This is a genomic window from Falsirhodobacter sp. 20TX0035, assembly GCF_028307215.1.
Classification (GTDB): domain Bacteria; phylum Pseudomonadota; class Alphaproteobacteria; order Rhodobacterales; family Rhodobacteraceae; genus Falsirhodobacter.
This window is the reverse complement of sequence record NZ_JAQMHV010000012.1, coordinates 56,376-102,762: the sequence shown is the minus strand read 5'-3', so window position 1 is coordinate 102,762 and position 46,387 is coordinate 56,376. Positions and strand designations below refer to the sequence as shown.

General features: G+C 68.0%; 37 protein-coding genes (1 of these 37 running past the window's edge). 24 read left to right on the top strand and 13 right to left on the bottom strand.

The features are described 5' to 3' along the window. Positions 1-146: 146 nt before the first annotated feature. Positions 147-1,058 carry a glycosyl hydrolase 53 family protein gene (locus PIJ50_RS12950; protein ID WP_271975855.1) on the bottom strand — a complete coding sequence of 304 codons (912 nt, stop codon included), beginning with the start codon at positions 1,056-1,058 and terminating at the stop codon, positions 147-149. A 161-nt stretch (positions 1,059-1,219) separates the two neighbouring features. Between PIJ50_RS12950 and PIJ50_RS12945 the strand changes: the two genes are divergently transcribed. After that, a complete protein-coding gene (locus tag PIJ50_RS12945; protein ID WP_271975854.1) occupies positions 1,220-2,485 on the top strand; it encodes a Hint domain-containing protein in 1,266 nt (421 codons plus the stop codon). Positions 2,486-2,565: 80 nt separating this feature from the next. Next, positions 2,566-4,335 (top strand): 4-alpha-glucanotransferase, encoded by a 1,770-nt coding sequence (malQ, locus tag PIJ50_RS12940; protein WP_271975853.1) that lies wholly within the window; start codon positions 2,566-2,568, stop codon positions 4,333-4,335. A gap of 37 nt (positions 4,336-4,372) precedes the next feature. On the opposite strand, the gene PIJ50_RS12935 is transcribed toward malQ, so the two are convergent. Next, on the bottom strand, positions 4,373-5,551 hold the full coding sequence (locus PIJ50_RS12935; protein ID WP_271975852.1) for an MBL fold metallo-hydrolase: 1,179 nt from the start codon (positions 5,549-5,551) through the stop codon (positions 4,373-4,375). A 185-nt stretch (positions 5,552-5,736) separates the two neighbouring features. Between PIJ50_RS12935 and PIJ50_RS12930 the strand changes: the two genes are divergently transcribed. After that, the gene (locus tag PIJ50_RS12930) at positions 5,737-6,648 is read left to right on the top strand and encodes a sugar kinase (protein ID WP_271975851.1); all 912 of its coding nucleotides are present in this window, start codon (positions 5,737-5,739) and stop codon (positions 6,646-6,648) included. On the opposite strand, the gene PIJ50_RS12925 is transcribed toward PIJ50_RS12930, so the two are convergent. Genes PIJ50_RS12925 through PIJ50_RS12910 form a run of 4 tightly spaced genes read right to left on the bottom strand, consistent with a single transcriptional unit; the run spans position 6,645 to position 10,852 of the window. Then, on the bottom strand, positions 6,645-7,358 hold the full coding sequence (locus PIJ50_RS12925) for a FadR/GntR family transcriptional regulator (RefSeq protein ID WP_271975850.1): 714 nt from the start codon (positions 7,356-7,358) through the stop codon (positions 6,645-6,647). The two genes, PIJ50_RS12930 and PIJ50_RS12925, sit on opposite strands and share 4 nt — an antisense overlap. Before the next feature lies 1 nt (position 7,359). Then, entirely contained in the window at positions 7,360-8,364 is a 1,005-nt protein-coding gene (locus tag PIJ50_RS12920; protein ID WP_271975849.1) for a four-carbon acid sugar kinase family protein, read from the bottom strand. Positions 8,365-8,416: 52 nt separating this feature from the next. Then, the gene (locus PIJ50_RS12915) at positions 8,417-9,298 is read right to left on the bottom strand and encodes a dihydrodipicolinate synthase family protein (RefSeq protein ID WP_271975848.1); all 882 of its coding nucleotides are present in this window, start codon (positions 9,296-9,298) and stop codon (positions 8,417-8,419) included. Between the two features lie 54 nt (positions 9,299-9,352). Further along, entirely contained in the window at positions 9,353-10,852 is a 1,500-nt protein-coding gene (locus PIJ50_RS12910; RefSeq protein WP_271975847.1) for an ABC transporter substrate-binding protein, read from the bottom strand. Between the two features lie 259 nt (positions 10,853-11,111). On the opposite strand from PIJ50_RS12910, the gene PIJ50_RS12905 reads away from it, so the two are divergent. Genes PIJ50_RS12905 through PIJ50_RS12895 form a run of 3 tightly spaced genes read left to right on the top strand, consistent with a single transcriptional unit; the run spans position 11,112 to position 14,328 of the window. Further along, entirely contained in the window at positions 11,112-12,290 is a 1,179-nt protein-coding gene (locus PIJ50_RS12905; protein ID WP_271975846.1) for a sialidase family protein, read from the top strand. Continuing rightward, positions 12,287-13,237 (top strand): 4-hydroxythreonine-4-phosphate dehydrogenase PdxA, encoded by a 951-nt coding sequence (gene pdxA / locus PIJ50_RS12900; RefSeq protein ID WP_271975845.1) that lies wholly within the window; start codon positions 12,287-12,289, stop codon positions 13,235-13,237. The genes PIJ50_RS12905 and pdxA overlap by 4 nt, the downstream gene beginning before the upstream one ends. Further along, positions 13,234-14,328, top strand: a complete 1,095-nt coding sequence (locus PIJ50_RS12895) for an iron-containing alcohol dehydrogenase (RefSeq protein WP_271975844.1) — start codon at positions 13,234-13,236, stop codon at positions 14,326-14,328. Before pdxA ends, PIJ50_RS12895 begins: the two co-directional genes overlap by 4 nt. Positions 14,329-14,347: 19 nt before the next feature. Here PIJ50_RS12895 and PIJ50_RS12890 read toward each other — a convergent pair whose 3' ends face one another. Further along, positions 14,348-15,574, bottom strand: a complete 1,227-nt coding sequence (locus tag PIJ50_RS12890; RefSeq protein ID WP_271975843.1) for an ATP-binding protein — start codon at positions 15,572-15,574, stop codon at positions 14,348-14,350. 252 nt (positions 15,575-15,826) lie between these two features. On the opposite strand from PIJ50_RS12890, the gene repA reads away from it, so the two are divergent. The 3 genes from repA (at position 15,827) to repC (ending at position 19,218) form a co-directional block, all read left to right on the top strand. Continuing rightward, a complete protein-coding gene (repA, locus tag PIJ50_RS12885) occupies positions 15,827-17,014 on the top strand; it encodes a plasmid partitioning protein RepA (RefSeq protein WP_271975842.1) in 1,188 nt (395 codons plus the stop codon). Next, entirely contained in the window at positions 17,014-17,925 is a 912-nt protein-coding gene (repB, locus tag PIJ50_RS12880; protein ID WP_271975857.1) for a plasmid partitioning protein RepB, read from the top strand. The genes repA and repB overlap by 1 nt, the downstream gene beginning before the upstream one ends. 174 nt (positions 17,926-18,099) lie before the next feature. Further along, a complete protein-coding gene (gene repC / locus PIJ50_RS12875) occupies positions 18,100-19,218 on the top strand; it encodes a plasmid replication protein RepC (RefSeq protein WP_271975841.1) in 1,119 nt (372 codons plus the stop codon). A 17-nt stretch (positions 19,219-19,235) separates the two neighbouring features. Here the strand turns inward: repC and PIJ50_RS12870 are convergent, their stop codons facing one another. Continuing rightward, on the bottom strand, positions 19,236-20,240 hold the full coding sequence (locus tag PIJ50_RS12870; protein WP_271975840.1) for a LacI family DNA-binding transcriptional regulator: 1,005 nt from the start codon (positions 20,238-20,240) through the stop codon (positions 19,236-19,238). A 120-nt stretch (positions 20,241-20,360) separates the two neighbouring features. Between PIJ50_RS12870 and PIJ50_RS12865 the strand changes: the two genes are divergently transcribed. The 10 genes from PIJ50_RS12865 (at position 20,361) to PIJ50_RS12820 (ending at position 32,164) form a co-directional block, all read left to right on the top strand. Next, positions 20,361-21,416, top strand: a complete 1,056-nt coding sequence (locus tag PIJ50_RS12865) for a sugar phosphate isomerase/epimerase family protein (protein WP_271975839.1) — start codon at positions 20,361-20,363, stop codon at positions 21,414-21,416. Further along, positions 21,413-22,510, top strand: coding sequence for a Gfo/Idh/MocA family protein (locus PIJ50_RS12860; RefSeq protein ID WP_271975838.1), 1,098 nt, complete (start codon positions 21,413-21,415; stop codon positions 22,508-22,510). The genes PIJ50_RS12865 and PIJ50_RS12860 overlap by 4 nt, the downstream gene beginning before the upstream one ends. Beyond that, positions 22,507-23,997, top strand: a complete 1,491-nt coding sequence (locus PIJ50_RS12855; RefSeq protein ID WP_271975837.1) for a sugar ABC transporter ATP-binding protein — start codon at positions 22,507-22,509, stop codon at positions 23,995-23,997. Before PIJ50_RS12860 ends, PIJ50_RS12855 begins: the two co-directional genes overlap by 4 nt. Next, the gene (locus PIJ50_RS12850; protein WP_271975836.1) at positions 23,994-24,992 is read left to right on the top strand and encodes an ABC transporter permease; all 999 of its coding nucleotides are present in this window, start codon (positions 23,994-23,996) and stop codon (positions 24,990-24,992) included. Before PIJ50_RS12855 ends, PIJ50_RS12850 begins: the two co-directional genes overlap by 4 nt. Before the next feature lie 20 nt (positions 24,993-25,012). Continuing rightward, positions 25,013-25,948, top strand: coding sequence for an ABC transporter substrate-binding protein (locus PIJ50_RS12845; protein WP_271975835.1), 936 nt, complete (start codon positions 25,013-25,015; stop codon positions 25,946-25,948). Between the two features lie 150 nt (positions 25,949-26,098). Beyond that, positions 26,099-27,067: a Bug family tripartite tricarboxylate transporter substrate binding protein gene (locus PIJ50_RS12840; RefSeq protein ID WP_271975834.1), complete on the top strand. Its 969-nt coding sequence runs from the start codon at positions 26,099-26,101 to the stop codon at positions 27,065-27,067. A 46-nt stretch (positions 27,068-27,113) separates the two neighbouring features. Next, positions 27,114-27,578 carry a tripartite tricarboxylate transporter TctB family protein gene (locus PIJ50_RS12835; protein ID WP_271975833.1) on the top strand — a complete coding sequence of 155 codons (465 nt, stop codon included), beginning with the start codon at positions 27,114-27,116 and terminating at the stop codon, positions 27,576-27,578. Between the two features lie 3 nt (positions 27,579-27,581). Further along, positions 27,582-29,087, top strand: a complete 1,506-nt coding sequence (locus tag PIJ50_RS12830) for a tripartite tricarboxylate transporter permease (RefSeq protein WP_271975832.1) — start codon at positions 27,582-27,584, stop codon at positions 29,085-29,087. A gap of 58 nt (positions 29,088-29,145) precedes the next feature. Further along, positions 29,146-30,174, top strand: a complete 1,029-nt coding sequence (locus PIJ50_RS12825) for a LacI family DNA-binding transcriptional regulator (RefSeq protein WP_271975831.1) — start codon at positions 29,146-29,148, stop codon at positions 30,172-30,174. Positions 30,175-30,253: 79 nt separating this feature from the next. Then, positions 30,254-32,164 (top strand): OmpA family protein, encoded by a 1,911-nt coding sequence (locus PIJ50_RS12820; protein WP_271975830.1) that lies wholly within the window; start codon positions 30,254-30,256, stop codon positions 32,162-32,164. 96 nt (positions 32,165-32,260) lie between these two features. Here PIJ50_RS12820 and PIJ50_RS12815 read toward each other — a convergent pair whose 3' ends face one another. From PIJ50_RS12815 to PIJ50_RS12805, 3 genes are all read right to left on the bottom strand, one after another. After that, the gene (locus PIJ50_RS12815) at positions 32,261-34,861 is read right to left on the bottom strand and encodes a glucose/quinate/shikimate family membrane-bound PQQ-dependent dehydrogenase (RefSeq protein WP_271975829.1); all 2,601 of its coding nucleotides are present in this window, start codon (positions 34,859-34,861) and stop codon (positions 32,261-32,263) included. 28 nt (positions 34,862-34,889) lie between these two features. Beyond that, positions 34,890-35,024, bottom strand: coding sequence for a hypothetical protein (locus PIJ50_RS12810; RefSeq protein ID WP_271975828.1), 135 nt, complete (start codon positions 35,022-35,024; stop codon positions 34,890-34,892). Between the two features lie 70 nt (positions 35,025-35,094). After that, complete coding sequence (locus tag PIJ50_RS12805; RefSeq protein WP_271975827.1) at positions 35,095-37,059, bottom strand: bifunctional 2',3'-cyclic-nucleotide 2'-phosphodiesterase/3'-nucleotidase; 1,965 nt, start codon at positions 37,057-37,059, stop codon at positions 35,095-35,097. A 124-nt stretch (positions 37,060-37,183) separates the two neighbouring features. Here PIJ50_RS12805 and PIJ50_RS12800 point away from each other — a divergent pair, with 124 nt between their 5' ends. The 4 genes from PIJ50_RS12800 to PIJ50_RS12785 all read left to right on the top strand — a co-directional run bounded on the left by PIJ50_RS12800 (position 37,184) and on the right by PIJ50_RS12785 (position 41,699). After that, complete coding sequence (locus tag PIJ50_RS12800) at positions 37,184-37,855, top strand: response regulator (protein ID WP_271975826.1); 672 nt, start codon at positions 37,184-37,186, stop codon at positions 37,853-37,855. Next, positions 37,848-39,266, top strand: a complete 1,419-nt coding sequence (locus tag PIJ50_RS12795) for a sensor histidine kinase (RefSeq protein WP_271975825.1) — start codon at positions 37,848-37,850, stop codon at positions 39,264-39,266. Before PIJ50_RS12800 ends, PIJ50_RS12795 begins: the two co-directional genes overlap by 8 nt. A gap of 71 nt (positions 39,267-39,337) precedes the next feature. Further along, on the top strand, positions 39,338-40,312 hold the full coding sequence (locus tag PIJ50_RS12790) for a tripartite tricarboxylate transporter substrate-binding protein (protein WP_271975824.1): 975 nt from the start codon (positions 39,338-39,340) through the stop codon (positions 40,310-40,312). Between the two features lie 79 nt (positions 40,313-40,391). After that, a complete protein-coding gene (locus PIJ50_RS12785; RefSeq protein ID WP_271975823.1) occupies positions 40,392-41,699 on the top strand; it encodes a CitMHS family transporter in 1,308 nt (435 codons plus the stop codon). On the opposite strand, the gene PIJ50_RS12780 is transcribed toward PIJ50_RS12785, so the two are convergent. Then, entirely contained in the window at positions 41,700-42,578 is an 879-nt protein-coding gene (locus tag PIJ50_RS12780) for a DMT family transporter (RefSeq protein WP_271975822.1), read from the bottom strand. Positions 42,579-42,733: 155 nt separating this feature from the next. Between PIJ50_RS12780 and PIJ50_RS12775 the strand changes: the two genes are divergently transcribed. Beyond that, on the top strand, positions 42,734-45,664 hold the full coding sequence (locus PIJ50_RS12775; RefSeq protein WP_271975821.1) for a PAS domain S-box protein: 2,931 nt from the start codon (positions 42,734-42,736) through the stop codon (positions 45,662-45,664). Here the strand turns inward: PIJ50_RS12775 and PIJ50_RS12770 are convergent. Then, on the bottom strand, positions 45,661-46,387 hold the 3' end of the coding sequence (locus tag PIJ50_RS12770) for a dipeptide ABC transporter ATP-binding protein (protein WP_271975820.1). Its footprint extends 902 nt past the window's final position; the window shows 727 of its 1,629 coding nt (coding positions 903-1,629); its start codon lies beyond the right edge, outside the window; it ends in the stop codon at positions 45,661-45,663. The two genes, PIJ50_RS12775 and PIJ50_RS12770, sit on opposite strands and share 4 nt — an antisense overlap.

The following is a 46,387-nucleotide window of genomic DNA, read 5'->3' as shown; positions in this document are numbered from 1 at the left end:
CCTTCCGTCCCAAGCGTCTCCGCTTCGGTGAGGCGGTATCTACGGAGACTCAGACGAACCCGCAAGAGAGAAAATGCACCTTTTCGAAGTTTCGTACAAAAAGGTACGAAAAACCGTTACGGACGCCTCCTACCGTTCGCGGCCGCCTACTCCATCATTTCACGAAGGGCGTGGGAGAGGAGCGGGTCCACCGACAGGTCCGCGCGGATCAGCCCGTGGCTCCACCTCTGACGGGATCGCGGCGCGTGCCAAGGGGGGCAGTCGATGACCGGGTACCAGCACAGGCCCTGAACATCGGCACCACGGCGTCGGGCCACCTCCATCTCCTCCAGCACGTGGCGCAGCCAAGCGCCCTTGTGGAAACCGGGGTAACGGTGGTGGTGGACCGGGTGGCCGTCATGCCAGCTGGTTTCCGACACCATCACCGGCTTGCCATAGCGGCGCCATGTCTTCATCAGCACCTTGGACAGCGCGGTCCGCGCTGTGTGCGGGTAGTAGTTCACGCCCACCACATCCACGCCCACGGCGGCCACGATGGCGTCCGTCGCCTCGAACTGGCGGTGGCCGATGCCGATGATCGGGTCCGTCGTCAGGATGCCGACGTCCGGATGATGGTCGCGCGCGACGCGGGCCATGGTCACGGCCATCTCCACCGCCTCGTGCCGCGATAGGCCGGCAAGGCGGGGATAGAGCGAAGGTTCGTTGACCGGGCACAGCCACAGCCGCCCCGACCCGTTGATGGCCAGCGCCTGCTCCGCCACCTGCCGCGCCCAGTGCACCGGATCGGGATTGCGGTGATAATGGGACAGGTCCCAGATCACCTCCACCCCCGCGTCGCGCGCAACCCGCAGCCGGTCGCCGATGTCATGGCCCGGCACCAGCCCGTCGCGCAACGTGACCATCCCATGATCGCGCACGATGCGGAAATGCTCGGCCATCCGGTCCTGTGGCCGGTGGCCGGTGGTGACCAGAAGGTCGTGGCGGCCATGATGAACAAGGCCGCATTCGAAGCCCGCGATCACCCGGCTTCGGAACAGGCGGTGTTCGGTCTTGTGCATGACTTCGTCCATAGGCCCGCAGGACGCGGGATGGCAAGGTGCGCGCTTCGCTAAAATTGCCGATATTCCCTCCCGCCCTCCGCGCGCGATCTTCAACCCCCGGAAAGAATTGGGGGCCCAAACCCCTCGGCATCAGGATTTGCGATGTCGAAGGGACGACGATGACCGACCATTCCAGCCAGGCCGCGGGTTCGTGGGCCTACCGCTTCTACGACCACGACTTCACCTCGGCCGACGGGCAGGCGGACGCGATCACGTCGGGCACCCTGTCGGGCCAGGGCTATGCCAGCAACTTCGAGGTGGATGCGCTGGCCAAGTCCGTGCGCGGCACGGACACTGATCCCAACAATTTCGGCGTCGTCTACACCAGCACGCTGAAGGTGACCGAAGGGGGCACCTACACCTTCGACACCGCGTCGGATGACGGCTCGCGCATCGTGATCCGCGACGCGGACGGCAAGGCGCTGACGTGGCACAATGCGGACGGGCAGGACAAGGCGTTCCTTGACAACGACTATCACCAGGGGATGACCACCCGCAGCGGCACGGTGGAACTCGCCCCCGGCACCACCTACACGATCGAGGTGGTGTATTGGGAAAACGAAGGCTCCAACCTGCTCCACGCGCATCTGAGCGGTCCAGATACCGGCGGCCGTCAGGTGGATCTGGCCACAAGCAAGATGATCGGCACGCCCCCCTCCCCCTATGAGGTGACGATGCCGGACGGCCAGCACGTCCTGGATATGGGGGATGAGACGGGGTTCCGCACCGCCATTACCCAGCGGAACGCGGCCACGGGCGCGAAATCAGGCACCGTCACGCTGGCCGACGGCACGGTCATCCCCTTCAGCAACGTGGATCAGATCATCTGCTTCACCCCCGGCGCGAAGATCCACACGCTGGGCGGCACCCGCACGGTGGACAGCCTGCAGGTGGGCGACATGGTGGTGACGCGCGACCACGGCCTGCAGCCCATCCGCTGGATCGGCCGTTCCACCGTGCCGGGCACCGGTCGATTCGCCCCGATCCGCCTGCGCCCGCGCGCGATCCCAAACCTGACGGAAGACCTCCTCGTCTCCCCCCAGCACCGGATGCTGATCGAAGGCTACCGCGCGCAGCTTCTGTTTGCCGAGGATGAGGTGCTGGCCCCCGCCCGCCACATGGTCGACGGCCACGCCGTCACGGTGGAGGAGATGGAAACGGTCACCTACATCCACCTGCTGTTCGACCGGCACGAGGTGATCTGGGCCAACGGTGCGGCCACCGAAAGCTACCATCCCGGCGGCTTCAGCCTGGACGCCCTGCAGGCCCCCGTGCGGGAGGAGTTGTTCGCGATCTTCCCCGAGCTGCGCGCCTTGCCCGACAGCTATGGCCGCACGGCCCGCCGCGTCCTGAAGGCGCATGAGGTGCGGGCCTTGGACGACTGACCCCGCGGCCGGAACAACCCCCGTTCCGGCACGTTGCGCCGTGGGCGACGCAGGGTCGCCACGGCAGGGACGGACGGCGGATGGACAACTTGGAAACACGCGCACGCAGCTTCGGCATCCAGCCCGACTACGAAGGCATGGGCGGCACCGTCCACACCGCGCCACGCCAGACGCTGGAGGCCCTTGTGCAGGCCTTCGGCGACACCCCCGCCCTTGCCACGCCGCACGAGTTGCGCGCCCCCGCCGGCGTCCGCTGCCATCTTCCCGAAGATGGCGGGCGCGTCTGGGGCGTCGCGCTGCAACTGTACCAGATCCGGTCGGACCGGAACTGGGGCATCGGCGATTTCGCGGATCTTGAGGCGCTGGCTGCCCTTCTGGGCGGGGCCGGGGCGGATTTCATCGGCCTGAACCCCTTGCACGCTCTGTTCCTGACCGACCCGTCGCGCCGCAGCCCCTTCTCGCCTTCGAACCGCCGCTTCCTGAACCCGATCTACATCGCGGTGGACCGGGTGGCGGGATATCACGACGGCATGGCCGACGCCGATCTTGCGGCCCTGCGCGACACGGACCTTGTGGACTATCCCGCGGTGACGGCGCTGAAGATGCGGGTGCTGCGGCGGATCTGGGACGCGCAAGGCCGCCCTGACGCCGCAGATCGCGACAACACGGACCTGAACCGCCACGCCCTGTTCGAGGCGCTGTCGGCCCATATGGTCGCCCAAGGCCACAGCGCCGGCTGGCAGGCCTGGCCCGCCGAATACCACGATGTCGCCGGCCCCACCGTCGCCGCATTCGCCCGCGAGCATGCCGCCGACATCGCCTTCCACCGCTGGCTGCAACAGGAAACCGACCGCCAGCTGGCCGCCGCACGCGCCGCCTGCGACGCGGCGGGGATGGGCATCGGCCTGTACCTCGACTTCGCGGTGGGGGAGGCGGCGGACGGGTCGGGCAGCTGGGGCGATCCGGATGTCATGTCCTCGGTCCGGATCGGGGCGCCGCCGGACTACTTCAACGAATACGGTCAGGACTGGGGTCTGGCGCCCTTGTCCGCCCTGCGGATGGCCGAAAGCCGCGCCGCCCCCTATCGCGGATTGATGGAACAGGCGACGCGGCAGGCCGGCGCCTTGCGGATCGACCACGCGATGGGCCTGTGGCAACTGTTCCTGATCCCCTACGGCATGGGTCCGGCCGAAGGCACCTATGTCCGCTATCCGATCGCCGACATGCTGACCGGGCTGGCCGAGGCATCGAACAAGAACCGCACCCTCGTGATCGGCGAGGATCTGGGCAACGTCCCCCCCGGCTTCCGCGACGTGATGGAGGAGACGGGCATCCTCTCCTACCGCATCTTCTTCTTCGAACGGACGGAGGACGGCTACATCCCCCCGCCCGAGTATCCGGCGCTGGCGCTGGCCTGTCTCTCCACCCATGACCTGCCGACCTTCCAAGGCTGGTGGATGGGCGACGACATCGCCCTGCGCGCCTCCCACGACCTGATCAGCGCCGAGGCAGCGGAGGAACAGGCCACCTCCCGCACGACCGAGCGGCAGGAACTGCTGGCCGATCTGATGGCAGCGGGCCTTCTGGAGGACAATACCGTCACGGACGGCCCCGCCTCGCCGGAGCTGGTGGTGGCCGTTCACCGCCACCTGGCCCGCACCCCCTCCCTTCTGTTCGCCGCCCGGCTGGAGGATCTGGTGGGGGAAACAAAGCCCGTGAACGTCCCCAGCACGCTGGACGAATACCCCAACTGGCGCCTGAAACTGGGCGTCACGCTGGAGGAGATGGAGACCTTCTCCCTGTTCGACGCCACAACCCGCGCCCTTCGCGCGGAACGTCCGCGCGCGTAACGGAAAAGGCCGCGGATCCCGCGGCCCGTCTTTTCGATCAGCTCAGCCGGGCCGGTTCGGCGGGCTGGCCCAAATAGCGGCTCGCCGGTGGCAGGCCGATCCGCGCGAAGCCGTTTGCCAGTTCGTGCAGCGCCTTCCGGAACCGCAGGCCCGCACCGGCCGGCCCGTGCCCTGCGACGACCACGTCCGGTTCCAGCGCGGCCAGCTTGCGCACCGACGCCTCTGCCGCCGCCCAGTCCGAGGTGAAATAGGCCGGCGGACCATGCAGTTCGGGCGCCTGAGCCACGGCATCACGCAAGGATTCCTGCTGCGTCGTGGTGAAGGCGTCGCCCGCCACCAGCACGCGCGTGCACTCTTTCCAGAAGGAGACATGCCCGGGCGTGTGCCCCGGCGTGTGCAGCCAGCCCCACCCCGGCAGCATCGGCAGGGTGCCGTCGGCCGGAAGATCCCGCACCCGTGCGCGCAACCGCACCGGCCCACGCGGGAACAGGGGCGACAGCGTGGCCATCGTGCCGCCCCCCACCTCAGGCGCGGCCGGGGGATAGGACGCGTCGCCGTCCAGATGCGGACGTTCCAGCGGATGGGCATAGACCGGCACGTCCCAGTGGTCGGCCAGCACCTGCAACGCGCCCACATGGTCGAAATGCGCATGCGTTAGCAGGATCGCGACGGGCGGGCGGCCAAAGCGATTCTCGGCCGCGCGCAGGATGGCGGGGGCGCAGCCGGGCAGGCCCGCATCGATCAGAACCCAGTCGCCCGCATCAGGGCGGCCGATGAAGGCCACGTTGACGATACCTGTCCGCAGATAGGCGAGATCGGCGGCAACCTCCGTCACGCGGTCCATCTTCACGCCGGTCAGCGCCAGCGACGGCAGCGCCACGCCAGGCGCGGGCAAGGGCGCGGCCAGCGCCGCCGCCCCCAGGCACAGCACGCCATAGCCGCCCATCGCCGTGCGCAGCGCCCGGCTGTCCTGCATGGCGGCGGCGACGCAGAAGGCAACACCTTGGGCGGCGTCCAGGACCCGATGTTCGTTCAGGTTCAGGCCGCCCGCGTGCCGCCCGTCATATCGGGTGAAGAGGCTGTAGGCGGCCAACCCAAGGGCTGTCAGCCGCAGCGCCCGCCCCGTGGCGGGCGACATGGGCAGGACGGCCGGCGCCACGGCCAGCGCCGCGACAGAGGCCGCGTCCAGACTTGCGTGCAGGCGGGGCGGGATCATGCGCGCCTCCGGACAAAGCGGGGGGCCTGTGCGGTCATCGGGAACATGCGGTCATCCTTTCGCGTGGCGTCCTGTCTGAAAACCGAACCGCAGGGCCGGAAGGTTGTTCCGTCCGCATCTTCGCCTTGTCACCGGGGCCGGCTTGTCCGACAACATGGGCGGGGATCCAACGGGGGGAACACGGGATGAAACTGCTGTCCATCGGCGAATGCATGATCGAGATGTCCGGCACGGGAGAGGCGGGCGTCTTCCGCACGGGCTTTGCCGGCGACACGCTGAACACCGCCTGGTATCTGCGCGCGCTGCTGCCCCGCGACTGGACGGTCGGCTACCTGACCGCCGTGGGAACCGATCCGCTGTCCGACCGGATGCTGGCCTTCATGGAGGAGGGGGGCCTCGACATCTCCCACATTCAGCGGCACCCGTCGCGCGTGCCGGGGCTTTACATGATCGACCTGAAGGACGGCGAACGCAGCTTCACCTATTGGCGCGACACGGCGGCCGCGCGCACGCTGGCCGATGACGCGGACCGGCTGGCGGCGGGAATGGCGGACGCGGACGTGATCTACTTTTCCGGCATCACCATCGGCATCCTGACGGACGCCGCGCGGGCGACGCTGTTCGAGGCGCTGGCGGCGCGCCGGGCGGAAGGCGCGCGCATCGTGTTCGACCCGAACCTGCGGCCGCGCCTCTGGTCTTCGCCCGAGGCGATGTGCGCCGCCACGACCGAGGCCGCGCGGCTGGCCGACATCGCCCTCCCCTCGCATGACGACGAGGCGACGTGGTTCGGCGACGCCGACCCCGATGCGACCGCCCGCCGCTATCGCGATCTGGGCGCGAGTGAGGTGCTGGTGAAGAACGGCGGCGCCGAGATGGCGCTGGCGGTGGGCCATGACCTGCGCCCCCTGCCCGCCATGGACCGCGTGACGCCCGTGGACACGACCGGCGCGGGCGACAGCTTCAACGGCGGCTATCTGGCGGCGCGGCTGACCGGCGCCCCGGCCGAGGATGCGGCGCGGCGGGGGCACGCCGTCGCGATGAAGGTGGTGGGGCATCGCGGCGCGCTGATCCCGCCGGGGGAACTGGCGGGCCTTTAACCCCGCCCCGGCGTGCGCTTCTGGAACACCCGGTCCTGAGAACCCGACAGGTGGGCGCGCATCAGGCGGCGGGCCGCCTCGGCGTTGCGGTCGCGGATCGCCGCGAAGATTTCCGAATGCTCCAGAAACACCTGCGACAGGCCGGACGTCTCGCGTTTCACCGACGCGCCGTGAAAGCGCATCCCGGCGGCGATGTGATCCTCCAGCGCCTCCATCGCGGTGGCGAAATAGGGGTTGCCCGACAGGGTGGCGATCGCGACGTGGAACTGGAAATCCGCGTCGGCCCGGTGGGACTGGCGGTTCGTCGCGTCGCGCATCAGGTCCAGCGCTGCGGCCAGCGGGGCCAGATCTTCGGGCTCGTGGCGCAGGGCGGCGCAGGCGGCGGCCTCCGGCTCCATCGTGAGGCGGAATTCGTAGCAGTTCAGCAGGTCGGCCACGTTTTCCAGCGACCCGAAGCCCAAAGGCTGCTTCAGCCCGATGGCGCGCACGAAGCTGCCCGCGCCCTGCCGGGAATAGATCAGGCCCTGATCGCGCAGCCGGCGCAACGCCTCGCGCACGATGGGGCGGGAGACTTCGAATTCCGCCGCCAGCTCATGCTCGGTCGGCAGACGTTCGTCGGCCTGGTAGGCGCCGGACTTGATCGCCTTCAGCATGCGGTCGAAGACGATTTCCGCCAGGCTCTTGCGGCCGGATTGGGGGGCCATCTGCATCTTAATCCCCGCGGATCATGCGGACAAGGCGGACGAGCGTGTCCTCCGGACCAAAGCCGCCGGATTTCGCCACGATGGTCAAGTCCCCTGCCCGTGCCACGGGAAGGCCGGGCAGGACCTCTCCCAACAGGTGCAGTGTGCGGATGCCCTGTGCGGACAGCACCGCCTCGGCCGTGGCGCCGCCGGTCAGGAACAGGGTGTCGGGTGTGGGCATGGCGCGCAGACTCTGGGCGAGGTTGGCCGCTACGACCGTTCCGTCCACAGCCTCGTTCCCCTGCGTGGCCTGAATCAGCGTGATGTCGGCATCCTCCGCGTCGGGGATGACGCCGTTCGGGGCGGCCAGATGCGGCACGCCGTCCAGCGAGGCCACCTGCGCCATCGTGATCGGATCGCGCGATCCCACGATCAACAACGCGCGGGGGCCGGGGAGAGTCGGCGCGGTTTCCTCCCCCTGCCCCGTCATCCGGATGGCAAGCGCGCGGGCCAGACCACGGGCGCCGATCAGCAGGGCGTCGCCCGCATCCTGCAGGGCAGCGTGCAGGTCGTCGTCGGTCAGAGTGTCGGGAACGACCGCGGGGCGGCCCAGCGGGGGGGCCACGGGAATGGGCTCCGCCACGCCGAAGCCGCAGACACAACCGTTCTGCACCACGCGTCCGAAATCTGGGATGGCGGGCGCGGCCAAAGCGGGTCCTTCGGGAAAGGCCCCCAGTTCCGCCGCGATATTGCCCTTCAGGCGCGAATCCACCTTCTTGAACAGCCGCGTGCCGGGGGGCAGTCCGGCTAGCGCCGTCGCCACCGCCGCGCGGGCCGCATCCGCCGGAACCTCGCGCGACCTTGTGCTGACCGAGATGACCTGCGCGCCGCTGGCCACCGCCTCGGGCACGACCTCGGCCGACAGCGCCACCTCCACCCGCAGGCCGCGACCTGCAAAGGGGGCGGCGGCGTCCAGCGCGCCCGTCAGGTCGTCGGCGATAATGGCAAGAAGGGGCGGGGCGGGACTGTGCATGGGCCTTCCTTATCCCGCGCCGCCGGGCGTTTCCAGCGGCGCGCGTCGCCCGTCAGAGGAGCGCGTATTTCTGCAGGATCGCGATGATCTTGCGGTCCTGTTCGGCGTCGGGCAACAGCGCGGGCTGCCGGCTGGCCCCCACTGACGGGTCCATCAGGTAGAGCGCCCGCTTCACCAGCGCGGGCGGATAGCCGAGGCCGTAGAGATCCTTGCGGAAGTTGCCGAAGATCTCCTGCTGACGCTCCGCCTCGGCATGATCGCCGGCGTTGTGGGCGCGCAGCAGGGCGGCCAGCACCTCGGGCAGCACGTTGCCGAGGCCGGAGATGCAGCCCGCCGCCCCGTTCATCAGCGACCAGTGCACCAGATGGTCCGGGCCGGAATAGACGGCAAAGCCTGGCTTTTCGCGGCCCACCTGAAGATAGGCCTCCAGCGTGTCCTGCGCGCCGCCGGAATCCTTGATGCCCGCGATGTTGGGGTGATCGGCCAGCGCCTTCGCCGTGGCGGGCTCGATATGGTTCTGGGTGCGGGCGGGGATGTCGTAAAGATAGACGGGCGTGTTTACCGCGTCCGCGACGGCGGTGAAATGGCGCACCAGCCCGTCCTGCGTGCAGGCGATGAAGAACGGGGTGATGACCGCGATCCCGTCCACGCCGATGCGGTCGAACGCGCGCGCCAGCTTCACCGTCTCATACGTGGCGGGCATGCCGGCGTTCACGATGACCTTGGCGCGGCCTCCCACCTCGGTCACCACGGCTTCGGTCAGCGCCACCTTCTCGTCAAAGGTCAGGGCGGTGAAATCGCCGTTGGTGCCCGCGCACATGATGTTGTTGCCGGCCTCCACCTGACGGCGCACCTGACGGCGGGTGGCGTCGTAATTGATCGTCTCGTCATCGTGGAAACAGGTGACAAGGGCCACGAACGCGTCTTGGGTCATCGGATGTCCTTTGGGATGGGTCCCGGGCGTGGAGGTCGCCCGGGATGGGGTGGATCACTTGAACCCGATCTGCGACAGTTGCAGCTGCGAATTCGTGGCGATCGTGGGCTTGAAATCGAGGTTCTCGCCGACCCGCGTGAACCCGACTGTGTGGAAGAGCGGGATGTCCGCCGCGATGTCGGTGTAAAGATAGGCGATCAGTTCGGACCACAGCTTCGCCCGTTCCTCTCCCGTGGCGGCCGAGGCGGCGGCGATCAGCTCGTCGGCCTTCGGATCGTGGGTGCCCGACTGGCGGCCTTCGCTGTCGTACTTGAAGAACATGGTGAAGACGGGGTCGCCCTTGTCGTTGTCATGCATCGCCATCAGCATGTAGGGGCCGGCGCTGGTCGGGAACGGGCGGGAGTAATACTGCTCGTGCTCCGCCACTTCCAGGAACTGCAGCTCGATGTTGAAGCCGGCATCGGTCAGCATCTGCTGGATAGCCTCGCCCACCTCGGCCACGGCGGGGAAGTTGCCGGTGCGCGCGATCAGCTTGATGGGCGTGTCCACCGGCACGCCATCGGCGCGGGCTTCCTCCAGCAGGGCTTTCACGCCTTCGGGATCATAGGCGGTGGGCTTCACGTCGGGGTTCCAGCCGGCGGTCGTCGGCGGCACCAGCGCGGTGGCCAGCAGCGTGCCGTCGGCCATGACGGTGCCGATGAACGCTTCGCGGTCGATGGCCATCTTCAGGGCCTTGCGCACCCGCAGGTCGTTGATCGGGGCCACCGTGTGGTCCAGCCGGATGTAGACGGTTTCGGAGTTGAGGTAGCTGAAATCCGTCGCCTCGTTCGTGGCGTCCAGATCGGCGATGGAGGGGGCGAGGTCCGCTTCCCCCGCAGCCACCATGGCGGCGCGCACGGACGGGTCGGTCCGGAACAGGTAGGTGGCCGAGGTGACCTTCGGCTCTTCGCCCCAATAGCCGTCGCGGCGGGTCAGCACGATCTGCTGGCCGGGGGACCAGTCGGTCAGCGCGTAAGGGCCGGTGCCGACGGGCTGGCGCGTGAACTCGATCGGGGTTTCCGACGGCACGATCGTGACCAGCGACAGCAGCAGCGGCAGGATCGGCTGCACGGGATCGGCGCTGAAATCGACGGTATGGTCGTCGACCACCGTCGCCTCCACCGTCATGCCGCCGAAATAGCGGGGCGTTTCGCAGCTGATCTTGTCGCTCATCGCGCGGTCGAAGGAATGCTTCACGTCGGCCGCGTCGAAGGCCGACCCGTCCGAGAAGGTGACCCCGTCGCGCAGGTGGAAGCGCCAGCCGCCGTCATCCTTCTGTTCCCAGCTTGTCGCAAGGCGGGGGATGACGCCCTGACCGTTCCGCGTGTCGTATTCGGTCAGCGTTTCGTTGATGTTCTGCAGGATCACCCGACCGATGTTGGAGCGGGTGGCCATGCACGGCTCCATCAGGTCCAGTTCCTCGCTCAGCACGATCCGGATGTCGGTGTCGGCGGCATGGGCGGGCGCCAGTCCCGCGGCGAGCATCAGCGCGCCAAGCGCAAGCGTTCTCTTCATCACAAACCTCCCCAGGGTGATGGGGCACGGGCGTGAAGCTCCTCCTCCGACCCTTCCCCATCTGTTCGTCGAAGATGCGGCGGCGGTGTCATGTTGTCAACATAGGTTTTCAGGCCGTTCAATGACACAGAAAATTACGCAGTTAATACCGTATGTTATGGATGTATTATTCTACTTATACCTTTTTATTTCGGATCATGCAACTTGACAACCTTGAAGAGGGGGCCGACTGTCTTGGGAAGTTCAAGGGGAGGATTCCATGACGCCGGACCAGATCGGGGAGGCGATGACCGGGCAGGTCACGCCCGTGTCGCCGGGGCGTGCGGAGGGATTTCTGCCCTCGCCCATGATCCAGAACCACGCCTCGTTCCTGTCACTGATGCCGGACGGCGCGCTGCTCTGTGTGTGGTTCGGGGGCACGCTGGAGGGAAAGTCCGACATCTCCATCCATGGCAGCCTGCTGCCGGCGGGCGGGAACCAGTGGGGCCCGGTGAGGGTGCTGAGCCACGATCCCCACCACTCCGAACAAAACCCGGTGGTGTTCCACGCGCCGGACGGGCGGATGTGGCTGTTCCACACCTCCCAGCCCTCGGGCAACCAGGACGAATGCCGCATCCGCATGGCACCCCTGACCCGCGACGCGGGTGGGGTGACGGCGGGCGAGGGGCGGTATCTGGACCTGCCGCGCGGTTGCTTCGTGCGCGGTAGTGTGGTGGTGCGCGACGATGGCGCCTGGCTTCTGCCGATCTTCCGCTGTGCGTCCCGTCCTGGGCAGAAGTGGAACGGCAGCCATGACGACGCCGCCATGGGCATATCGCTGGACCAAGGGCGGACGTGGACGCTGGAGGCGGTGGAAGGCTCCATCGGTTCGGTCCACATGAGCCCGGTGCCCATGGACGGCACGATCCCCGCCTTTTTCCGCCGCCGTCAGGCCGACCACGTCTTCCGCAGCGAAAGCGCCGATGGCCGCCGCTGGTCCGCGCCCGAGGCGACGGATCTGCCGAACAACAACTCCTCCATCGCCGCGACGCGGATCGCGGACGGGCGGATCGCGCTGATCTGCAACCTGTCCTCGGCCGCAACCAGTGCCGACCGCCGCGCCTCGCTTTATGACGAGCTGGGCGAGGAGGATGACCGTCCCGACGCCGATCCCACCGGCGGCTGCGTGCCCGTCTGGGGCGTGCGGCGCGCGCCGGTGGGCGTCTGCCTGTCCGCCGATGGCGGCCGCACCTTCCCCGACCGCCTGATCGTGGAGGACGGTCCCGGCACCTGCACGTCGAACGATTCCACCGACGGGCGGAACAAGGAAATGTCCTATCCCTGGCTGCTGGAAGGCCCGGACGGGACGCTGCACATCACCTACACCTACCACCGCCGCGCCATCAAATACGTCCGGCTGTCGCCGGGCTGGGCGGCCAATGCGACGAGGCTGGCATGAGCGACACCATCGGCATCACCATGGGCGACCCCGCGGGCGTCGGCCCCGAAATCAGCGTGAAGGCACTGGCGGAAATGTCGCCCGCCGACCGCGCGCGCACCCAGATCTATGGCAACCGCGCCACGCTGGAGGCGGCGAAGACCGCCATCGGCTGCGCCGTGGAGCTTGAGGGCCACGTGGTGGACCTGCCGATCGAAGGCGCCCCCCTGCCTTGGGGCCAACTGTCCCCCGTGGCGGGAGACGCAGCCTTCCGCTTCATCGAGCAGGCGGTGCGGGACGCGCAGGCGGGCAAGATCGGCTGCATCGTCACCGCCCCCATCAACAAGGAGGCGCTGAACGCGGCAGGCCATCATTACGATGGCCACACCGGCATGCTGCGGTCGCTGACCGGATCGCAGGCGGCCTACATGCTGCTGGCGTCGGAACGGCTGAAGGTGATTCACGTCTCCACCCACGTCTCCTTGTCCGAGGCGATCCGGCGGGCGACGACGGAACGCGTGCTGGCCACGATCCGCGCCGGGAACGCCCATCTGAAGCGCATTGGCATCGCCAAGCCGCGCATCGCGGTGGCGGGCATCAATCCGCATTGCGGCGAAAACGGGTTGTTCGGGACCGAGGATGTGGACCAGATCGCCCCCGCCGTGGACGCCGCGCGGGCCGAGGGGATCGACGCGTCGGGACCCATCTCGGCCGACACCGTGTTCCACCGCGCGCATTCGGGGGCCTTCGATCTGGTGGTGGCGCAGTATCACGATCAGGGGCACATCCCGATCAAGCTGGTGGCCTTCGACACGGCGGTCAACGTGTCGGTCGAGCTGCCGATCGACCGCACCTCGGTCGATCACGGGACGGCCTTCGACATCGCGGGCAAGGGCATCGCGAACCACGGCAACATGAACGAGGCCATCGCCTATGCGCGCAAGCTGGTCGCGGGGAAGGCAGCATGAGGAACATCACCATCCACCTGCCCAAACGGCTGGAAATCGGGGCCGGCGCCTCAGCCCGCGTGGGGCAGATCGTCGAGGCCGAGCGGATCTTCGTGCTGGCGACCCCGCACACGGCCGTCTTCGCGCAGAAGCTGGGCCTGACCGGGCAGATCACCGTCTTTGACGACCTGCCGGGAGAGCCGGACATCGCCTGCCTTGAGGCGGCGCTTGCGGCCGCCCGCGCGGCCCGTCCGGATCTGGTCGTGGGTTTGGGCGGCGGGTCGGCCATGGACGTGGCGAAGCTGGTGGCGGCCCTTTGGGACGGCGATCAGACGCTGGCCGAGGTGGCGGGGCCGAACAAGGTCGCCGGTCGCCGCACGGCGCTGGTCCAGGTGGCCACCACCGCCGGCACCGGGTCCGAGGCCGGGATCCGCGCGCTGATCACCGATCCGGGCGCGGGGGCGAAGATCGCGGTGGAAAGCCCGCATCTGATCGCGGATCTGGCGGTGCTTGACCCGGTCCTGACCTTCAGCGTGCCGCCCGCCGTCACCGCCGCCACCGGTATCGACGCCATGGCCCATTGCGTGGAAGCGTTCACCAACATCAACGCCCATCCCGTGATCGACGGTTTCGCCCGCATGGGCATCGACCTCGTCGGTCGTTTCCTGAAGCGCGCGGTGCAGGACGGCACGGACACCGAGGCGCGGGAGGGGATGATGCTCGCCTCCTTCTATGGCGGGATCTGCCTTGGGCCGGTGAACACGGCCGCCGGCCACGCGCTCGCCTATCCCTTGGGCACGCTGCTGCACCTGCCGCACGGGTTGGCCAACGCGATCATCTTCCCACATATGCTGGCCTTCAATGAATCGTCGGTGCCGGACAAGACGGCCGAGGTCGCGGCGGCGCTTGGCCTGTCGGGCGATCTGGCCAAGGCGGCACACCGTTTCTGCGAAGATCTTGGGGTGGAGATGCGCCTGTCGGCCCATGGCGCGACCGAGGACCAGCTGCCGCGCTTTGCCGCCGACGCCCACGCCATCCGCCGCCTGATGAACAACAACCCGCGCGAGATGAGCGTGGAGGACGTGCTGGCCATCTACCGCGCGGCCTTCTGAAACGCATGCTGGTCGGGCGTCAGCCGTCCGACCACAGGCTCGACAAGGGCACCGCGAACAGCTTTTCGCCGAACGGCACCACGCGGTCGCCGTCATACAGCACCACGCCTTGCACGAAGCGATCCTCCAGCGCGATGGCGAGCTTGCGCAAGCCCTTGAAATCCTCGGCCCGCACGGTGGCCGAGGCCTTGATCTCCACCCCCGCCACGGTGCCGCGGCGGGTTTCCAGAACGATGTCGACCTCGGTCTGGTCCTTGTCGCGGAAGTGGCTGAAGGCGGGGCGTTCCTCGCTCCATGTCGCGATCTTGCGCAACTCGGCATAGATAAAGGTTTCCAGCACGGCGCCGAAGGCGGGCCGGTCCTGCGCCGCGCGGTCGGGCGACAGGTCGCGCAGCGCCGCCAAGAGACCTGAGTCCAGGAAATGCAGCTTCGGCGACTTCACCAGCCGCTTGATGCGGTTGTTGAACCAAGGCGGCAAGGTGTCCACAAGGAACAGGCTTTCGAACAGGCGCATGTATTTCAGGGTGGTGACGTGGTTCAGGTCCACCTGCGCGCCAAGCGCGGAGGCGTTCACCAACTGGCCCGAATGTTCGGCCATCATCCGCAACAGGCGCGGCAGAAGGCCCAGCTTGCCAATGTCGGCGATGTCGCGCACGTCGCGCTGCACAAGGGCGTCGACATAGTTCAGGTACCAGTCCTGCCGTCGGGTCCAGCGCGGACGCGCCACCGCCTCGGGATAGCCGCCGCAAAGCACCATCTCCACCATGTCGGGGCCGAGGATCAGGTCGCCCACCGTGGCGGGGCGGCCCGCCAGCAGGTTGTCGAGGAAGCTGGACTTCCGGCCCAGGATCTCGCCCCGCGACAGGGGCAGGAGAGGGATCGTCTCCATCCGTCCGGCCAGCGAATCCGCCACCTTCGGCAGCGTCATCAGGTTGGCCGATCCGGTCAGGAGGAAGCGGCCGGGGCGGCGGTCGCGGTCCACCTCGGTCTTGATGGCCAGAAGAAGGCCAGGGGTCCGCTGCACCTCGTCGATGACGGCCCGGTCCACACCGCGCAGGAAGCCCGCGGGATCGGCGCGGGCGGCCTCCAGCGTGGTGGGATCGTCCAGCGTGAAGAAGCGCCACCCTTCGGCCGCCAGCGCTTCGGCCAGCGTCGTCTTGCCCGACTGGCGCGGGCCCGAGATCAGGACGACGCGCGTGTCCTTCAGAGCCTCGGCGATGCGGAGGGCGGCGTGGCGTCGGTACATGGCAGAACCTTTCAGGCAGGGCGGCTGTTTGAAATTAAGGTATCGTCCATTTGAAAGTCAAACACCGTCCGATTGAAATCCGAAGGACGGCCGATCTCAGGGGCAGTTTGCAAACTCCCCCCTCTTGCGCGTTTCCCACACCGGAACGTGAAAAAGCCCTTGCCCGAATCCGAATTCTCCACCATTCACTTACGGCAACAAGCAGATATCACGAGTTCAAGCGTAACACACGCTGAACCACAAGGGGCGAAGATGAAGCGTCAGGAACGAATCGACGTTCTGGTGGGGGAACACGCCCAGCGGCTGTCCGAACGGCTTCAGGCGCATCGTGAACAGCTTTTCCCCCCGGACGCCAGCAAGGAGTTGCGGAAGTTCACCAGCGGCGAGGTCGCGGATCTTCTGGGCGTCAAGGACGCCTATCTGCGCAAGCTGCATCTGGACGGCCGCGGTCCCAGCCCCGAGACGCGGGCCGGCGGGCGGCGCTACTACAGCCTGTCCGACGTGCAGGAGCTGCGTCAACTTCTTGAAAAGGGGACGAAAACCCCCGGAACCTACATTCCCGGGCGGCGCAACGGCGATCATCTTCAAGTCATCACCGTCATCAACTTCAAGGGCGGCTCGGGCAAGACCACGACCGCGGCGCATCTGGCGCAAAAGCTGGCGCTGGACGGCTACCGGGTGCTGGCGGTGGATCTGGATCCGCAGGCCAGCTTTTCGGCCCTGCATGGATTCCAGCCGGAATTCGACCTGATCGATGGCGGCACCCTCTACGATGCGATCCGCTACGAAGACCCGCTGCCCCTGCGCGACGTGATTCGCAAAAGCTACTTCCCGGGGCTCGACATCATCCCCGGCAACCTTGACCTGATGGAGTTCGAGCACGAAACCCCACGGGCGCTGGCCGAACGGTCCGCTCAGTTCTTCTTCACCCGCGTTGGCGACAAGCTGGCCGAGGTGGAGGAGGACTACGACGTCGTCGTGATCGACTGCCCGCCGCAGTTGGGGTATCTGACCATGTCCGCGCTTTCGGCCGCCACGGCGGTGCTTGTCACCGTGCATCCGCAGATGCTGGACGTGATGTCGATGTGCCAGTTCCTTCTGATGACCTCCAACCTCCTTGGCGTCGTGGCCGAGGCGGGGGGCAACATGAGCTATGACTGGCTGCGCTACGTGGTGACACGGTACGAGCCGGGCGACGGGCCGCAGAACCAGATGGTGTCCTTCATGCGGTCGATGTTCGGCGAGCATGTGCTGAACCATCCGGTGCTGAAATCCACCGCCATCTCGGACGCGGGCATCACCAAGCAGACCCTGTACGAGGTGGAGCGGGGCCAGTTCACGCGGTCGACCTATGAACGCGCGATGGAAAGCCTGAACGCGGTGAATGGAGAGATCGAGGCGCTGATCCAGCAGGCCTGGGGCCGGAAAGGGGTGACATGATGGCGCGCAAGGATCTTCTGAAGGGTCTTCTGACCCCCTCGGCCACCCCCCCTGCCCTGTCGGCGCAGCCGCGGGTGACGAAAGGGGCGATCGGCGCCGTCAGCCAGTCCATTGCGGATCTGCGCAACCGGTCGGTGATCGAGGTTCCGGTCGACATGATCGACCATGCCGGCCTGCGCGATCGTCTGGATGAAGATCCGGACGGCATCGCGCTTCTGGCGGAATCGATGCGCGACTATGGCCAGCAGGTCCCCGTGCTTTTGCGCCACTCCCTCAATATCGAAGGCCGGTACGAGATCGTATATGGCCGCCGCCGGGTGGCCGCGATGAAGCTGCTGAACCAGCCCGTCAAGGCCATGGTGAGGGAGCTGAACGACCGCGACCTGATCGTGGCGCAGGGGCAGGAGAACACGGCCCGCAAGGACCTGTCCTTCATCGAGAAGGCGAACTTCGCCCGGCACATGCGCGACAGCGGGTTCGACCGCAAGGTGATCTGCGACGCGCTTCAGATCGACAAGACATTGATTTCACGCATGTTGTCGATCGCGGACGCCATCCCCCCTGCCCTTCTGACCGCGATCGGCGCGGCCCCCGGCATCGGCCGCGACCGGTGGCTGACGCTGGCCAACCGCATCAAGGATCAAGAGGTGCAGCCCCTTGTGGCGGCAGCGAAGGGAGATGCCTCCGACGCTCGGTTCGAGGCGGTTCTGGCCCATGTCAGCACCCCACCGAAACCTGCAAAACGTCCCGTTCTGGCCGGCGCTGATGGCGCCCCTCTGGGGGACGTCCTGCGCGGGGCCAAGACGACCACGTTGAACATCGCGCGCGACAAGGCAGACGGCTTTGACGACTGGCTTGTCGCGAACATGGACCGAATTCACCGCGACTGGCTGTCCAGCCGGGGCGAATGACCGCAACACCAACACAGGAGGCACGACCAGAGAGCGCAAAAGAAAAGCCCCCCAGGACATGACATCCCGAGAGGCCGTTTCGTCGATCTAAGCACTCGCACGTAACGGCAAAAGTTGACAGCTGTCAACACCCGTCTGTCCGACGGACTGAATTTTGCATCTTCGTGATCGCAGATGAAGCATATTTCCACGACGCCTTTCGGGCGGCGTCCGGCTGTGGCTGCCCTTTCGGCACATCGCACGCTGGCCGATGCCCCCTGCCCCGCCGTTTCGGTCGACAAATGGGCGCTGTTGCGCGACCTCGGGATTGCCCGAAAAAGCTTCGGTGTCAGCGACCGGGACCTGCACGTGCTTCAGGCGCTGCTGTCCTTCCTGCCGACGCCCGAAATGGCGGCCGACGGGCCCACCATCGTCTTCCCCTCCAACGCGAAGCTGGCGGAGCGGCTGCACGGCATGCCGGAAAGCACGCTGCGGCGCCATCTTGCGGCCTTGGTGGCGGCCAGACTGATCCTTCGCCACGACAGCCCCAACGGCAAACGCTTTGCCCGGCGTGACGCCAGTGGCAACCTGTCGCGCATTTTCGGCTTCGACCTGCGACCACTGCTCGTCCGGTTTGAAGACATCGCCGCCGCGGCACAACAAGCCCAGGAGGAGGCCGAGGAACTTCGCCTTCTGCGGGAAACCGCTGTTCTGCACCTGCGCGACGTCACACACATCTTCGGCAAGGACCGCCTTTCACCGGAGGCTCTGGACCTTCATCGCCGCCTGCGTCGCAAACTCTCCCTGCCCGAGATGCGCGATCTGTCGATGGAAGCCGCCCATCTGGCCCATCAAGCACAGACTGGCCTACCCCGCGACGCAACACTTTCGGGCGCCAATGACAGCCAGAATGAGCGGCACACACAGAAATCAAACATAATCCTTCCTGAATCTGAACCTTGCACAGAGAGTGCCACATCCAGCCCGTTGCACCTGGACCAAATCCTGTCCGCCTGCCCCGACAGCCGGGATTACGCGGAAATGCCGATCACGACCTGGCGGGGAATGGTGGCAACGGCCCAATCGCTTTGTTCCATGATGGGCATAACGGCGGAGGTCTGGCATCAGGCGGAACGGGTGATGGGGCCAAGCCAAGCCGCGACAGCGGTGCTCTGCATCCTGCAAAGATTCGGCCGGATTGCGAAACCCGGGGCATATCTGCGCACGCTGACGGCCAAAGCAAGATCGGGTAGCTTCGACGCCGGGAGCATGGTCCGCGCCTTGATCGCAAAAGGCGCAGAGGTGGCGAGTTGACAGCTGTCAACTTCTCCTCAGCGGGCCAACGTGCTGCCCCGCACCAGCAAGCCGACCGGCAACACGGTAACAGGCGGGGGGCTTGCCCCATCCAGCAGATCCAGAAGCACCTCGGCTGCGCAAACGCCCAAGGCGGTGCGATGCTGCTCCACCGTCGTCAGGCCGGGCGTGACATGCGCCGCCATATCGATGTTGTCGAAGCCGATCACGGACATGTCGCGAGGCACATCCAACCCGGTGCGCTGCAACTCGCCCATCAGACCGCAAGCCATTTCGTCATTGTGGCACAGGACAGCGTCGGGCCGATCCGCCATCGCCAGAATTTCACGCGCGGCCTGCTGGCCGGAGGAGAGGGAGAACGCGCCCTCCAGAATCCAGTCCGTGCGCCCCTCGATCCCGGCTTCCGCCAAAACCTCACGCACCCCACGACTCCGCTCGATCGTCAGCGGGTTGTTCGCCGGACCTGTCAGCTGGGCGATCCGGCGATGACCAAGGTCAATCAGATGGCGCGCCGCCAAAACGCCACCGTCGCGATTGTCCGCCATCACACGGGGCCCCGGCAATCCATCGATCCACTCGCAGGCCTGAACCACGGGCGGGCAGGCCGGATGGTCAAGGATCCCGGCTGGAAGGCAACCGTCCAGCACGATCAGCCCATCCGCCCGTGACCGATGCGCCAGCGTGGCCATCTGCGCGTGCACCTCGGGACCGCCTTCGGTGTCGGCCACCAGCAGCGTCAGCCCGCGCGTCCGCAGGACGGAGTTGATGCCCGCGATGATCTTCGAAAAGAACGGGTTCGCCAAGTTGGGCACCAGCGCCAGCACGCTGCCCGTGCGCTGGCGCCGGAGGTTCCGCGCCGCCACGTTCACCGTGTATCCGGCCTCGGCCACCGCCTTCAGCACCGCGTCGCGCGTCGCCTCCGACACGAGGTCGGGACGCGACAGCGCACGGCTCACCGTCGCGGTGGAGACATTGGCCATCCGGGCGATGTCTTGCACGCGCGGCGCGTTGTCATTCTTCATGGGGCGGTCCTTTCATGACCCGCCGGCATTGGCGGAACACGATCTTCTTGTAAAGTGAATGACGCTGTGCCACGCTTTATGCAACCGATTACATTTCGCGGGATCGGGGTGGGAGGAGCGATGAAGACGATCAAGGGCCCCGGCCTGTTTCTGGCCCAGTTCGTGGGTGGAAACGCCCCGTTCGACAGTTGGACGGGCATAACGACATGGGCGGCCGACTGCGGGTATTCGGGCGTGCAGGTTCCGACCAGTGACGCGCGGTTGCTGGATCTGGATCTGGCCGCAAGCTCCACCGCCTATTGCGACGACCTGATGGCGCGGGCCGGGCAGGGGATCGTCATCACCGAGCTGTCCAGCCACATCCAGGGTCAGCTGGTCGCCGTGCATCCCGCCTATGACGAGGCGTTCGACGCCTTTGCCGCGCCGCAGGTCCGGGGCAACCCGAGGGCCCGGACCGATTGGGCGGTCGATCAGGTGAAGAAGACGCTGTCGGCCTCCCGCAACCTCGGGCTGACGGCGATGGCCACCTTCTCCGGCTCGCTCGCCTGGCCCTACATCTACCCTTGGCCGCAGCGCCCGCCCGGCCTGATCGAAACTGCCTTCGATGAACTGGCCCGCCGCTGGCACCCGATCCTGGACCACGCCGAGGATTGCGGCGTCGACGTCTGCTTCGAAATCCATCCGGGCGAGGATCTGCACGACGGCGTCAGCTTCGAGATGTTCCTGGACCGGGTGAACCAGCATCCGCGGGCCAAGATGCTCTACGATCCGTCCCATTACGTGCTTCAGGGGCTGGATTATCTTGCAAATCTCGATATTTACGCGGATCGTATCGGCATGTTCCATGTGAAGGACGCCGAATTCAACCCGACGGGCCGACAGGGCGTGTATGGTGGGTTCCAGTCGTGGGTGGATCGGGCGGGCCGGTTCCGCAGCCCCGGCGACGGTCAGGTGGATTTCGGCGCCATCTTTTCGAAGCTGACGGCGCAGGGCTTCGACGGCTGGGCGGTGGTCGAATGGGAATGCGCCCTGAAACATCCCGAAGACGGGGCGCGGGAAGGGGCGCAGTTCGTGAGGGACCACATCATCCGCGTCACCCCCCACGCCTTCGACGACTTCGCGGCGGCGGGCACGGACGCGCAGGCCAACCGCCGCATGCTGGGGCTGGACCGATGAGGGCGCTGCGTCTGGGGATGGTCGGCGGCGGCAGCGGGGCCTTCATCGGCAACGTCCACCGCATGGCCGCGCGGCTGGACGGGCATTTCGAACTGGTGGCGGGGGCGCTGTCGTCGGACCCTGAACGCGCGCAACGCTCGGGAAAGGATCTGGGCCTGCCCCGCATCTACACCGACTTTGCCGAAATGGCGCGGGCCGAAGCCGCCCGTCCCGACGGGATCGAGGCTGTGGCCATCGTCACCCCGAACCACCTGCACTCCGCACCCGCCCGCGCCTTTCTGGAACAGGGCATCCATGTCATCTGCGACAAGCCCCTGACCGCCACGCAGGAAGACGCGCGCGATCTGGCGGCCGCCTGCGCGGCATCCTCCGCCCGCTTTTTCCTGACCCACACCTATTCCGGCTATGCCATGGTCCGGCAGGCCCAGGCGATGGTCGCGGCGGGAGAGGTCGGGACGATCCGCGTGGTGCAGGTGGAATATGCGCAGGACTGGCTGACCGAAGACACAGCCTCGAAACAGGCCGACTGGCGGACGGACCCCGCGCGGTCCGGGGCAGGGGCCGTGGGCGACATCGGCACCCATGCCTGGCATCTGGCGACCTTCGTCACGGGGCTGGAGGTGGAGGCGCTGTCGGCGGAACTTTCCTCCTTCGTGCCGGGGCGGCGGGTGGACGACAACGTGCAGGCGATGCTGCGCTTCCGGGGCGGGGCGCGCGGGTCGCTCTGGGCCAGCCAGGTGGCGCCGGGGCATGACAACGCCGTCCGCCTCCGCGTCTTCGGCGACAAGGGCGGGCTGGACTGGTCCCAAGATACGGCGACCCAACTCACCTTCACCCGCTTCGGCCAGCCCCGCCAGATCCTAACGCAGAACGGCCCGGGGGCATTGGACGCCGCCCGCCACGTCTCCCGCGTGCCGGCTGGCCATCCGGAGGGATATATCGAGGCCTTCGCGAACATCTATGCCGAAGCCGCTCGCGCCATCCGGGGCGAGGCTGCGACCGTTCCCGGCATCGCCGACGGCCTGGGCGGGATGGCCTTCATCGACGCCTGCCTCCGATCCTCGGCGAAGAATGGCGCATGGGTGTCGCCATGACTCCCATCCTGTCCCTCTCCGCCGTCACCCGCAGCTTCGGGCCTGTGGAGGTGCTGCACGGTCTGGACATCGACCTTCACGCGGGCGAGGTGCACGCCCTGATCGGCGAGAATGGCGCGGGCAAATCCACCACCATGAAGATCATGGCGGGCTTCCTGCCCCCCACCTCCGGCACGGTGCGCATCGACGGCCAGCCCGTCACCCTGACAAGTGCGGCCGAGGCCGAGGCGGCGGGCATCGTGATGATCCATCAGGAGTTCAACCTCGCGGCCCACCTGACCGTCACGCAGAACGTCTTCCTCGGGCGCGAACTGCGGCGCGGCCTGTTTCTGGATCACAAGGGGATGCGGGCGCAGACGCAGGCGCTTCTGGACCGGCTGCACTGCCACGCCTCGCCCGACGCGCGGATCGCCGACATCTCCGTCCCCGACCGCCAGATGGTGGAGATCGCGAAGGCCCTGTCCCGCCGCGCCCGCGTCCTGATCATGGACGAACCCACTGCCGTGCTGACCGACCGGGAAACTGGCGTGCTGTTCGAACAGGTCGAACGGCTGAAGGCGGAAGGGGTCGCGATCCTCTACACCTCGCACAAGCTGCCGGAGGTGCGGCGTCTGGCCGACCGCGTGACGATCCTGCGCGACGGCACCCGCGTGCAGTCCGGCCCCGCGAACGGCATGACCGAGGACAAGATGGCCAGCGCCATGGTGGGCCGCGACCTGTCCGACCTGTATCCGCCCAAGCGGAGGGGAGGGGAGGGGGTCATCCTGTCGGCCGAGAACATCTGCGTCCCCCGCTTCGTGACCGAGGCCAGCTTCGAGCTGCGGCAGGGCGAGATCCTCGGCTTCGCGGGCCTTGTCGGATCGGGCCGGACGGAACTGATGGAGGCCATCGCCGGCCTGCGCCCCCGCGACGGCATCGTGACCGTGAACGGCGCGACGCTGACGCCCGAGGACATGCGCGGCGCGCTGGACCAGGGCCTCGTCTACCTGACGGAGGATCGCAAGGAATGCGGCCTTCTGCTGAACAAGTCGCTGCGCGAGAACCTGACGCTCCTGTCGCTCGACCGCTTCTCGCACGGGCTGATCGACCGGAAGGCCGAGGAGGCGGCGCTGGACCGCGCCATCGCCGACTGGGACATCCGCATCCCGCACCGCGACGTGCTGGCGGGAAACCTGTCGGGCGGCAACCAGCAGAAGCTTCTGCTGGCCAAGACCATGCTGACCGAGCCGCGCATCGTCATCATCGACGAACCCACGCGCGGCATCGACATCGGCACCAAGCAACAGATCTACCGTTTCATCCACCGTCTCGCCGCCGAGGGGCTGAGCGTGATCGTTATCTCCTCCGAACTGCCCGAGGTGATCGGGCTGTGCGACCGCGTGATCGTCATGCAGGCGGGCCGGGTCGCGGGGCAGGTGTCCGGTGCGGATGTGAACGAACAGTCCATCGTCCGCATGGCGATGGGCCTTCAGGGAGAGGCCGCATGACCACCGTCGACACGCGCAAGGCGGCCCCGCGCCGCCGCGTCAACCTTCACGCCATCGGGCCACTGGCCGCACTGGTCGTCCTGCTGCTGATCGGGATGGCGTTGAACGACAACTTCCTCAGCTACGGCAACCTTACGAACGTGCTGGCGCGGTCGGCCTTCATCGGCATCATCGCGGTGGGCATGACCTTCGTCATCACGTCGGGCGGGCTGGACCTGTCGGTGGGATCGATGGCGGCCTTCGTGGCCGGCGTCATGATCCTGACGATGAACGCGCTTTTGCCGACGATGGGCCTCGGCGTCGGGGTGATCCTCGTGGGCATCCTCGTGGGCCTTCTCACCGGCCTCTTCGGCGGCGCGATCAACGGCCTTCTGATCACCCGCGGCCGGATCGAGGCGTTCATCGTCACGCTGGGCACCATGGGCATCTACCGCTCGCTCATCACTTGGCTGGCGGACGGGGGCACGCTGTCGCTGAACTACGAACTCTCGGGCGTCTATCGCCCCGTCTACTATGGGGGGATCCTGGGCATCAGCTGGCCCATCCTCGTCTTCGCGCTGGTCGCGATCGGCGGAGAGATCGTGATGCGCCACACCCGCTTCGGCCGCCACTGCGCGGCCATCGGATCGAACGAACAGGTGGCGAAGTATTCGGCCGTGAACGTGATGCGGGTGCGCATGGCGACCTATGTCCTTCTCGGCATCCTCGTGGGCGTTGCAACCGTGATGTATGTCCCGCGCCTCGGCTCCGCCTCCGCCGCGACCGGGGTGCTGTGGGAACTGGAGGCCATCGCCGCCGTCATCATCGGCGGCACCATGCTGAAGGGCGGCTTCGGCCGCGTCTGGGGCACGGTGGTGGGCGTCCTGATCCTCGGCTTCATCGGCAACATCCTGAACCTGACCGACCTCGTCTCGCCCTACCTGAACGGCGCGATCCAGGGGGTCATCATCATTCTGGCCGTCGTCCTGCAACGGGGCGGCCTGAAGGCCCACTGAAACGTCATAGGGAGGAAACCATGACCATCCGCGCGATCCTGACCACGACGGCCCTTCTGGCACTGGCCGTGCCAGCCGGCGCCGAAACCATCGGCATCTCCATCCCCGCCGCCACGCATGGCTGGGCCGGGGGCCTGAACTATCACGCCCAAGCCTCGGTCGCGCGTCTTGAGGAACAGTTCCCCGACCTCGACTTCGTGCTGGCCACAGCGTCCGACCCTGCGAAACAGGTGTCCGACATCGAGGACATGGTCGCCACGCGCAACATCGACGCGCTGGTCGTGCTGCCCTTCGAGTCCGAACCGCTGACCGCCCCCGTGGCCCGTGTGGCCGACAGCGGCACATTCGTGACGGTGGTGGACCGCGGCCTGTCGCAGGACGGGATCGAGGATCTGTATGTCGCGGGCGACAACGTGGGCTTCGGCCGCGTCGCCGGTGAATACTTCGCCGAAAACCTTGAGGACGGCGCCAAGATCGTCGTCCTGCGCGGTATCGCCTCCACCGTGGACAACGAGCGGGTGGAGGCCTTCAACGCCGCCCTCGAAGGCTCCGGCATCGAGGTGCTGGGGATGGAGCACGGCAACTGGAACCGCGACACCTCCTTCACGGTGATGCAGGACTACCTGTCCCGCTTCCCCGAGATCGACGCCGTCTGGGCCGCCGATGACGACATGGCGACGGGCGCGCTGCAGGCCATCGAACAGGCCGGCCGGTCGGACGAGATGTGGGTCGTGGGCGGCGCCGGCATGAAGGAAATCGTGGCCCGCATCCGCGACAACGACAAGATGCTGCCGGTGGACGTGACCTATCCCCCCGCAATGATCGCCACCGCGATCGAGCTGACGGCCATGCGCTTCACCTCGCCCGCGCCGGTCACGGGCCGCTTCATCATCGGGTCCGAACTGATCACGCCGGACAACGCCGAAAGCTACTACTTCGAGGACAGCCCCTTCTGATCGGGCGCCCCGAACCGCAAAGGGCCCGGCCATCCGCCGGGCCCTTTTGCATCCCGTCACAGGATTTTCGTTGACAGCGGCGCCCCGCCTCGGGTTAATGATGCATGCGTATGCATCAGGCGGCGGGGAGGCTGCCTTCAGGAGGATATCATGAGAAACGTCGTCATCGGGGCCCTTGGCTTGGCCGCCGTCCTGTGCACGCCCGCCGTCGCGCAGGACTATCCCGCGAAGCCCGTCACGGTCATCGTGCCCTTCGCCCCCGGCGGGGCCAGCGACACGATCGGCCGGCTGACCACCCAGATCATGCAGCCCGACTTCGCCACCCCGCTGGTGGTGGAAAACAAGCCCGGCGCGAACGGCGCTGTGGGGGCGGCCCAGCTGGCCCGGGCCAAGCCCGACGGCTACACGATCATGGCCGCGTCCATCGGCACCTTCGGGATCAACCCCGCGCTGCAACCCGACCTGCAATACGACCCGCGCGAAGATCTGGAGATGCTGACGATCGCCGTCCGCACCCCCAACGTGCTGGTGACCCGCCCGGACCTTGAGGCGAACACCGTCGAGGAACTGGTCGCCGAACTGAAGGCCGAACCCGACACGATGCTCTTCGCCTCCTCGGGCGTGGGTTCGTCGGACCACCTGACGGCCGAACTCTTCTGGCAGCAGACCGGCACCACCGGCATCCACGTCCCCTACAAGGGCGGCGGGCCGGCCCAGACCGACCTGATGGGCGGCCATGCCGACGCCTCGTTCCAGAACCTGGGCGCCATCGCCGCCTTCGTGAAGGACGGCAAGATGAAGATGCTGGCCGTGGCCGCGGACGAACGCTCGCCGGAATTCCCCGATGTGCCCACATTCAAGGAACTGGGGATCGAGGGGATGACCGTCTATTCCTGGCAGGCCTTCGCGGCCCCCAAGGGCCTTCCGGCCGAGGTGAAGGCCACGCTGGTCGAGGACATCACCACCGCGTTGAAGACCCCGCAGATGGAAGAGCAGATGGCCAAGATGGGCTTCGAGGTTCTGGCCAACACGCCCGCCGAAGCCGACGCCTTTGTCGCCGACGAGATCGCCCGCTGGGGCGAGGTGATCAAGGCCGGCAACATCACCCCCGAAAACTGAGCGCGCGCGCCTTCGGGCGCCGCCACCACACTTCGCCAAGGAGACGATGGCCATGCACAGCCACCGCACCAAGGATTTCTGGGCCGGGGCCGTGTATGTCGCCCTGGGGGGCGCCACCATCCTGCTGGCGCGCGACCTGCCAATGGGCAGCAGCGCGCGCATGGGGGCGGGGTATTTCCCCATCGTCCTCAGCGGGCTCCTGATCGTGATTGGCCTCGTCTCGCTCGCCCGCTCGTTCCTCCGCCCGGGGGAATGGGTGGAGCGTATCCACCTGCGCCCCGCGCTGTTCGTGATCGGCGCCACCTGCTTCTTTGCCGCCACGCTGGAATGGCTGGGGCTGGTCGTGGCGCTGCCCATCTGCATCCTGATCGCGGCCGCGGGCAGCCGCACCTTCCGCCTGAACCTTGAGACACTGGCCGCGACCGCGGGCCTGACGGCCTTCTGCGCGCTGGTCTTCATCAAGGGTCTGGGTGTTCCAATGCCGATGTTCGGCACGTTGTTCGGAGGCTGAACCATGGACATCCTGTCCGACCTCTGGCTGGGGGCGCAAACCGCGTTCTCCGTCTGGAACCTGCTGTATTGCCTTCTGGGCGTGTTCCTAGGCACCGCCATCGGCGTGCTGCCGGGGCTGGGGCCGACCGCCACCATCGCCATGCTGCTGCCCGTGACCTTCGGCCTGCCGCCCGAAACCGCGCTGATCATGCTCGCAGGCATCTTCTATGGCGCGCAATACGGCGGATCGACCACCGCCATCCTCGTGAACCTCCCGGGGGAATCGTCGAGCGTGGTCACCGCGCTCGATGGCTACCAGATGGCGCGGAACGGGCAGGCGGGCACGGCGCTGGCCACCGCGGCCATCGGCTCCTTCGCCGCCGGAACCGTGGCCACGGTGCTGATCGCCTTCTTCGCGCCTGCGCTGTCGGCCGTGGCGCTGACCTTCGGGCCGCACGAATACTTCTCGCTCATGGTCCTTGGCCTGGTCGCGTCCATCGTGCTGGCCAGCGGATCGCTGCTGCACGCCGTGGGCATGGTCCTCTTTGGCCTGATCCTGGGCCTGATCGGTACTGACATCAACAGCGGAGAGATGCGCTTCACCTTCGGCCGGTTCGAACTGGCGGACGGCATCAGCTTCGTCATCGTCGCCATGGGCGTCTTCGGGCTGGGCGAGATCCTCTCCAACCTTGAGAATGAGCAGGGCCGCTCCGTCACGCTGTCCAAGGTCACCGGCCTGATGCCCACCCGCGCCGATCTGAAGCGCATGGTGGCGCCGGTGACGCGCGGCACGCTGATCGGCTCCGTCCTCGGCATCCTGCCGGGGGGCGGGGCGATGCTCGCCTCCTTTGCCGCCTATGCGCTGGAAAAGAAATCCTCCAAGACCCCCGAACGCTTCGGCAAGGGCGCCATCGAAGGCGTGGCCGCCCCCGAGGCCGCGAACAACGCCGGCGCGCAGACTTCGTTCATCCCCATGCTGACGCTGGGCATCCCGTCGAACCCCGTGATGGCGCTGATGATCGGCGCGCTGATCATGCAGGGCATCCAGCCCGGGCCTTCGGTGATCGAGGAGCAGCCGGTGCTGTTCTGGGGCCTGATCGTGTCGATGTGGGTCGGCAACCTGATGCTGCTGGTGCTGAACCTGCCGCTGATCGGGCTGTGGGTGAAGATGATCTCCATCCCCTACGGCTTCCTGTTCCCGGCCATCGTCGCCTTTTGCGCCATCGGCGTCTACAGCCTGAACAACGCCACCTTCGACATCTGGCTGATGGCGGGCTTCGGCTTTGCCGGCTACCTTCTGCGCAAGCTGGACTGCGAACCCGCGCCCCTGCTTCTGGGCTTCGTCCTTGGCCCCATGCTGGAGGAGCATCTGCGCCGGTCCATGCTGGTGTCGCGCGGGGATGCCACGACCTTCTTCACCCGCCCGATCAGCGCGATCCTTCTGCTGCTGGCCGTGCTGCTGATCGTCAGCATCCTGGCCCCCGCCGTCCGCCAGAAGCGCGAGGAGGCCTTCACGGACGAGGATTGAACTTTGGCGACGGGCAGGCCAGACAGGCACCGCCCATCGCCCCTTCAGGATGACGCTCATGCCCGCCGCCGAACCGGAGCCTTCGGGCGAACCCGTCACCATGGCCACCATCGCCCGGCTTGCGGGCGTCACGCAGCCCACGGTGTCGCGCGCGTTCAACCACCCCGAAAAGCTGTCCCCCGACACGCTGCACAAGATCATGGAGGCGGTCCGCCTTACGGGCTACGTCCCCAATATGGTGGCAGGCGGGCTTGCGTCGAACCGCAGCCGGATGCTGGCGGCGATCGTGCCCTCCATCACCAACATCATCTATTCCGCGCTGGTCCAGACCTTCACCGCGCTTGTGCGCGAACGCGGCTATCAGGTGATGCTGATGGAAAGCGGCTTCGATCTGGCCGAGGAGGAGCGGCTGGTCCGCATCGCGCTGGCCCGCCGCCCCGAAGGGCTGCTGCTGACGGGCGTCGATCACAGCCCCACCTGCCGCCGCATGATCCAGGGCGCGAACCTGCCCACGGTGGAGGTGTGGGATCTGGGCGAGGCGCCCATCGACACCTGCGTGGGCTTCTCCCATGACGGGGCGGCGCGGGCGGCGGCGGAATGGCTGCTGGCGCGCGGCTACGATGATTTCAGCGTGGTCTCGGCCGACGACCCCCGCGCCCACCGCCGCCGCACCGCCTTCCGCGACGCGGTGACGGCGGCCGGCCTTCCCCCGCCGGCCGAGATCCTGCTGCCGGGTTCCGCCAGCTTGCGCCGGGGGCGTGACGCGCTGTCGCAGCTGGTGGCCGACGGCCTTTTGAACCCCGCGCGCCGGAGCGCGATCTTCTGCAGCTCCGACGTTCTGGCGCAGGGCATCCTGATCGAGGCGCAGGCCCGCGGCATCGTCATCCCCCGCGATCTGGGCCTGATGGGCTTTGGCGATCAGGATTTCGCCGTGGACCTGCACCCCGCGCTGACCACGGTGCGGGTGGATCGCGGCATGCTGGGCCAGCGCGCGGCCGAGGCGCTGATCCGCCGCATCGACGCGGTGGCGGCCCCCGAACGCCGGATCGACATCGGCTATCGGATCATAGAACGCCACTCGGCCTGAGCCCCTGCCGGAACTGATGCCGGTCCCTGCGTGTTTCCCGTGCCGCATCGCCCGCCTTGCGGGCCACGGAGGAGAGTTCATGACACGCAGATCCCTACGTTCGCGCCTTCTGAGCACCACGGCGGCCTTGTCGGTCGTTCTGGCCTCGATGACGCCCGCCCGCCTGCCCGCGCAGGAAGCCGCCCCGGCCGAGGTGCCGCCCGCGACCGCCCCTTCGCAGACCACCCCGTCCGAGGCGGAAGCCCCCGCGCCGGAGCCGGTGCCCGAGGAGCCTGCGCCCGAACCCGAGGCGGCCCCGGAACCCGCCCCCCGCGCCCCTGCCGCCGCCCAGCCCGAGGTGGAGGCCCCGGCCGAAGCCCCCGCCGCGCGTGAACGTGCCCCTGAACCCGAAACCTCGGCACCTGCCGCGCGTGAGGAACGCTCCATCCCGGCGCCCGAAGCCGACGTGGAAGCCCCCGAAGCCGAGGTGACCGAACCGGAAGCTCCGGCCGCCGACACGCCCGCCGAAGCCACCCCGCGCGCGACTGAGGCACCGGACGCCAACGAGGCGCCGGACGCCGACGCGCCGGCCACCAACAGCACGGACGAACCCGAACCCCCCGCAGACAGCCAGCGCGATGAGGGCACCGGGCTGGAGGAAGATGAACAGACGGGCCGCGGCGCTGCAACGGAAGGTGCCGATGACGCCGAGGCCCCGGCCAACACCCGCACAAACGGCGCGACCGACGCCCCCGCCGCCGGTGACACCCGCACGGAGGGGACAAGCGAGGCTCCCGCCACCGGAGGCACCACGGCCGACCGCGCCAGCGAGGCCCCGGCCGCCGGTGAGACGACTGAAGCCGCGGAACCCATCGATCCCGCCACCGCCGAGGTGGACGAGCAGGAGGCCGTGGACACGCTGAACTCCGTCCTTGGCGGAACGGACACGGCCGCACCGCTGGCCGCTGCGGCGGCCGCGGCGGCCGGCAGCGACGCCGCGTCGGACAACGCGACCGTGACCGAAGTGACGGAAGAAAACGCCCGCTCCAGCAGCGAGGATTTCGCCACCACCGCCTCGGGCGACGCGCGCGACCGCAACGATGACGACGACGACGATGGCGGGCTGAGCAACCTTCAGAAGGTCGGTCTTCTGGCGCTTGGCGGTCTGGCCGTCGGCGCGCTGATGAACAACGGCGACGAGGTCGTGTCCAACACCGGCGACCGCGTCGTGCTGCGCCAGAACGATGGCAGCTATCAGGTGCTGAAGGACGACGACGCGCTGCTGCGCCAGCCGGGATCCACGGTGCGGACCGAAAACTACGCCGACGGCTCCACCCGCTCCATCGTGGAACAGGGCGACGGTTCGCGGATCGAAACGATCCGTGACGCCTCGGGCCGCGTGCTGCGCCGCGCGCGCATCGACACGGACGGCCGCCAGACGCTGCTGATCGACGACACGCGTCAGGCGGCGCCGGTGGACCTCTCACTCCTCCCCCGCTCGCGCGAGGATGTGCGCGTGTCGGCCACCGACCGCACCTCGCTGCGCGAGGCGCTGGACCGGATCGAGACGCGGGACAATGCACGCCTGTATTCGCTGTCGCAGATCCGCGACTACCGCGAGGTGCGCGCCCTGGCCCCGGTCGTGGACGTGGAGAACATCACCTTCCGCACCGGATCGGCCGCCGTGGACGCGTCCGAGGCCGAGCAGCTGTCTGATCTGGGCAACCTGATGCGGGACCTGATCGACGAACGCCCGGGTGAGATGTTCCTGATCGAAGGCCACACCGACGCCGTGGGATCGGCGGCCTCGAACCTCGCCCTGTCGGACCGCCGTGCGGAATCGGTGGCGCTGGCGCTGACGGAATACTTCGACGTCCCGCCGGAAAACATGGTGGTGCAGGGATACGGCGAGAGCGACCTGCGCGTGCAGACCGAAGGCGATGAATCCCGCAACCGCCGCGTGGCTGTGCGGATCATCACCCCGGTCCTTCAGGTCGCGCAGAACCGCTGAAGATGCGGCCCGCCCCGGTGGGGGCGGGCACCCGAACGCGAAACGGGCGGATCCTTCCCGGATCCGCCCGTTTTCTTTTTCAAATCGGACCGGCCGTCACTCGTTCAGCGCATAGGCGATGACGTAATCCCCCGGTTTCGTCCCGATCGAGCCGTGGCCCCCCGCCACGATCACCACATACTGCTTGCCGCCCACGTCATAGGTCATGGGGGTGGACTGGCCGCCGGCGGGCAGGCGGGCCTTCCACAGCTCCTCGCCCGTGGTCAGGTCATAGGCGCGCAGATAGTCGTCCACCGCGGCGGCCAGGAAGGCCACGCCGCCGCGCGTGATGATCGGCCCGCCGATTCCCGGCACGCCCAGTTCGATCGGCAGGGGCAGGGGGGTCATGTCGCGCACGGTGCCGTTCTTGTGCTTCCACGCGATCTCTCCGGTCGTCAGGTTCGCACCGGCCACGTATCCCCATGGCGGGGCCTGGCAGGGGATGCCGAAGGCGCCCAGGAACGGCCCCATGACCACGCCGTAGGGCGCGCCTTCGTTGCGGTTCAGGCCCTGTTCGCTGGCCGTGGCACCTTCCTCGGCCGGCGGAATGTCGGCGCGGGGCACAAGGCGCGAGGTGAAGGCAAGGTAGGTCGGCATCCCGAACATCACCTGCCGTTCCGGGTCCACCGCGATCGACCCCCAGTTGAAGGTGCCGAAGTTGCCCGGATAGATGATCGACCCTTCCAGCGAGGGCGGCGTGTAGCGGCCTTCGTATTTCAGGCGGTGGAAGTCGATGCGGCACATCAGCTGGTCGAAGATCGACATGCCCCACATGTCCGCCTCGCGCAGCGGCTCGGGCTTGAACGTCAGGGCCGAGGTGGGCTGCGTCGGCGCGGTGAAATCCTCGGGGATCGCGCCGCCGGGCGCAGGCTCTTCCGTGACGCCCAGGATCGGTTCGCCCGTTTCGCGGTTCAGGACGTAGATGTCACCCTGCTTCGTCGGGCCCACCAGCGCGGGCACCTGTGCGCCGCCCACCGTCAGGTCCACCAGCACCGGCTGGGCCGGCACGTCCATGTCCCACAGGTCGTGATGGACGGTCTGGAACGCCCAACGCTGCTGCCCCGTGGCGATGTCCAGCGCGACGATGGAGGACGAGTGCGCCTCCACCGCCTCGCTCCGCCCCATGCCCAGCTGGTCAGGCACCTGGTTGCCAAGGGGGATGTAGACGAGACCCCGATCCGCATCGACCGAGAAGATGGACCAGCTGTTGGGGCTGTTCGCAGTGTAGGTTTCACCCCCCGCGATGTCGATGGGGGTGGTCTCCTCAGGGTTGCCGCTGTCCCAGTTCCACAGCAGCTCTCCGGTGGCGATGTCGAAGGCGCGGATCACCCCGGATTGCGAGTAGACGGAGAAGTTGTCGTTCACCGCCCCCCCGATGATCAGCATGCCGTTCACGGCCACGGGCGGAGAGGTGGAGTAGTAGTAGCCCGCCGGGTTGTAGGGCATTCCCGCCTCCAGCCGCAGCGTGCCGTTGTCGCCGAAGGTGGAGCACACCTCGCCGGTTTCTGCGTTCAGCGCGATCAGGCGCGCGTCGGCCGTGGGCAGGTAGACGCGGGTCGGGCACACTTCCGTTGCGGTGGCCACCGCCTCGTTCGGGGTGGGGTCCTCGGTCAGGCCTTCCACCGGGGGGGCAGGTTCGTCCTGCTCGATCTCGGAGCTTGAAGGGCCGTCCTCCGGCGGCGTGACGTCGGACGCGACCGGTGCGGCCGGAGCTTCCGTGCCAGGCGCGGCCGGTGCGGCGAGTTCAGAACCCTCAGGGGAGGGCGGCGCGGCCGGGGCCGCGGGCGGCGCGTTGGCGGGTGCAGGGGCCGCCGCTTGCGTCTCGGGCATGTCGGCCATGTCCCAATAGGTGACGCCGCGGCAGGTCTGGTGCTGGCGGTCGGGGTTCATGCCGGAATTGGCGTCGAATCGCCAGACTTCCTTGCCCGTGACGGCGTCCAGCGCGATGGCAAGGTTGTGCGGCGTGCAGATGAACAGCCGGTCCCCCACCTTCAGCGGCGTAACCTGATAGGTCGTCTCGTTCACGTCGTCGGGGCGCTTCACGTCGCCGGTCTGATAGCGCCAGACCTCCGTCAGGTCGCCCACGTTGTCGGTCGTGACCTGATCCAGCGGCGACCAGCGTTGACCGAAGTTCGTGCGGCCATACTGGTGCCAGTCGGTGTCGGCCATGGGATTGCCGGTGTTCACCTCGCCCGCCAGACGCTCGGTCGGCAGCGCGCCGTCGATGTTGGTGGGGTCGCGGAACATGGACAGAACGGCCACGGCCACGGCGACGATCACCGCCGCCCCCAGCACAAGGCCCAACGGGGCCCGGCGCGTGCCCGCGCCGCGGGTGGAAGGTTCCACCCGGCCCAGCGTACGGCGCACGAAGGGCAGCCACAGCCAGATCCCCATCAGCACCACAAGGCCGCCGCGCGGCATCAGTTGCCACCAGTCGAAGCCCACCTCCCACACGGACCAGGCCAGCCACAGAAGGATCGTGACGGCAAACAGCGTCAGCGCCGCCGCGCGCCCCCTGAAAATGAAAAGGGCGGTCACAAGGACCGCCACACCCAGCACCAGATAGGCGACGCTGCCGCCCTCAAGGGCCAGCCATCCACCCATGACCGCCAACGCGGCCCCGATCAGGCCGAAGATGGCCCCGGTCAACACTCTCATCGCTTGTCCCTCCCTTGTTCGCCTTGCGTCATTCCTGCTGGATCGCGTGCGGGCTTGCGCTTTCCTGCGAGGTTTCCGGCCCATCGTCCTTGCCGAACAGCACGAAGCCCAGCACGATAACGATTAATACGATGCCTCCGATCACCAGGTTGCGCATTTCCATCCAGCCTTCTGGCCGGGGCGGACCGCCCCGCAGGCCAACACCTGCGCGGCGCATCCGGTTCCGGCGATGGTCACAACGTGATGCGGAACGTCTCGAACCCGCCTTCGGCCGGGCCCACATGGTCCAGCGCCAGGCCCCGCGCGCGCACCTCCTCCAGATACACCATGGCGCGGGGGCCGGTCTGGAACAGCACGGTCGCACCGCCCGCCGAGGCGAACGTCCAGTTCGCATCGGCCGAGGGGTGGATCGTGCCCTGATCCTGAATGTAGCGCACGACCACGTCGCGGTTGGCGTCCGGCGCCTGCAGGATGGTCGTGCTGCCATCCGCCCCCGTAAAATCGCCCCCGCCCGCGGCGCGGTAGTTGTTGGTGGCCACCACGAATTCCTGTTCGGGCCTCACGGGCTGGCCGTTCCACGCCAGATCCACGATGCGATGCGCCCCCTCGTCGGCCAGCGCGCCTTCCATGTCAAAGCGCGACGGCTGGGTCAGGTCGATGCGATAGGTCACCCCGTCGATCACGTCGAAGTTGTAGGACCTGAAGTCGGGGTTCAGGAGCGGCTGGTCCGCCACCCCCGCCTTCACCTGATGGAAGGCTCCGGCCGAACGCTCCAGCCAGTCCTTCAATTGCGCCCCGCTGATGCGCACCGCGCAGAGGGTGTTGGGATACAGATACAGGTCCGACACGTTCCGGATCGCGACCGGCCCCACCGGCACGTCGGTGTAATAGTCCGGACCCCCGCGCCCGCCTGCCTTGAAAGGCGCGGCGGCGGACAGGATGGGCAGGCCCTCATGCTCCGTCCCTTTCAGAAGCTGCGCCACGTACCAGCTTTGCGCGAGGCTGACGATCTGGACGGAGGGATCATCCGCCACCAGCGCGAAATAGCTGTGCAGGGGCGCGTCGGTGCGGCCCACCTCGGCCCGGATATAGTCCAGCGTCGCGGCATGCGCCGCCTCCGTTGCGGCCATCGCGGGGGCGTAGTCGCCGACAAGGGCCACGGTCTTCCCAGCCTCATCGCGCTTGGCGATGGGGTGCAGCGCGGCCTCCCCTTCCTGCACGCGCCAGCGGTCGCCGTCGCGCGTCAGCATCAGGTCCACCACGCCAAGGTGGGAGCCCCAGAACCCCGCCATCACCGCCGGCACGCCATGGATGCGGCCGGTGGCGGGGTCCATCCCCTCCCCCTCATACGCATCCGAAGGCCAGGTGGAATGGGCGTGGCCGGTGATCAGCGCGTCGATGCCTGGCACGCGGGCGAGGTGATAGGCCGCATTCTCCATCATCGGTTGGCGCTCCGCCGTGTCGATGCCCGAATGGCACAGGGCCACGACCACGTCCGCCCCGGCGGCGCGCATCGCGGGCAGCCAGGCCTCCGCCGCCTCCACGATGTCGCGCACCTCGAACCGGCCCTCAAGGTTGGCGCGGTCCCATTGCAGGATCTGCGGCGGCACGAAGCCGATCACCCCGATGCGGACGGGATGGGTCTGGCCCGCGCCGTCGGTCAGCCCCCGCTCCAGCAGGACGTAGGGTTTGGCCCAAAGGTCGTCCTCGGCCGGCGTGGCGCCAAGGGTGCGGGCGAAGTTCGCGCAGACGATGGGGAAGGTGGCTCCGGCATTCACCCGCTCCAGAAACGGGACGCCATAGTTGAACTCGTGGTTGCCCAAGGTGCCCGCGTCATAGCCGACGGCGTTCATCCCCGCGATCACCGGGTGGACGTCACCTTCGGCCATCCCGCCATGCGCCGCCCAGTCCCCCATCGGATTGCCCTGAAGATAGTCGCCGTTGTCCACGGTCAGGCTGTTCGCCGCCTCGGCCCGCAACCTGTCCAGAATGGTCGCCGTGCGCGCCAGCCCCAGCGTGTCCGCACCCTTGTCGGCGTAATAGTCATAGGGGCGGATGTTGCAGTGCAGGTCGGTCGTGGCAAGAATGCGCAGATGCGCCTGACCGGCCGCGGCCCGCGCGGTGAACGGATGCAGCAGCGTGACGGCCCCCGCGGCCCCCGTCAGAAGCACGGCACGACGGCTGAGGATGATGGGCATGGCGGGGTCCTTCCTTGGGGCATGGCCGGAAGCCTACCCCCCATGGCGCGGTGCGGCAACCGTCCGCATCTTGCGCCGGACGGCCCTTCGGACCAAGGTGCGCCCGGACCAGAAGGGGAAAACCGTGCGCTGTCTGCTGGTGGAGGATGATGCCGATCTTGCCCTGTGGCTGGTGAAGTCGCTGGCCGGTCATGGCATCATTGTCGATTGGGAGGACAGCGGCCAGATGGGCGTCAAGCGGGCTCTGACGGGCGAATACGACGCCCTTCTTCTGGATCTGGGCCTGCCGGATCTGGATGGCGCGCAGGTTCTGGCGCGCTTGCGCGCGGGCGGCGGCACCCTGCCGGTGATGGTGCTGACGGCGCGCGACGACCTGTCGGACCGCATCGCCCTTCTGCACGCGGGCGCGGACGATTTCCTGTCCAAGCCCTTCGCCGTGTCCGAGGTGGAGGCCCGGCTCGTTGCCCTTGTCCGCCGCAGTCAGGGCCGCGCCACGGGGGCGTTTTCCTGCGGGCGGCTGTTCTACGATCAGGCCACCCGCCGCTTCGCTCTGGCCGGCGATCCGCTGCACGTGACCCCCCGCGAACACGCGATCCTTCAGCTCCTGATCCAGCGGGTGGGGGAGCCCTTGTCCAAGGCCCACATCCTTGACCGTCTGGTGGGCGAGGATGCCGACCTTCAGCCCGAGGCGATCGAGGTGCTGATCCACCGCCTGCGCCGCAAGCTGGAAGGCCACGACGTGCGCATCGTCACCCTGCGCGGCCTCGGCTATTTCCTTGAGGCGGAGGATGCCTGACCGCCGCGTCCGGTCGCTGCGCGCGACGCTGGCCTTGTGGATGATCCCGGCCAGCCTGTGCGTGTTCGGATCGTCGATCTGGCTGACGCAGAACGCCATCGCGCGGCTGGCCGACAGCGCCTATGACCGGTCCCTGTCCGGCGCCCTGCGCGCGATCGAGGCGGACCTGTCCGTGCAAAGCGGCGGCCTGGGGATGGAGCTGCCTTACGCGCTGTTCGCCAATCTTCAGGCGGCGGCCACGGGCACGGTCTATTTCCGCATCAGCACCGATGACGGGCTGGTGCAGATCGGCGATACGCGGCTGCCCGATCCGCCGTCCCCCACCCGCGCGGCGCAATTCTTTGACGCAACCTATCTGGGCCAAAGCCTGCGCGTGGGCGCGGTGCGCAAGCGGCTGGCCGTGCCCCTTTACGGCGCGCCCACCCCACAGACCGTGCTGATCGAGGTGGCGGAGACCACCGCCTCGCGGGAGGCGTTTCTGGGGCGGATCGCCCGGTTGGCCTTCTGGCGCGACGCGACCGCGCTTCTGGCGGCGCTGGCCGTGCTGGTGGTGGGGGTGGGCATGGCGTTGCGGCCGCTGCTGCGCCTGCGCGACCGGTTTGACCGCCGCGCGCCGGGGGATCTTTCACCGCTCGACGGGTCCGCCCTTCCGGCCGAGGTGCGGCCGCTGATCGACAGCTTCAACGCCCTGATGGCGCGGCACGCCGATCAGGCGGCGGGGCAGAAGCGCTTCTTCGACGACGCTTCGCACCAGTTGCGCACGCCCCTGTCGGTGCTGCGGATGCAGCTGGACTATGCCCTGGCCACCCCCGACACGGCCGAGCGGGAGGCCACGCTGGAGGCAATGCGCGGCGTCGTCGACCGCACCGCCCGCACCACCGGCCAGCTTCTGGCGCTGGCCCGGGTGGACAGCGGCGCGGTGCCCCTGACCCCGGTGGACCTGTCCGCCATCCTGCGCGAGGTGGCGTTCCTGCACCTGCCCGCCGCGCGCCGCAAGCGCATCGCGCTGGATCTGGATCTGCCGGACGCCCCCGAAACCCTTCCCGCCGCCGAAACGCTTCTGTACGAGGCGGTCAGCAACCTGCTGGACAACGCCGTCCGCCTGTCCCCGCCCGGGGGCGAGGTGACGCTGCGGCTGGACGTGCGCCCCAAGGCGGCGGCGCTGATCGTGTCGGATCGCGGCCCCGGCATGACGCCCGAACGGCTGGCGCGGGTGGGCGAACGTTTCCTGACGGACGGAGAGGGGGCCGGAATCGGCCTGTCGCTGGCCGTGGCCGTGGCGCGCATGCATGGCGGCACCTTCACCGCCGCCAACCGCCCCGGCGGCGGGCTGGAGGTGGCGCTAATCCTGCCGCGTCCGCCCGCACTGTCAAAAAATCGCCACATGCCGGAAAATGAAAGCCGTTTGTAAGGTTGCGTCGGCTACACCATGACCCGAGGGCGGGGGTTTCCCCCGGAGGAGAACGACGGGAGGGGGCCGCCATGGCGCACCGATACGCCGTGCATGTCTGGCTGTGCTCGATCGTCATGACGGTCTGGGCCTGTCTTGCGCAGGCGGCACCGCCACGCGCGGTGACCTGCATCGCGCCGGCGCAGCCGGGCGGGGGGTTCGATCTGACCTGCCGGCTTCTGGCCGACGCGCTGAACGGCACCGGCATCACCGTCAAATCGCGCTTCATGCCCGGCGGGGTGGGGGCTGTGGCCTTCAACGCCATCATCAACCAGACGCCTGCCGATCCGGCCACCGTGGTCGCGTTCTCCGAAGGGTCGATCTACAACCTTTCGCTGGGCCATTACGGCGCGCGGGACATGGGCGACGTGCGCTGGCTGGCGGCGCTGGCCGTGGATTACGGCGCGGTGGTGGTGCGGGCCGACGCGCCATGGGCCACGCTTCCCGACCTTTTGGCCGCTGTGAAGGCCGAACCGCAGCGCGTGGCCCTTGGCGGCGGCGGCATGATCGGCGGGCAGGACTGGATGCGCGCGGCCACCATGGCGCAGATGTTGGGCATCGACATCGCCCAGATGCGCTTTGTCGCCTTCGAAGGCGGCGGCGGCTGCATCGAGGCGCTGGCGGCCGGTTTCGTGCAGGCCTGCCTGAACGACGCGGGCGACAGCCAGACCGCCATCGATGACGGCCAGCCGCTGAAGCTTCTGGCCATCCATTCCGCCAACCGCCTGTCCGGCGCGCTGGCCGCTGTGCCCACCGCCCGCGAACAGGGCGTGCCGCTGGACTGGCCCGTGCTGCGCGGCATCTACACCGGCCCGCAGGTGGCGGATGCGGATGTGGAGGACTGGCGTCAGGTCCTGAACGCCGTCCTGACCAGCCCCGCCTATGCGGACCTTCTGGCCACCCATCATCTGGAACCTATGCCCCTGACCGGCCCCGCGCTGGAGGAACGTCTGGCGCAGCTGTCGCAGGACGCCCGCACCCGCGCCGTCCAGCTGGGCGTCCCCTGACGCCCCCCGTTCCTGAACAAAGCCATCGCCGAACGACCGAAGACATCGCCACGACAGGGTGGCGGTGAAAGGAGATCCCGTGCTTACATTCCTAGCTTACGCCATGATCATCACCTTCATGGCCGCCATCATGACCGGACGTCTTTCGGCGCTGATGGGCCTCATCCTCGTTCCCATCCTGTTCGCGGCCATCGCGGGCTTTGGCCCCGAGATCCCGGATCTTGTCATGGACGGGTTGCGCAAGATCGCGCCCACGGCGGTGCTGCTGCTGTTCGCGATCCTGTATTTCGGCCTGATGATCGATGTGGGCCTGTTCGACCCACTGGTGCGGTTCGTGGTGCGCAAGTGTCATGGCGATCCGCTGCGCGTGATCGTGGGCACCTGCGCGCTGTCGATGTGCATCTCGCTCGACGGGGACGGATCGACGACGTATCTGCTGGTGGTGACGGCGATGATGCCGCTGCACCTGCGGCTTGGCATCAACCCGCTGATCCTTCCGGCCGTGACGGTGATGCCCAACGCGATCATCAACGTGGCGCCCTGGGGCGGGCCGACCGCGCGCGTGATGTCGGCGCTGCATGTGGATGTGGGGCAGGTCTTCGTGCCGATGATCCCGGCCATCGCGCTGGCCTGCGCCGGATCGCTGGCGATCGCCGCCTATTTCGGCCTTCAGGAACGCCGCCGCCTGGGCACCATCCGATTCGACCATGTCAGCGAGGCGGATCTGGAGGAGCAGATCAACGAGGCCACCCGCGCCGTCGTGCCGCGCCCCGCCTGGCTGAAGGGCTTCAACGCCGCGCTGACGGCCGCGATGATGGCGCTCCTGGTGGCGGACGTGTTCCCGCTGGCGCTGGTGTTCATGGTGGGCTTCGCCATCGCCATGGTCGTGAACTTCCCCAACGTGGCCGATCAGCGTGAACGCATCGCCTCGCACGCAAGCTCGGTCCTGAACGTGGTGGCGGTGGTGTTCGGCGCGGGCGCCTTCACCGGCATCATGATGGGCACCGGCATGACGGACGCGCTGGCGCAAAGCGTGGTCGCGATGATCCCTGATGCGGCGGGGCAGTACATCCCGCTGATCACCGCCGTCCTGTCGGCGCCGTTCACGTTCTTCCTGTCGAACGACGCGTTCTATTTCGGGGTGGTGCCGGTTCTGGCGCAGGCTGCCGCCGAATACGGCATCCCGCCCGAAGTGATCGCCCGCGCGTCGCTTGTCGGCCAGCCGGTGCACATGCTGTCGCCGCTGGTGCCGGCCGCCTTCGTGCTGGTCGGACTGGCGAAGGTGGAGTTCGGGGATCACCAGCGCTTCACCATGAAATGGTCGATCCTGCTGGTGGGGCTGATGCTGCTGGGCGCGGTGATCACCGGCGCCGTTCCCATCGGCTGATCAGCCGGTCGGCGGCCTTGACCGATCGGGCCATGTCACGATCACGAGGCAGCCGACCACCAGCGCCACCCCCAGCCCACCAAGGGGTGGCAATCGTTCCCCCACGATGACGGCCGCCAGAAGGGCGGCCACGGCGGGCTCCAGCAGCGTCAGCATCGTGGCCGTGCTGGCCCGCACCCGCGCCAGCCCGTAGCCGAAGCACAGATAGCCAAGGAACATCGGCACGGCCGCCATATACAGCCCCACCGCCGCATTGGACCACGAGGCGAGGAAGGCCCCGCCCGTGACCCCCAGCACCGGCATCAGCAGGACGCCGCCCAGTCCGAAGGTCGCCCCCATCGCCACCGCCGAGGGCACTCCGCGCAGCATCATCCCCCGCGCCGTCCAGGAATAGAGCGCATAGGTCAGCCCGCCCAAGAGCCCGATCGCCACGCCTGCCGGCACCGACGGCCCCGCCCCGCCGCCGCCTGCCGTGCAGATCAGCACCATCCCCGTCAGCCCGACCGCCGCGCCCCAGGCCCAGCGGGCCGTCAGCGGCGCACGGTCCAGCCCGCGTTCCAGCAGCGCCGACAAGAGCGGGGCCGAGCCGATGGTGACCACCGTGCCGATCGTCACCCCCGCCAGCCGCATGGAGCCGTAGAAGGCCAGCGGATAGACCGCCACCGCCAGCGCCCCCGCGACCAGAAGCCGCCGGTGCCTCCACAGCGCCCCGCGGTGCCGCCCGATCCCGCTCACGGCCAGCAGCGCCTGCGCCAGACCGCCAAGGCCCATGGCCGCGGCGCCGATCGCGGCGGCCCCCACGCCGGGGGCGAAGGTGGCGGCGGTTCCCGTCGTGCCCCACAGAACGGCGGCGAACAGTATGGCAAGGGGCGCGCGCATGGTCGGGATCCGGTCGGGGTAGGGATCGGCGCACTACAGCGGCAATGGGCGCCGGGGGCAAGGCGGGATACGGGAAAAGGGCCGCGCGCTCTCGACCTCGGCGGCGGATGGGGATAGTTTCTCCCTCTTGGCGCCCGCGATGAATTGGACATGACGTGACGTTTCCCGCTGTTCGCGACCTTCTGGCAAACTTTCCGGACGATTCCCCTCTTGGGCCGGTGGACGGCTGGCCGCCCGAACTGAAGATCACCTTCCAGACGATCCAGTCGGCCGTGGCGCAGATCGCGCTGTTCTGGGGGCCGGACTACGTCGCGCTCTACAACGACACCTATGCGCCCACCATCGGGACCAAGCACCCCGCCGCCTTTGGCCGCCCCGCGCGCCTGCACTGGAGCGAGTTGTGGGACGACCTGTGCCCCCTTCTGGACCGCGTCCGCGCCGGAGAGGTCGTGTCCGCCCGCGACCGTCCCTTCTACATCGAGCGGAACGGCCATCCGGAAACGGTGACCTTCGACATCTCCTATTCCCCCGTGCGTGCGCTGGACGGGTCGGTGGCCGGTATCCTGTGCCTCGTGAACGAGACGACAGCCGCACGCGCCTATGAACGCCGCCTGATCGAGGGGGAGCAGCGCTTCCGCAACATGGCCGACAACGCCCCCGTGATGATGTGGGTCGTGGACGAGACGGGGTTCTGCACCTACCTGAACACGCGCTGGTATGAATTCACCGGCCAGACGCCGGAGGTGGCCGAGGGCTTCGGCTGGCTGGACGCCGCCCATCCCGACGACCGCAAGCGGTCCGAGGAGGTGTTCCTGGCCGCCCTGCGCGACCGCCGGCCCTTCCGGCTGGAATACCGCCTGCGCCGCCACGACGGCGTCTATCGCTGGGCGATCGACGCGGCCGAACCGCGCTTTGGCCCCGACGGCACCTTCATGGGCTATGTCGGGTCGGTCATGGACATCGACGACCGGCACGAGATGGAGGAGGCGCTGGAAAACAGCCGCCGCGACCTGTCGGCCGTGGCCCATTCCGTGGACCAGATGATCTGGACCACGCGGCCCGACGGGTATCACGACTTCTACAACGACCGCTGGTACGAATTCACCGGCCTGACCCCCGGCAGCACGGATGGCGACGGATGGGCGGGCGTGTTCCACCCCGACGACCAGCCCCGGGCGTGGGAGTTGTGGCGTGCCGCGCTGGCGACCGGCGAACCCTATGAGATCGAGTATCGCCTGCGCCACCGGTCGGGCGAATACCGCTGGGTGATCGGGCGTGCAAAGCCCGCGCACGACGCCGAGGGACGGGTCCTGCGCTGGTACGGCACCTGCACCGACATCCACGACATGAAGATGCAGGAGTTGCAGCGGGACGCGCTGCTGGAGTTGCAGGAGGTGACTCGCAACCTTGAAGACCCGCTGGACGTCACGCACGAAGCCTCGCGCCTTCTGGGCCAGTTCCTGAACGTGGACCGCGTGGGCTACGGCAACGTGACCGCCGACGGCGAGATGGTCATCGTCGAACGTGAATGGACGGCGGGGGCGCTGCCCAGCCTGAACGGCGTGCGCCGGTTCCGCGACTATGGCGCGTTCCTGGACGACCTTCAGCACGGCCGGACCGTGGTCTGCGCCGACATCGACACCGACGCCCGCATGACCAGCCACGCCCTCCTTCTGCGCGAGGTGGGAGCGCTGGCGCAGGTCATCGTGCCGATACGCGAAAAGGGGCGGCTGGTGGCCATCCTGTTCGTCCACGCGGCCGCGCCCCGCGACTGGCGGCCGGCCGATGTGGACTTCATGGGCGATTTCGCCGAGCGCATCCGCCAGACCGCCGAACGCCGCCGGGCGGAGCGGGAGCTGCGCACCCTTGCCGCCTCACTCGAGGAGCAGGTGATCGAGCGGACGGAGGCCCTGCGCCAGTCCGACGCCCTTTTGCGCCAAAGCCAGAAGATGGAGGCGATCGGCCAGCTGACGGGCGGGGTCGCGCACGATTTCAACAACAACCTTGCCGTCATCATCAGCGGGCTGAACCTGATCCAGCGCAAGCTGAACAGCGGCCGGACCGAGGATCTGGACATGCTGATGGCCGGCGCCATGGAAGGGGCGCAGCGCGCCGCCACCCTGACGCACCGTCTGCTGGCCTTTGCCCGCCGCCAGCCCCTGTCGCCCGAGGTGGTGGACGCCAACCGCATGATCTCGGGCATGAACGAGCTGCTGTCGCGCACTTTGGGCGAGGCGGTCCGGGTGGAAACGGTTCTGGGCGCGGGCCTGTGGAAGACCTCGGCCGACCTGAGCCAGCTGGAGAACGCGATCCTGAACCTCGCTGTCAACGCGCGCGACGCCATGCCCGAAGGCGGCCGCCTGACGATCGAGACGGCGAACGCCCATGTGGACGACGAATACGGCCGCCAGCACAACCTCGCCCCCGGGCAATACGTCCTGCTGGCCGTGTCCGACACCGGCGCTGGCATGACCGAGGATGTGCTGCAGCGCGCCTTTGATCCGTTCTTCACCACCAAGGGCGTGGGCAAGGGCACCGGCCTGGGCCTCAGCCAGGTCTTCGGTTTCGTGCGCCAGACGAACGGGCACGTGAAGATCTATTCCGAACCGGGCGTGGGCACCGCCGTGAAGATCTACCTTCCCCGCTATTACGGCGAGGAGGAGCATCAGGCGCCCGCGCCCGTCTCGCTCGACCAGCCCGAAGGGCGGGGGGAGGCGATCCTGCTGGTGGAGGATGACGACCGCGTCCGCAGCTTCACCGAAAACGCGCTGCGCGATCTGGGTTACACCGTCACCGCCGCGTCCAGCGGGCGCATGGCGCTGGAGATGCTGCGCGGCGGGCTGAAGGTGGACCTTCTGTTCACCGACATCATCATGCCGGAGATGACGGGCCGCAAGCTGGCCGACGCCGTGGCCGAGTTCCTGCCGCACCTGCCCGTGATCTATGCCACGGGCTACACCAGCAACGCGGTGGTGCATAACGGCATCCTCGATCCCGGGACGAACTTTTTGCAAAAGCCCTACATGCTGACGCAGCTGGCGCAGAAGGTCCGGTCCGTGCTGGACCGGACCGGTTCCAAGGGCTAGTGCGGCGCGCCCGTCAGGTCGGGCGCCTCCCACCCCCGGCCGGGCATGGCCCCCAGAAGCTGGCGGGTGTAGGCGTCCTGCGGATTGCCGAACACGTCGTCCACGGTGCCCCGTTCCACGATGCGGCCCTTGCTCATCACGATCAGGTTGTCGCAGATCTGGGCCGCGACGCGAAGATCGTGGGTGATGAACAGGATCGTCAGGCCCATGTCGCGCTTGATGTCGGCCAGAAGCTGAAGCACCTCCTTCTGCACCGACACGTCCAGGGCCGACACCGCCTCGTCCGCGATTAGGATCTTCGGTTCCACCATCAGGGCGCGGGCGATGCAGATGCGCTGCCGCTGCCCGCCGGAGAACTGGGCGGGATAGCGGTAAAGCGCCTCCTCCTCCAGCCGGACGATCTTCATCAGGCGCCGGGCGCGTTCCCACGCCACGTCCCGTCCCACGCCGAAGTTCATGGGCGCGCCGATCAGCTGTTCCCCGATCGTCCGCCGGGGGTTGAGCGAGCCGTAGGGGTCCTGAAAGACGATCTGGATATCCTTCCGGGCCGCGCGCAGGCTGTCGCGGCTGCCTTCGGCGAAGTTGCGGTTGCCGATCCAGATCGCGCCGTCGTCCGGATCCAGCAGGCGGATCAGGCAGCGGACCAGCGTCGTCTTGCCGGACCCGCTTTCGCCCACGATGCCCAGCGTTTCCCCCTTGCGGACGGTGAAGTCGGCGGGGTGC

Excerpts from the sequence above, each read along its gene's own strand:
- PIJ50_RS12945 (WP_271975854.1), top strand. The coding sequence starts at position 1,220 with ATGACCGACCATTCCAGCCAGGCCGCGGGTTCGTGGGCCTACCGCTTC.
- PIJ50_RS12805 (WP_271975827.1), bottom strand. The coding sequence starts at position 37,059 with ATGCCCATCATCCTCAGCCGTCGTGCCGTGCTTCTGACGGGGGCCGCG.
- PIJ50_RS12825 (WP_271975831.1), top strand. The coding sequence starts at position 29,146 with ATGCCCGCCGCCGAACCGGAGCCTTCGGGCGAACCCGTCACCATGGCC.
- PIJ50_RS12835 (WP_271975833.1), top strand. The coding sequence starts at position 27,114 with ATGGCCATGCACAGCCACCGCACCAAGGATTTCTGGGCCGGGGCCGTG.
- PIJ50_RS12915 (WP_271975848.1), bottom strand. The coding sequence starts at position 9,298 with ATGACCCAAGACGCGTTCGTGGCCCTTGTCACCTGTTTCCACGATGAC.
- PIJ50_RS12845 (WP_271975835.1), top strand. The coding sequence starts at position 25,013 with ATGACCATCCGCGCGATCCTGACCACGACGGCCCTTCTGGCACTGGCC.
- PIJ50_RS12865 (WP_271975839.1), top strand. The coding sequence starts at position 20,361 with ATGAAGACGATCAAGGGCCCCGGCCTGTTTCTGGCCCAGTTCGTGGGT.
- PIJ50_RS12830 (WP_271975832.1), top strand. The coding sequence starts at position 27,582 with ATGGACATCCTGTCCGACCTCTGGCTGGGGGCGCAAACCGCGTTCTCC.
- PIJ50_RS12890 (WP_271975843.1), bottom strand. The coding sequence starts at position 15,574 with ATGTACCGACGCCACGCCGCCCTCCGCATCGCCGAGGCTCTGAAGGAC.
- PIJ50_RS12815 (WP_271975829.1), bottom strand. The coding sequence starts at position 34,861 with ATGAGAGTGTTGACCGGGGCCATCTTCGGCCTGATCGGGGCCGCGTTG.
- PIJ50_RS12870 (WP_271975840.1), bottom strand. The coding sequence starts at position 20,240 with ATGAAGAATGACAACGCGCCGCGCGTGCAAGACATCGCCCGGATGGCC.
- PIJ50_RS12910 (WP_271975847.1), bottom strand. The coding sequence starts at position 10,852 with ATGAAGAGAACGCTTGCGCTTGGCGCGCTGATGCTCGCCGCGGGACTG.
- PIJ50_RS12810 (WP_271975828.1), bottom strand. The coding sequence starts at position 35,024 with ATGGAAATGCGCAACCTGGTGATCGGAGGCATCGTATTAATCGTTATC.
- repB (WP_271975857.1), top strand. The coding sequence starts at position 17,014 with ATGGCGCGCAAGGATCTTCTGAAGGGTCTTCTGACCCCCTCGGCCACC.
- PIJ50_RS12850 (WP_271975836.1), top strand. The coding sequence starts at position 23,994 with ATGACCACCGTCGACACGCGCAAGGCGGCCCCGCGCCGCCGCGTCAAC.
- PIJ50_RS12930 (WP_271975851.1), top strand. The coding sequence starts at position 5,737 with ATGAAACTGCTGTCCATCGGCGAATGCATGATCGAGATGTCCGGCACG.
- PIJ50_RS12860 (WP_271975838.1), top strand. The coding sequence starts at position 21,413 with ATGAGGGCGCTGCGTCTGGGGATGGTCGGCGGCGGCAGCGGGGCCTTC.
- malQ (WP_271975853.1), top strand. The coding sequence starts at position 2,566 with ATGGACAACTTGGAAACACGCGCACGCAGCTTCGGCATCCAGCCCGAC.
- PIJ50_RS12925 (WP_271975850.1), bottom strand. The coding sequence starts at position 7,358 with ATGCAGATGGCCCCCCAATCCGGCCGCAAGAGCCTGGCGGAAATCGTC.
- pdxA (WP_271975845.1), top strand. The coding sequence starts at position 12,287 with ATGAGCGACACCATCGGCATCACCATGGGCGACCCCGCGGGCGTCGGC.
- PIJ50_RS12895 (WP_271975844.1), top strand. The coding sequence starts at position 13,234 with ATGAGGAACATCACCATCCACCTGCCCAAACGGCTGGAAATCGGGGCC.
- PIJ50_RS12950 (WP_271975855.1), bottom strand. The coding sequence starts at position 1,058 with ATGCACAAGACCGAACACCGCCTGTTCCGAAGCCGGGTGATCGCGGGC.
- repA (WP_271975842.1), top strand. The coding sequence starts at position 15,827 with ATGAAGCGTCAGGAACGAATCGACGTTCTGGTGGGGGAACACGCCCAG.
- PIJ50_RS12905 (WP_271975846.1), top strand. The coding sequence starts at position 11,112 with ATGACGCCGGACCAGATCGGGGAGGCGATGACCGGGCAGGTCACGCCC.
- PIJ50_RS12780 (WP_271975822.1), bottom strand. The coding sequence starts at position 42,578 with ATGCGCGCGCCCCTTGCCATACTGTTCGCCGCCGTTCTGTGGGGCACG.
- repC (WP_271975841.1), top strand. The coding sequence starts at position 18,100 with ATGAAGCATATTTCCACGACGCCTTTCGGGCGGCGTCCGGCTGTGGCT.
- PIJ50_RS12840 (WP_271975834.1), top strand. The coding sequence starts at position 26,099 with ATGAGAAACGTCGTCATCGGGGCCCTTGGCTTGGCCGCCGTCCTGTGC.
- PIJ50_RS12790 (WP_271975824.1), top strand. The coding sequence starts at position 39,338 with ATGGCGCACCGATACGCCGTGCATGTCTGGCTGTGCTCGATCGTCATG.
- PIJ50_RS12820 (WP_271975830.1), top strand. The coding sequence starts at position 30,254 with ATGACACGCAGATCCCTACGTTCGCGCCTTCTGAGCACCACGGCGGCC.
- PIJ50_RS12795 (WP_271975825.1), top strand. The coding sequence starts at position 37,848 with ATGCCTGACCGCCGCGTCCGGTCGCTGCGCGCGACGCTGGCCTTGTGG.
- PIJ50_RS12920 (WP_271975849.1), bottom strand. The coding sequence starts at position 8,364 with ATGCACAGTCCCGCCCCGCCCCTTCTTGCCATTATCGCCGACGACCTG.
- PIJ50_RS12935 (WP_271975852.1), bottom strand. The coding sequence starts at position 5,551 with ATGATCCCGCCCCGCCTGCACGCAAGTCTGGACGCGGCCTCTGTCGCG.
- PIJ50_RS12855 (WP_271975837.1), top strand. The coding sequence starts at position 22,507 with ATGACTCCCATCCTGTCCCTCTCCGCCGTCACCCGCAGCTTCGGGCCT.